The organism is Rhodanobacter sp. FW101-FHT13A11 (assembly GCF_058790335.1).
Map to the genome: position 1 here is coordinate 64,274 of NZ_JBYTCN010000001.1, position 56,921 is coordinate 121,194.

53 protein-coding genes (2 of these 53 running past the window's edge) are annotated in these 56,921 nt (G+C 64.6%); 21 read left to right on the top strand and 32 right to left on the bottom strand.

Translation table 11 applies throughout. From position 1 onward, the window contains the following. Positions 1-2,696: the 5' portion of a TonB-dependent receptor gene (locus AC3WRN_RS00300; RefSeq protein ID WP_492621416.1), read on the bottom strand. Its footprint begins 376 nt before the window's first position; the window shows 2,696 of its 3,072 coding nt (coding positions 1-2,696); its start codon is at positions 2,694-2,696; its stop codon lies off the left edge, out of view. 792 nt (positions 2,697-3,488) lie between these two features. Here AC3WRN_RS00300 and AC3WRN_RS00305 point away from each other — a divergent pair. From AC3WRN_RS00305 to AC3WRN_RS00345, 9 genes are all read left to right on the top strand, one after another. Further along, complete coding sequence (locus AC3WRN_RS00305) at positions 3,489-4,646, top strand: DNA cytosine methyltransferase (protein ID WP_492621417.1); 1,158 nt, start codon at positions 3,489-3,491, stop codon at positions 4,644-4,646. 192 nt (positions 4,647-4,838) lie between these two features. Continuing rightward, entirely contained in the window at positions 4,839-5,297 is a 459-nt protein-coding gene (locus tag AC3WRN_RS00310; RefSeq protein WP_492621742.1) for a very short patch repair endonuclease, read from the top strand. A gap of 17 nt (positions 5,298-5,314) precedes the next feature. Beyond that, complete coding sequence (locus tag AC3WRN_RS00315) at positions 5,315-7,645, top strand: ATP-binding protein (protein ID WP_492621418.1); 2,331 nt, start codon at positions 5,315-5,317, stop codon at positions 7,643-7,645. Continuing rightward, entirely contained in the window at positions 7,645-9,318 is a 1,674-nt protein-coding gene (locus AC3WRN_RS00320; protein WP_492621419.1) for a DEAD/DEAH box helicase family protein, read from the top strand. Before AC3WRN_RS00315 ends, AC3WRN_RS00320 begins: the two co-directional genes overlap by 1 nt. After that, a complete protein-coding gene (locus tag AC3WRN_RS00325; RefSeq protein WP_492621420.1) occupies positions 9,315-9,845 on the top strand; it encodes a hypothetical protein in 531 nt (176 codons plus the stop codon). The genes AC3WRN_RS00320 and AC3WRN_RS00325 overlap by 4 nt, the downstream gene beginning before the upstream one ends. A gap of 3 nt (positions 9,846-9,848) precedes the next feature. Further along, positions 9,849-10,961 carry a PIN-like domain-containing protein gene (locus AC3WRN_RS00330; RefSeq protein ID WP_492621421.1) on the top strand — a complete coding sequence of 371 codons (1,113 nt, stop codon included), beginning with the start codon at positions 9,849-9,851 and terminating at the stop codon, positions 10,959-10,961. A 218-nt stretch (positions 10,962-11,179) separates the two neighbouring features. Further along, entirely contained in the window at positions 11,180-11,674 is a 495-nt protein-coding gene (locus tag AC3WRN_RS00335) for a hypothetical protein (protein ID WP_492621422.1), read from the top strand. Next, a complete protein-coding gene (locus tag AC3WRN_RS00340; protein WP_492621423.1) occupies positions 11,671-12,363 on the top strand; it encodes a metallophosphoesterase family protein in 693 nt (230 codons plus the stop codon). Before AC3WRN_RS00335 ends, AC3WRN_RS00340 begins: the two co-directional genes overlap by 4 nt. 870 nt (positions 12,364-13,233) lie before the next feature. Then, positions 13,234-14,346, top strand: coding sequence for an IS1595 family transposase (locus AC3WRN_RS00345; protein WP_492621424.1), 1,113 nt, complete (start codon positions 13,234-13,236; stop codon positions 14,344-14,346). Here the strand turns inward: AC3WRN_RS00345 and AC3WRN_RS00350 are convergent. The 3 genes from AC3WRN_RS00350 to AC3WRN_RS00360 all read right to left on the bottom strand — a co-directional run bounded on the left by AC3WRN_RS00350 (position 14,343) and on the right by AC3WRN_RS00360 (position 17,391). Beyond that, on the bottom strand, positions 14,343-14,882 hold the full coding sequence (locus tag AC3WRN_RS00350) for a hypothetical protein (RefSeq protein ID WP_492621425.1): 540 nt from the start codon (positions 14,880-14,882) through the stop codon (positions 14,343-14,345). The genes AC3WRN_RS00345 and AC3WRN_RS00350 overlap by 4 nt on opposite strands. 113 nt (positions 14,883-14,995) lie before the next feature. Continuing rightward, positions 14,996-16,162, bottom strand: coding sequence for a PilT/PilU family type 4a pilus ATPase (locus AC3WRN_RS00355; RefSeq protein ID WP_068093294.1), 1,167 nt, complete (start codon positions 16,160-16,162; stop codon positions 14,996-14,998). A 191-nt stretch (positions 16,163-16,353) separates the two neighbouring features. After that, a complete protein-coding gene (locus AC3WRN_RS00360; protein ID WP_068093292.1) occupies positions 16,354-17,391 on the bottom strand; it encodes a type IV pilus twitching motility protein PilT in 1,038 nt (345 codons plus the stop codon). Between the two features lie 345 nt (positions 17,392-17,736). Between AC3WRN_RS00360 and proC the strand changes: the two genes are divergently transcribed. Then, positions 17,737-18,561 (top strand): pyrroline-5-carboxylate reductase, encoded by an 825-nt coding sequence (proC, locus tag AC3WRN_RS00365; RefSeq protein WP_068093290.1) that lies wholly within the window; start codon positions 17,737-17,739, stop codon positions 18,559-18,561. After that, on the top strand, positions 18,558-19,133 hold the full coding sequence (locus tag AC3WRN_RS00370) for a YggT family protein (protein WP_492621426.1): 576 nt from the start codon (positions 18,558-18,560) through the stop codon (positions 19,131-19,133). Before proC ends, AC3WRN_RS00370 begins: the two co-directional genes overlap by 4 nt. A gap of 766 nt (positions 19,134-19,899) precedes the next feature. Here the strand turns inward: AC3WRN_RS00370 and AC3WRN_RS00375 are convergent. From AC3WRN_RS00375 to pdxH, 3 genes are read right to left on the bottom strand one after another with little or no spacing between them, the layout of a single operon-like run. Continuing rightward, entirely contained in the window at positions 19,900-20,724 is an 825-nt protein-coding gene (locus AC3WRN_RS00375; RefSeq protein WP_492621427.1) for a cobalamin-binding protein, read from the bottom strand. Positions 20,725-20,728: 4 nt separating this feature from the next. Further along, positions 20,729-21,169: a secondary thiamine-phosphate synthase enzyme YjbQ gene (locus AC3WRN_RS00380; protein ID WP_492621428.1), complete on the bottom strand. Its 441-nt coding sequence runs from the start codon at positions 21,167-21,169 to the stop codon at positions 20,729-20,731. Further along, positions 21,166-21,753: a pyridoxamine 5'-phosphate oxidase gene (gene pdxH / locus AC3WRN_RS00385; protein WP_492621429.1), complete on the bottom strand. Its 588-nt coding sequence runs from the start codon at positions 21,751-21,753 to the stop codon at positions 21,166-21,168. The genes AC3WRN_RS00380 and pdxH overlap by 4 nt, the downstream gene beginning before the upstream one ends. Before the next feature lie 233 nt (positions 21,754-21,986). Here pdxH and AC3WRN_RS00390 point away from each other — a divergent pair, with 233 nt between their 5' ends. Beyond that, on the top strand, positions 21,987-22,817 hold the full coding sequence (locus AC3WRN_RS00390; RefSeq protein ID WP_068093275.1) for a kinase: 831 nt from the start codon (positions 21,987-21,989) through the stop codon (positions 22,815-22,817). Between the two features lie 55 nt (positions 22,818-22,872). Here AC3WRN_RS00390 and AC3WRN_RS00395 read toward each other — a convergent pair whose 3' ends face one another. The 3 genes from AC3WRN_RS00395 to AC3WRN_RS00405 form a co-directional block, all read right to left on the bottom strand. Beyond that, positions 22,873-23,076 carry a dodecin family protein gene (locus AC3WRN_RS00395; protein ID WP_063089657.1) on the bottom strand — a complete coding sequence of 68 codons (204 nt, stop codon included), beginning with the start codon at positions 23,074-23,076 and terminating at the stop codon, positions 22,873-22,875. A 111-nt stretch (positions 23,077-23,187) separates the two neighbouring features. Next, positions 23,188-23,532 (bottom strand): YbjQ family protein, encoded by a 345-nt coding sequence (locus AC3WRN_RS00400; protein WP_492621430.1) that lies wholly within the window; start codon positions 23,530-23,532, stop codon positions 23,188-23,190. A 23-nt stretch (positions 23,533-23,555) separates the two neighbouring features. Beyond that, entirely contained in the window at positions 23,556-24,389 is an 834-nt protein-coding gene (locus AC3WRN_RS00405; RefSeq protein ID WP_492621431.1) for an NAD-dependent epimerase/dehydratase family protein, read from the bottom strand. Between the two features lie 37 nt (positions 24,390-24,426). Between AC3WRN_RS00405 and AC3WRN_RS00410 the strand changes: the two genes are divergently transcribed. The 5 genes from AC3WRN_RS00410 to AC3WRN_RS00430 all read left to right on the top strand — a co-directional run bounded on the left by AC3WRN_RS00410 (position 24,427) and on the right by AC3WRN_RS00430 (position 27,959). Then, positions 24,427-24,984, top strand: a complete 558-nt coding sequence (locus tag AC3WRN_RS00410; protein ID WP_492621432.1) for a shikimate kinase — start codon at positions 24,427-24,429, stop codon at positions 24,982-24,984. Then, positions 24,981-26,072 (top strand): 3-dehydroquinate synthase, encoded by a 1,092-nt coding sequence (aroB, locus tag AC3WRN_RS00415; protein ID WP_492621433.1) that lies wholly within the window; start codon positions 24,981-24,983, stop codon positions 26,070-26,072. The genes AC3WRN_RS00410 and aroB overlap by 4 nt, the downstream gene beginning before the upstream one ends. Before the next feature lie 175 nt (positions 26,073-26,247). Continuing rightward, complete coding sequence (locus AC3WRN_RS00420; protein WP_149363947.1) at positions 26,248-26,508, top strand: WGR domain-containing protein; 261 nt, start codon at positions 26,248-26,250, stop codon at positions 26,506-26,508. 5 nt (positions 26,509-26,513) lie between these two features. Then, the gene (gene hemE, locus AC3WRN_RS00425) at positions 26,514-27,584 is read left to right on the top strand and encodes a uroporphyrinogen decarboxylase (protein WP_492621434.1); all 1,071 of its coding nucleotides are present in this window, start codon (positions 26,514-26,516) and stop codon (positions 27,582-27,584) included. A 24-nt stretch (positions 27,585-27,608) separates the two neighbouring features. After that, complete coding sequence (locus tag AC3WRN_RS00430; protein ID WP_492621435.1) at positions 27,609-27,959, top strand: DUF3147 family protein; 351 nt, start codon at positions 27,609-27,611, stop codon at positions 27,957-27,959. A 58-nt stretch (positions 27,960-28,017) separates the two neighbouring features. Here AC3WRN_RS00430 and AC3WRN_RS00435 read toward each other — a convergent pair whose 3' ends face one another. From AC3WRN_RS00435 to AC3WRN_RS00445, 3 genes are all read right to left on the bottom strand, one after another. Beyond that, entirely contained in the window at positions 28,018-28,788 is a 771-nt protein-coding gene (locus tag AC3WRN_RS00435) for a hypothetical protein (protein WP_492621436.1), read from the bottom strand. Between the two features lie 132 nt (positions 28,789-28,920). Then, positions 28,921-29,238 (bottom strand): addiction module antidote protein, encoded by a 318-nt coding sequence (locus AC3WRN_RS00440; RefSeq protein WP_068093256.1) that lies wholly within the window; start codon positions 29,236-29,238, stop codon positions 28,921-28,923. 4 nt (positions 29,239-29,242) lie between these two features. After that, positions 29,243-29,539, bottom strand: coding sequence for a type II toxin-antitoxin system RelE/ParE family toxin (locus AC3WRN_RS00445; RefSeq protein ID WP_068093253.1), 297 nt, complete (start codon positions 29,537-29,539; stop codon positions 29,243-29,245). 319 nt (positions 29,540-29,858) lie between these two features. Between AC3WRN_RS00445 and AC3WRN_RS00450 the strand changes: the two genes are divergently transcribed. After that, complete coding sequence (locus AC3WRN_RS00450) at positions 29,859-32,711, top strand: valine--tRNA ligase (protein ID WP_492621437.1); 2,853 nt, start codon at positions 29,859-29,861, stop codon at positions 32,709-32,711. A 95-nt stretch (positions 32,712-32,806) separates the two neighbouring features. On the opposite strand, the gene AC3WRN_RS00455 is transcribed toward AC3WRN_RS00450, so the two are convergent. From AC3WRN_RS00455 to AC3WRN_RS00470, 4 genes are read right to left on the bottom strand one after another with little or no spacing between them, the layout of a single operon-like run. Then, positions 32,807-33,535, bottom strand: a complete 729-nt coding sequence (locus AC3WRN_RS00455) for a class I SAM-dependent methyltransferase (RefSeq protein WP_492621438.1) — start codon at positions 33,533-33,535, stop codon at positions 32,807-32,809. 56 nt (positions 33,536-33,591) lie between these two features. Beyond that, positions 33,592-34,062 carry a ribosomal protein S18-alanine N-acetyltransferase gene (gene rimI, locus AC3WRN_RS00460; RefSeq protein ID WP_068093241.1) on the bottom strand — a complete coding sequence of 157 codons (471 nt, stop codon included), beginning with the start codon at positions 34,060-34,062 and terminating at the stop codon, positions 33,592-33,594. Between the two features lie 3 nt (positions 34,063-34,065). Continuing rightward, positions 34,066-34,542 carry a hypothetical protein gene (locus AC3WRN_RS00465; RefSeq protein ID WP_492621439.1) on the bottom strand — a complete coding sequence of 159 codons (477 nt, stop codon included), beginning with the start codon at positions 34,540-34,542 and terminating at the stop codon, positions 34,066-34,068. Next, positions 34,539-35,321, bottom strand: a complete 783-nt coding sequence (locus AC3WRN_RS00470) for a CDP-alcohol phosphatidyltransferase family protein (protein WP_492621440.1) — start codon at positions 35,319-35,321, stop codon at positions 34,539-34,541. Before AC3WRN_RS00470 ends, AC3WRN_RS00465 begins: the two co-directional genes overlap by 4 nt. A 110-nt stretch (positions 35,322-35,431) precedes the next feature. Between AC3WRN_RS00470 and AC3WRN_RS00475 the strand changes: the two genes are divergently transcribed. The 3 genes from AC3WRN_RS00475 to AC3WRN_RS00485 all read left to right on the top strand — a co-directional run bounded on the left by AC3WRN_RS00475 (position 35,432) and on the right by AC3WRN_RS00485 (position 38,246). Continuing rightward, positions 35,432-35,848: a DUF4124 domain-containing protein gene (locus tag AC3WRN_RS00475; protein WP_492621441.1), complete on the top strand. Its 417-nt coding sequence runs from the start codon at positions 35,432-35,434 to the stop codon at positions 35,846-35,848. Between the two features lie 112 nt (positions 35,849-35,960). After that, complete coding sequence (locus AC3WRN_RS00480) at positions 35,961-37,658, top strand: proline--tRNA ligase (protein WP_492621442.1); 1,698 nt, start codon at positions 35,961-35,963, stop codon at positions 37,656-37,658. 264 nt (positions 37,659-37,922) lie between these two features. Next, positions 37,923-38,246 carry an H-NS histone family protein gene (locus tag AC3WRN_RS00485; protein WP_068093233.1) on the top strand — a complete coding sequence of 108 codons (324 nt, stop codon included), beginning with the start codon at positions 37,923-37,925 and terminating at the stop codon, positions 38,244-38,246. Positions 38,247-38,554: 308 nt separating this feature from the next. Here AC3WRN_RS00485 and AC3WRN_RS00490 read toward each other — a convergent pair whose 3' ends face one another. The 15 genes from AC3WRN_RS00490 to AC3WRN_RS00560 form a co-directional block, all read right to left on the bottom strand. Next, positions 38,555-39,835 carry a threonine/serine exporter family protein gene (locus AC3WRN_RS00490; protein ID WP_068093231.1) on the bottom strand — a complete coding sequence of 427 codons (1,281 nt, stop codon included), beginning with the start codon at positions 39,833-39,835 and terminating at the stop codon, positions 38,555-38,557. Beyond that, complete coding sequence (locus tag AC3WRN_RS00495; RefSeq protein WP_492621443.1) at positions 39,832-40,281, bottom strand: NfeD family protein; 450 nt, start codon at positions 40,279-40,281, stop codon at positions 39,832-39,834. Before AC3WRN_RS00495 ends, AC3WRN_RS00490 begins: the two co-directional genes overlap by 4 nt. Positions 40,282-40,335: 54 nt before the next feature. Further along, complete coding sequence (locus AC3WRN_RS00500; RefSeq protein ID WP_492621444.1) at positions 40,336-40,692, bottom strand: endonuclease domain-containing protein; 357 nt, start codon at positions 40,690-40,692, stop codon at positions 40,336-40,338. A gap of 87 nt (positions 40,693-40,779) precedes the next feature. Next, the gene (locus AC3WRN_RS00505) at positions 40,780-41,721 is read right to left on the bottom strand and encodes an SPFH domain-containing protein (RefSeq protein ID WP_068093225.1); all 942 of its coding nucleotides are present in this window, start codon (positions 41,719-41,721) and stop codon (positions 40,780-40,782) included. 61 nt (positions 41,722-41,782) lie between these two features. Next, positions 41,783-43,168 (bottom strand): sensor histidine kinase, encoded by a 1,386-nt coding sequence (locus AC3WRN_RS00510; protein WP_492621445.1) that lies wholly within the window; start codon positions 43,166-43,168, stop codon positions 41,783-41,785. A 194-nt stretch (positions 43,169-43,362) separates the two neighbouring features. Beyond that, the gene (locus tag AC3WRN_RS00515; protein ID WP_492621446.1) at positions 43,363-44,709 is read right to left on the bottom strand and encodes a sigma-54-dependent transcriptional regulator; all 1,347 of its coding nucleotides are present in this window, start codon (positions 44,707-44,709) and stop codon (positions 43,363-43,365) included. Between the two features lie 145 nt (positions 44,710-44,854). Then, positions 44,855-46,693 carry a DUF885 domain-containing protein gene (locus AC3WRN_RS00520; RefSeq protein ID WP_492621447.1) on the bottom strand — a complete coding sequence of 613 codons (1,839 nt, stop codon included), beginning with the start codon at positions 46,691-46,693 and terminating at the stop codon, positions 44,855-44,857. Positions 46,694-46,782: 89 nt separating this feature from the next. Then, entirely contained in the window at positions 46,783-47,997 is a 1,215-nt protein-coding gene (locus AC3WRN_RS00525; protein WP_492621448.1) for an ABC transporter permease, read from the bottom strand. A gap of 11 nt (positions 47,998-48,008) precedes the next feature. Beyond that, entirely contained in the window at positions 48,009-49,334 is a 1,326-nt protein-coding gene (locus tag AC3WRN_RS00530) for an ABC transporter permease (RefSeq protein ID WP_492621449.1), read from the bottom strand. A 112-nt stretch (positions 49,335-49,446) separates the two neighbouring features. Beyond that, positions 49,447-50,679, bottom strand: coding sequence for an ABC transporter permease (locus AC3WRN_RS00535; protein WP_492621450.1), 1,233 nt, complete (start codon positions 50,677-50,679; stop codon positions 49,447-49,449). A gap of 7 nt (positions 50,680-50,686) precedes the next feature. After that, positions 50,687-51,994 (bottom strand): ABC transporter permease, encoded by a 1,308-nt coding sequence (locus AC3WRN_RS00540; protein WP_492621451.1) that lies wholly within the window; start codon positions 51,992-51,994, stop codon positions 50,687-50,689. Positions 51,995-52,150: 156 nt separating this feature from the next. Continuing rightward, positions 52,151-53,404 carry an ABC transporter permease gene (locus AC3WRN_RS00545; protein ID WP_492621452.1) on the bottom strand — a complete coding sequence of 418 codons (1,254 nt, stop codon included), beginning with the start codon at positions 53,402-53,404 and terminating at the stop codon, positions 52,151-52,153. 169 nt (positions 53,405-53,573) lie between these two features. After that, a complete protein-coding gene (locus AC3WRN_RS00550) occupies positions 53,574-54,890 on the bottom strand; it encodes an ABC transporter permease (RefSeq protein WP_492621453.1) in 1,317 nt (438 codons plus the stop codon). A gap of 135 nt (positions 54,891-55,025) precedes the next feature. Beyond that, positions 55,026-56,267, bottom strand: coding sequence for an ABC transporter permease (locus AC3WRN_RS00555; RefSeq protein ID WP_492621454.1), 1,242 nt, complete (start codon positions 56,265-56,267; stop codon positions 55,026-55,028). 10 nt (positions 56,268-56,277) lie between these two features. Next, positions 56,278-56,921: the 3' portion of an ABC transporter permease gene (locus AC3WRN_RS00560; protein WP_492621455.1), read on the bottom strand. The gene runs 667 nt beyond the window's last position; only the last 644 of its 1,311 coding nucleotides appear in the window; its start codon lies beyond the right edge, outside the window; its stop codon occupies positions 56,278-56,280.

Consider the following 56,921-nt stretch of genomic DNA (forward strand, 5'->3'; position numbering starts at 1 on the left):
TGCAGGGTCGAGCCGAAGCGCCATTCCTTGGTGAGCTGGTAATAGCCGAACGCGCGGATCTGGTGCTTGCGGTCGTTCGGCAGCGAACCGTTGGAGCCCACCATCAGCTGCGGCTTGTCCCAGTCCTGGGTCACCGACACGTCGGACTGGCCGCCGGCGCCGGTGTCCAGGTCGGAGAGCAGCTGACCTTCGGTGTTGCCGTAGTTGTGCGAGAAGGTGTAGCCGATCTTGCCGTACCACTTGTCGGCAAACGGATGCTCCACGAACAGATCCAGCGCGGCGTACTTGCGCTTCAGCTTGGGAAAGCCGAGCTGGGCGTTGGTGTAGTGCGCCTCGGTGAAGCTGCCGTCGGGCTGCTCCAGCAGGAAGGTGTTGGCCTGGCCGGGATTGAACAGGAAGCAGCGGCCGCCAAGGGCCTGGGTGCAGGTGTCGTCGATGGCACTGCGCAACTTGCGCACCGTGACCTTGGCGCCGGTCACGAAGGCCGGGCTGACCTGGTATTCCGCGCCCAGGATGTACTCGTCCTGGAAGTGCGACTTCAGGCCCTTGGCCGCCACCGTGCGCGGGTCCGGAGCCTGGCCGCACTCGAGGTTGGTCGAGACCAGGTTGGTGTTGCCGCAGGTCGCCCCCTTGCTGCGGTCCACGCTGATCGGCGTGAGGCCGGTCGGCACACCGGTGCGCGGGTCAACACCGGTATAGGTGAAGTACTCGCTGGTGATCAGCGAGCCGGAAGCGCCGCGCACCGCCACGTTGTTCGGCATGGCCAGGTGGTAGCGGCCGGCGTTGGCGAACACCTTGAGGCTGGAGTCGCCGAACACGTCCCACGACATGCCCAGTCGCGGCGCCAGCTGATGGCGCTGACGCGCGTAGGGCTGGCCGCTGCTGTTGAGGTTGGTGAACTGCTCGTTGCGTAGGCCGAGCGACAGCAGCAGGTGGTCGTTCACCTGCCAGCGATCCTCGATGTACTGGGCCTCCTGCTCGGTCTTCACGCGGGCCAGCTGGGTGTTGTAGTAGCGGTAGACGTAGTAGCCCTGCGTACCGAAGCCACCCGCGTCCTTCGGCGAGCCCACGCCGTTGCCGCCGTCGATCGCCGCGGCCGGATCCTTCTGCCAGCCGTAGGTCCAGCGGTAACCGCCGGCAATGCTGCCGCCGGTCAGCGAGTCGGCGATCTGCTTGTCGAAGCCCACGCGGACGTCGTGGTCGCCGATGCGGTACTCGACGTCCAGGCGGCCGCCACGGGTCTTGTCGTTGGCGCCGGGCACCAGGATGGTGGAGGTGGCGCTCTGGCAGGTGTTGTAGGCCAGGCCGGGAGCGGAGGTCTGGGCGCTCACCGAGATTTGCGGGCAGCTCGGATCGTAGCCCCAGGGCCGGCTGACGTGGTCGATCTTCTGCGTGCCGTAGAGCGCCGACAGGGTCAGATCGTCGGTCAGGTAGCTGGTGTACTTGCCGATGTAGAGTTCACCGCCATCCTTGGTATACACGCCGGCGGTCTGCGTGTTGGTATGGGTGTCGGTGGCGTAGCTGTACGGCGAGTACTTCGCTTCGTACTGGGTCTTGTCGGAGATGCCGGTCAACTCGACGATGTTGCTGTCGTTGATGTTCCAGTCGATCTTCGCCGTCCAGCGCGGACTCTTGTAGGCGTAGTCGTTCCAGCCCTGCCGGAGGCTCGCCGCGGTGGAGTTGGTGTAGTAGCGGACGCTGTTGCCTTCCTGCCGGCTCTGCTCCACGTTCGCGTAGAAGAACAGCCTGTCCTGGATCAGCGGGCCGCTGACGTAGGCGCCCACCTTGGTGGTCCAGAACTGCGCGCGATTGCGGTTCAGGTACAGCGTGCCGTCGGTGTGGTCCTTGGCCAGCGGGCTGGGATTGGCGTTGCCGTAGAAGCCGGTGTTGGCGAAGTAGATGTTATGGGGATCGGAGCGCAGCGTTTCCGGCGCCCAAGTGCTGTAGACGCCGGCCTTCCATTCGTTGCTGCCGCGTTTGGTCACGATGTTGATCACGCCGCCGGTGGAGCGGCCGAATTCGGCGCCGTAGCCGCCAGTCAGCACCTGCTCCTGGTCGATGGCATCGAACGGCAGGGTCGAGAGGCCGATCGAGGTCAGCGGATTGGTGACCGCATAACCATTGATGTAGTAGGCGTTCTCGGAAGCCGCCGAACCGCCGAAACTCGGGGCGTTGTAGCTCGATCCCTGGATGACGCCTGGCGCCAGCAAGGCCGCCGCCAACACGCTCTGCGAGAGCGGCAGCTTCCCCAGCTGATCCGCCGTCAGCACGGTCCGGGTATCCACCGACGACACGTCAATGGCCGGCAACGAGGAGGCCGTGACTGAAACCACGCCCAACTCGGTGGTCTGTTCCGGCGAGGCGAACGATACTTCCGAACCGCCCGAGATCACCACGGTGACGTTGTCACGACTACTGACCGTGGTCCCGTGGTTCTGCAGCGTGACCTTGTACTTGCCGACCGGCAGCGACGAAAAGCGGTAGCGGCCGCTGGCGTCCACCGTGGTCGAGCGGGCGAAGCCGGTATCCGCGTTCTGGATCAGTACCGTATCGCCCTGCCTCGCACCGACCTGGCCGAAGATCGAACCCGTGATATTGGACTGCGCCAGCGCGGTGCCGGCCAGGGACATGCCCAGCGCCACCGACAGCGCGGAAAGGCGCAGCAGGGGCCGCGCGTTACTCGGAAACTTGTTCATCGTTTTCCCCATGAAGAATTGCGAATGGCAACTGATGTCTCGAAAAATTTTACGAACCGTAGGCAAAAAAAGGCCCCCGCCGGGCGCGGCAAACTCACAGACAAAGCCCGGGAAACGGCCGGCCGCCTCCCCCCAAGTAGCTGGACCGGCGCGGGAAATCCTCTCCAGGATCAGATTCTCGACCCTGGAATTTGATAACAAGAAAATACGAAAGTGTCAACAATTTCGTAACAAAACGCGCAGCCATATTCCCCGGCGCGAAGGACTCCAACGCCTCGCCCCCCATCGACCACCATTCGGTCGCGCCAAAACGCCATTTGGTAGCAGGTGCCCCAAGAAGAGACGGACCAAACTTCCAAATATTTATTTGTTTATCAGTTAATTGAGGCTCGCTGCGAGGTGTATGAGGTCGATCCCATCCGCAAGGTGTTGCCGGTCACCCAATCGGTGTCTCAGGTCGAGCCCACTTCGAGAATCGCGTGCCATCGCAATCTCTGCGACGCCATGTCGGCAAAGTGTTCCACGATCGCCTCGGATTCAGTACCATGGGGGTGGCCGCGGAACGCCGCGGAACGCCGCGGAGAACGTCGAGGAGAACGTCGATGGGAAAGGATGGGCGCAATGCCGTTCGAGTTACCACAACGTTCAGTCGTCAGGAGCACGATAAGCTGACAGGTTTGGCCCGGGAACGTGAAGTCAAACTCGCCTGGCTGGTTCGTTATGCCACCAAGCGTCTTCTAGATGAAGCCGAACGGGGAGAGCTTCAGCTAGAGTTCAATTGGGGGAAGGACGATGCGTAGCGCGGAGCTTTTCAGCGGGTGCGGAGGGCTTGCTTACGGGCTGTCCCTCGCCGGCTTCGAACATGATCTGATGGTGGAATGGGACGCCGATGCGGTTGCGACGGTGGACCACAATCGCCGCAGGCGCATTCGACATGTGCGTGATTGGCCCCTTGTGCAAGGGGACGTGCGTGCAATCAATTGGGCACCGTTCGCGGGCCAAATGGCTCTTGTTGCTGGCGGTCCGCCGTGCCAACCGTTCTCGATTGGCGGAAAACATCGTGGGCAACATGATGATCGCGACATGTGGCCGGAGGCCATTCGCGCCGTCCGGGAAACGCGACCGTCAGCATTCTTGTTTGAGAACGTGCGCGGGCTCGCGCGCCCGGTCTTTGCTGAATATCTCCAGAGTATTGTCAAGCAACTGACATGGCTCGACTTCCCTTGGCGCGCCCATGCTCTTGGCCTTTCGGACGGTTACAGTGAAAGAGCTGTCGACACGCCCGCGACCTACGATGTAATGGTGCTGAAGGTGAACACCGCCGACTATGGTGCAGCGCAGAAGCGGCATCGTGTCATCGTGGCGGGTGTGCGCCGGGATCTAGAAATTCCGTTCGAGCCCCCGGCCCCAACTCATTCCCGCGAGCGTCTGCTCTGGGACCAGTGGGTGACAGGTGAGTATTGGGTGCGCCATGGATTACGGCAGCCGCCCGATAACCGGATCGCCAGCGGGGACCGCCTGCTGGTGAGAGGGTTAAGGGTTTCGGGGGAGCGTCCACCGTCCAGGCCTTGGAGGACGGTGCGCGATGCACTGATGGATCTGGGTCCGCCAAACGACAAGGACAATCACGTGTTCCAGCCAGGTGCCCGAGTGTATCCCGGCCATACCGGGAGTCCCCTCGATCAACCCGCGAAAGCGTTGAAGGCGGGAGGCCATGGGGTGCCTGGCGGTGAAAACATGATGGTTCAGGCCGATGGTGCCGTTCGCTACTTCACCGTGCGTGAGGCGGCACGCTTGCAGGGTCTGCCGGATACCTATCTGTTCCCCCGGTCTTGGACCGAAAGCATGCGGCAGCTCGGAAACGCGGTACCGACTCAACTGTCTGAATCGATGGGCAGATGGATGGCGGGATTGTTGGCGCAACAGACTCCGAGGAGGCAGGCTGCTTGATGCCGGAACAGTGGCTATCGCCAAGGTGATGGTGATAGCCACGATTAATTATGACTTGCTCCGCTAGCCCCTTTCGCCGATGCGCCGACGAAGCTCTCGGCGTTGTCGTTGGTCGTGGAAAAAAGACGGCGATCCTTAGAGGGCACGCTTATGCTGTCGAGCGAGCGGAGCCGGCTTTTGCCTATGAATCTCATGCTTCGGGTCCGAAACAAAGTGGCAGCGTCAAAGCCCTACCCAGTGGATCCCAAGCGCAGCGCTCAGATGAGTCTGATCAAGGGGCGCGACACCAGGCTCGAAATGGTCGTTCGCAGAGACTTGCATGCACGGGGGGTACGATACCGTTTGCATGTTAAAGATCTACCGGGGAAGCCTGATATTGTTTTTCGCGGACGACGCATCGCGATATTCGTCCATGGTTGTTTCTGGCACCAACACCCGGACCCCGGCTGCAAGCTTGCACGCATGCCAAAGTCTCGTCTGGAGTTCTGGAAGCCGAAGCTAGAGGGCAACCGCGCGAGGGATTTGGATGTTAGGACAAGGTTGGAAGCCAAGGATTGGGAAGTTATCGAGATTTGGGAGTGCCAGCTGAATCGGGAGACGCTAGACGCGTTGGCCGAAACTGTTCTCGCCAAGCCGAATAAACGGAGATAGGACAGGGGAATACAGACATGATAGAGGATTTGGATCTCACGCCCTCGCCGCGAGTTTTGCAAATGTTGGGCGAGATCAATCTCGAGCAATGGCGCTGCCTAGCCGAATTGATAGATAACTCAATCGACGGCTTCATCGATGCTGCCCGTGTCGGGCAACCAATCGAGCATCCCCAGATAGATGTCGCCATCCCGACATCCGACATCGAAAATGCCCGTGTCTCTATCAAGGATAACGGACCAGGCATGTCGATCGAGACATTAGAAAGCGCCTTGCGCGCCGGGTGGTCAGGCAATGACTCTCTGTCCAAGCTCGGTTTGTTCGGGATGGGGTTCAATATTGCCACCGCTCGACTTGGCATGGTCACGGAGGTCTGGACAAGCCGGCGGGGAGATCCGGAACAAGTTGGCGTTCGAATCGACCTAAACGAACTGCGTGCCTCGAACAACTACAAGGTTCCCAGGCAAACAAGACCGAAAGCGGATCACACGAGTCACGGAACGGAAATCATCATCACCCGCCTAAAGCGGGATCAGCGGGAGTACTTCGCTCGATCCGGCAACAGGACGACCATACGCAAGCATTTGTCCAAGACTTATTCCGTGCTCCTTTCCGCGTCCGAGGCGGGAACAATAAGGTTATCTCTCGGTGGCACGAGGATTACGCCATTGCGCCCATGTGTGTGGGATGAGTCGAGGCAAGTCGACTTGCCCGATGGGACTGTCGTACATGCAGTTGAGCGCTTTGATGTTCATCTAGCCTCTCGGCGATATTGCGGTTATTGCATGCACGTGCTCAACCAGGATGAGGAGCAATGTCCCACCGGGAGCCCTAATTGCCAGGTCGTGGAGACTCAGCGCAGAATCAAAGGATGGGTCGGCATACAGCGGTATCTCGACAAAACTGATTACGGTATCGACATCGTCAGGAACGGTCGTAAAATCGAGATAGGCAACAAGGACTTGTTCACATGGAACGATGGCGATAGCCAGGAAGTCGAATACCCCATCGACGACCCGCGTAGCAGGGGTCGATTCGTCGGCGAAATCCACCTGGATCATTGCCAGGTTAGCTACACGAAAAATCGGTTCGAAAGAGACGATCCAGCGTGGAGGGAAATGGTGCGGGCGGTGCGTGGCGAAGGCCCCTTGCGCCCGAACCTTGCCAAACAGCAGGGTTACGTCGAGAACCACAGTCCCCTATACAAACTGTTTCAAGCCTTCCGTCGTAGCAGCCCGCAAGGAAAGAACGGCTTGTGGTCGCGTGTCCTGGTGGTCCAGGACAATGAACGTGCCCAACAGATGGCGAACTCGTACTTCAACAACGAACCTGAGTACCTGACCGATGAACGTTGGTGGCAATTAGTCGAGGAACAGGACGCCAAAATTCTGGGCGATACCCCGAGCGGTGGTGGCACCATCCCCGATGGGTTCCTCGGTGGCGCTACGGATGCGGGTGCTCCCTCAAAGGGAGATGGCGCGACGACTCCAACTCCCAATCCTCCCCCAACTGCGGCTCCGGTTCCGCCGCCGGTGCGTCGACCACTGTTCGAACTTACCCGTAAGTATGTGCATCCGACTTTCCGCGTCGAATACGAAATCGCGGCCTACGCTGTGGACCCGGAGGATCCTGAATTGCCGCCCGGCCAGCCATGGGTCGTCCGCCTAGACGATGTGGCGACTCGAACCTATGCCTTTCTCGTCAACCTTTCACATGACGTGTTCCGTTCAACGACAATGACCCCCATCGATGGGCTGCTTGTGGACCTCACGCATCGCACTATCGAGTTCCTTCGAGGCCAAAGCCAAGACACCACAGTCGCAGCGGTGTTATCTGATTACCGGGCGCAATACTGCTTAGACACCCGCCTCGACGAGCAGGAGATCATCGCGAACGCAAGCAACATCCTAGGTGATCTTTGCCGCGCAGCGACTACGCTTGTCGGGGACAAGGCACAGGAGATCTACGCGGAGTTGTCCGAAGCGGAAAAAGGAGTGATAGCACGGCGGATGGCCGCGCGTGGCGCAGCCGATCCCAAAGCGCTGATTCAGGACGGGCGTTACTGGGAATACGCTGACGGTGAGACAGTACGAAAGCTGTTCCTATGTCATCCGGAACTTTTCTTGGACGGCCGCTACTGGGATGACCCGTATGAAGTGCTGGATTTCGGAGATTCGAAGGTTTCCGAGGAGGCCCGGGCCGCCACCGTTGCGCGTTATGGCGCTTATCTCGGCGATGCCGTGTGGCTAGCCAATCAAATGCCAGCCGATCTGGAGAGAGCGGACCGTGATGTCGTAGTGCGGGGGATCTGCTCGCTGCGATTGCTGAGGCCAGACGTGGCGGAGTGATGTTGGAACCTTTCCTCAATGCGCAACGCCTACTGAAAGGCCCATGGCAGGCCTTCGAGCGTGATATCGCCAGATTGCTGGTCTGCAATGGATTCGAGGATGTCAGGCTAGTTGGTGGCTCCGGTGACATGGGGGCCGATGTGTTGGGGGTGAAGAATGATCAGCTCTGGGTCATCCAGTGCAAATTCACCACCAACGGCTATCCCACGCCTGACGCCGTCAATCAAGTTGGCGAAGCTTCGCGCTTCTATGGAGCGGAACGGCTTTACGTTGCGACCAGCCGTCGAGTTGGCGCGGCGATGCACGAAGCCATTCGACGCTGGTCGGCGCTAGGCATCCAGATCGGCATTCTGGAACCCGCCACTCTGCTTGAGATGGCGCGGTGTAGCCCGGAATACCCCCCGGGTCGGCGCGATCTACGGGACTACCAGACGGAGGCAGTCGAAAGCTTCGTGAGCTGCCTGAAAGAGACTGGACGTGCACAGGCTGTGCTGGCGACCGGGCTGGGAAAGACAGTCATCTTGGCCGAAGGTATCGCGCAGTTGTTTCGCGACGAAGCTATCCGCAGCGGACGTGCCTTAGTGCTGGCGGGAACGAGAGAGCTGGTGGACCAGCTGCAACGCTCATTCTGGGACCAACTTCCCAAATGGGTGGCTACGCATCGATTGATTGGTGGCGAAACGCCGACGAGCTGGGACGGAATTACGTTCGCGACAGTCCAAAGCGCTGTGTCGCGCTTGGAGGAGCTGCCGGATTTCGGGCTAGTTCTAATCGACGAAGCGCACCACGTTGGTTCGGACAGCTTTCGCCGAATCACGGATTCCTTCGCCAGCTCAATGATTGGCGGAGTCACGGCCACCCCGTGGCGAGGGGATGGGTACGACATCGACCATCTTCTTGGTCCTCCGGTCGCGCAAATTGGCATCGCCGAGGGCTTGCGTCGGGGCTTTCTGTGTGAGGCAGATTACCGGTTGCTGGCCGACAACATCGACTGGTCCCTGGTCCGCGATCGTTCCAAGAACAAGTATTCGATCAAGCAACTCAATCGGCTTCTGCTGTTACCGACCAGGGATGAGGAGGCGGCGCGCACCATGCGTGCGGTGTTCGACGAGGAAGCCCGTCGCTCCGCTATCGTCTTCTGCTCATCGGTAACTCATGCCAAGAGTTTCGCATCAATGCTGCGTCTCTTCGGGTTCCGCGCGGAACCGATCATAGGTGATATGTCCCCCAGGGAGCGCGACAAGACCATGGCTGCCTTCAGGAAGGGCGCCATCGATGTAGTCACGACGCGAGATCTATTCAACGAAGGCGTCGATGTCCCAAACGTGGACATGATCGTTTTCATGAGAGTCACCCATAGCCGCCGAATCTTCGTGCAACAATTGGGAAGGGGGTTGCGAATCAGTCCCCTCAAAAAGAAAGTTGTCGTCCTGGATTTTGTCAGCGATCTGCGCCGGCTGGCAGAGGTCGTTGAACTGGAGAGATCGGTAAAAGGTGATATCGAACATTTGCCGCTCCCGGGCCTGGTCCAGTTTCGGGACGAGGGCGCCGGGAGCTTCATGCTCGAATGGATGAAAGATCAGGCTGATCTGTTTATTCGCGAGAGCGATCCAACACTCGAATTGCCGGAATTCGATTTCCCCAATCCTCACAATGGTGGCAACGTTCAATGAAAGTAATCCCGACGAAGATCCGCGACCAAATAAAAGAGGAACTGTGGAAGCGATGCGACGATTTGGGTTGGGTCTCAATAACCGATAACGATCGCACCCGCTACTATGAGCAATGGACTACGGCCACGGATATCGGGGGGCAGCTCGCTGGCTATATGGATCCTCGGAAGGTCAGGGTCTACATCAAGGATTCCCTGGTAAAGCCCTATGTGCGCGCACGCTTGAAGCTCGACGAAAACGAGGTTTGGCGCCTGCTTGGGATGACGAAAAGCGATAAACCCGTGGAGGAGTACATAAAACCACACGGGCGACGCCTCGACGATGGTCGCGTGATCGGCTGGGGGCGGAGTCGCGATTGGAAGTCCGTGCTGATGGCGGTTTTCGTGCGCGGGCAGGTAAAGAAAACCTATTCGCCATACGGCGTAGTTCTGCTTGAAAGCGGTAATACTGAAAGCGATCGGATGCGTTTGTTGGTGCGCGATGCGGCACGGCGACTAGATATCAAGAAGGTGGTTTGGCTGGAGTAAGTTATGAAGGACAGGTTCTTTGGTTGGTATCCAAGGAAGCCCGAGTTCGTGGCGAAGGTGTGGGATCGTGCGATTTTCGTCCCTGATGCCAACGTGCTTCTTCATTGCCTCAGGCATCCCGCCAGGATTCGCGACGAATTATTGCGTCTTTTCAGTGCACTTAGGGAGTCGCTCTGGATTCCCTACCAGGTTGGCCACGAGTTCCATCGCAACCGCCTCGATGTTGAATTGGGGGCGCAAGACGCGTATCAGCGATTAAAATCCGATTACGAAAGCATCCTCAATCAGGCTAGGGAGAGACTCAAGCAACTGCGTGCCCACCCGCTGATCAGCGTAGAGCGCGAGCTCGCAGCTATTGATGTCTTCCTAGAGGACTTTCGCAGGCGCATGGATGCAGCGGCGAAGCAACACCCTAGCGATGAGATTCAGGCAGCGGTCGACCAATTGACGGCGCTCCTTGATGGTCGAGTCGGCGATAAGTGGACCCAAGAGCAGCTCAGTGCGATCAAGAAAGAAGGCGAGGAAAGATATTCGAAGAAATTGCCGCCTGGATTCAAGGACATCAAGAAGGATGGGGATGTTGACAAGTACGGGGACCTGATCATCTGGAAAGACATGATCACGAAGGCTGTCAAGGAAAATCGGCCTATCATCTTTATTTCTGATGACGTCAAAGAGGATTGGTGGTGGCTGCATCGTGGCCGTAAGCTTGGCCCGCGACCTGAGCTCGTCGAGGAGTTTCGAATGGCCACCGGTCAGGATTTCCTGATCTACGAATTCACCAATTTTCTCAGGGTGGCTGCGGAACGCCATCAGGAAATCAAAGGCAGCGTGGACGAGGTCGCAAAAAGCCTTCTCGGGGACGAACTTGCAAAGCTTCGAGTACAGGAAGCAGAGGAGATCCTGCGCGAGTTGACCCTGCGAATCACGAGCCTGGAGGATGAGCGGGAGGAGATAATTCGCCTGCTTTCCGGCATCCCGAGTATCGACAGGGATCGTTCGAAAATGGATCGCACGTCGCTGCGAGCCCGGCTGGATGCGTTGAATGAGGAAATCCAGCGATTGAATCATTCAATGTTGTCAGGCGTAACAGTTCAATCCGTTGGTATTAATTGAGTGATACGTCCTAATTTTGTAGGTACCTTATGTAGCCAGCTCCTGCCGCCAGGCTGGGTAGTACCGGGCGACTCCGCCCACGAATCGCAGCAGATTGGCTTGGCGACAGCCGCACACCTGGCCCCCTGGACGACGGCGAAAGCGACCAGGTGATCAGCCAACCGTTTGGTCAGCTGCGGGCCTACGTTGGAACTCAATGAATCGCAAACGCTGACCAGTTGGTTGAAATCGACAACGTGACGACTCTCTTCCTCGACTGCGAATGGGCAGACGTGCTGGCCAGCGAGCTGGTGTCGATCGGTCTGATGTCAGCCGATCGACACCATGAGTTCTACGCAGAGCGTGATCCCCTACCTTCCGACCCAATGCCGTTTGTTCGCGTTGCCGTGTACCCGCTATTGGAGCGCGGGATGGCGGCTATGCCTGATCCCCTGCTTACGCGTCGCCTTCGGACATTCTTCGCGGCGATTCCGAACCCGTTGATCGTTTATGACTCGCCCCACGATCGCGCGCTGTGCCAGTTCGTGCTCGATGGCCTGGACGAGCCAGAACCCGAAGGCCCAGTGTTATCGAATTTCCGGTGGCAACATCTCGAATTGGATGCTGCCCGAGAGCGGTGGTGGCGTGATCACCCGGAACACCAGCTGCGGCGACACCATGCCGGCGTAGACGCGCTGGCTTTGCGCGGTGCCTGGTTGAGCCAGCGATCGTGAACCGAATCTTCTTCTGCGGTGATCCCCACGGCCGCTTCGAACACATCATTGAGGCAGTGCATGCCCATCGGCCTGCGGCCATCGTGCTGTTGGGCGACGTGCAGGCACAGGAGCCGCTGGAGTTGGCCTTGCGGCCGATCCTCCATCGCACGGAGGTCTGGTGGATCCACGGGAACCACGACACCGACAGCGATGCCGACTACGACCATCTGTTCGGATCGTCACTGGCTGGTCGCAACCTGCATGGTCGCGTGGTCGAAGTCGCCGATGTTCGCATCGCTGGACTCGGCGGAATCTTCCGTGGCCAGGTTTGGCTCGCACCTGACAAGCCGCGCTACCCGTCGGCGGAGGCCTACATTGCCCTGTGTGGCAAGGGTAATCGCTGGCGTGGCGGCCTACCGCGGAAACACCGGAGCAGCATTTTCCCGAGCGACTACGACGCGCTCCTGCAGGAAAAGGCGGACGTGCTGGTCACACACGAAGCACCGAGTTGCCATCCGTATGGCTTCCAGGCGATCGATGACCTAGCGGATAGCCTTGGCGTTCGGGTGGCCTATCACGGCCACCACCACGAGCACATCGAGTACAGCGAGGAAGAAACCAGGCGACTCGGCTTTAAGCCGTTTGGCGTCGCCTACTGCGAGATCCGCGATGAGCAGGGACGCATCGTGTCGAGCACGTATGAATGAATTACTTTTTCTCGACACAGTGGGCGAACGACAGCCACGAACTGATTAGCTTGGCGCGGGTCAATGCCGCTCGCTCGCAATTAGGGCGATCACGATGATCGCTACACAAATCAGTGAGGTCGATTTAGTAGAAATCCATTACGACACTTTTCTGACTCTCGATCAAAAATTCATAACGACAGTAAATTGATGATTTATCTTACAATTTTCTGTTGACGTAACGCGTTAGTCCGCGCCAGCATACGCCAAGCCACAACATGCCGGTGCAAGGTGTGATGTATAGATCACCGCTCGAACTGACTCTCATTCTTCACTACGGCCCTTACGTCCCAGCCGGTAAGGCCGCTGATTTACTGTCTTATCCATCACTGCAAGCCTTGATAGCTGCAAGGCGTCGCGGACGATTGCCCTTTACGCTATGTCGCCTCGATGGGCGTCGCGGATGGTTTGCCAAGACGTCGGATATATCGCGATGGATTGAATCGGTCGACTCTGACTCTGAGTCAGCCACCGCAGCAGCGCAAGGGATGTAGGAAGTTTTCCAAGAGCATGAGGCGTTCTCGGCCTCGTGCTTTTTTTCGTTCTTTTCCCGTAACTAGCAGAGGAATACCGATGCTCTTGAGATGACCCTAATCTTGATTTGAAAATCCGGGTCCTAGACGTACGAAGGCCCAGCGCCCTGGCAGGGGCAACTAGGCCTTCGTTGGATTGCAGTTTTACAAGCGGCTGCAATTCCATTCTGCGTCATCACCCAACGATTTGCAACGTGCCTTTTCAGGTGCGGCGGATTGTTGCGTGCCCGGTGGACTACTCCAGTCCGGCGGCCCGTCTAGGGACGGACCACTGCATCCATTTGCCTGGGCAACACGGATGACGCAGCACTTCCTGCACTCCAAGGAATCGCGAAATTTCGCTCGAAAAATCAACCGTCTGACTGAGGATGAAGCCGAGTTGTGGCTGGCCGTAGCCCGGTGGGACGTGACTGACAAACAGGGGTGTCCCTCTTGCGGCCTGTTTCGTAAGCACTATCGACGTGTCAGGACGCGGCGATGGCGCTGCGCCAATGCCAGCTGTGGTCACGAATTCAGCGTGACCAGCGGCACCCCATTTCATGGGCATAAGTTGCCCCTCACTGACATTCTTCGACTGTTCGCTGCCTTCGAAAATGGCGCCAAGGGCCAATCACTACTTGAAGCATCACGTCGCGTAGGCTGCACTCCCAAGACCGCCCAAGCTTTCTTCGGCAAGATTCGCGAGTGGATGGTGCATGACATGGATCTTCGCCCTTTGGAAGGTACGGTGCACATGGACGGTGGCTACTTCGGGGGCAAACCCCGCAAGCCCAATCGTCGGGCTCGTATGCCTAAGGATGCATTGAAGATCCGCTTCGGAACAAAGGCACCCAAGGATGCAAGTCATCCTTGGATCGAGGCCGGTATGACCTATAGGAACTGGTGCAAACGTGCTTGCAAGCGTGTAGTGATTGCATTGTGCGAATCTGCGGGACGGCGGATGGGTTCCCACCGAGCCATGGCCTTTGTGTGTTCCGCGGAAAATGAAACGGAGGTAACACGCCTGGTAAAAAACTTCGTCCGGCCCGATGCCCGGGTGATGACAGACGAGAGCTGGGCGTACAGCATCGTCAGTGCGTTCGCCGCTGAACACTATACGGTGTCTCACGCACACGAGTTCAGCACGCCAGAGGGTGTTTCAGACAATATGTGTGAAACGCTCTTCAGTCGCTTCCGGCGAAGTGAATACGGCACGTTGCATGGCTTCCGCCCGAAGTACATGCAGGACTATGCCTGTGAGTTCGTGTGGCGGGAGAATCATCGACGGCATGCTCAGGATGAGAGGTTTCGCTTGTTGTTGATTGGATTGATGACTGCTCCGGTGTCCCGATGGTGGACTGGCTACTGGCAGGGACGACACAGACAAGGGGAGCTCGGGCTCGACTACTTTCTTGGTCGCATCCCTAACTAAATGGAAGAGGCATCGTGCGCAGCCACAGCAGCGAGCCGCCAGTAGGTCTCGGTGCTGCCATCATGCATCCCGGCGGCAGAAATGCCGGCATTGCGTCGTTCGATAAGCCCTTTTCTGGACAAGGCCCAAAGCCGTTTTCGGATGCAAAGGCGTACGATTTCTGGATCAAATGGATGTCCTTCTGGAAGGTGATCCAAGACCCGAGCAAGCATTCCGGTTGTTGACAGCCAACCGCCAGCCAAGCGCAGCTCGTGGAACATGACGCGACTCAACTGTCCATGAGGTAACAGCGACCGGCCTGTATGTGTGTGTGGTCGAACTGGCCGGATAATCGTTGGCTCCATGGAGATCTCATGAAGACCAAACGTTTGATCAAGTGCGGCTAGTTGCTCTTGTAGCGCGCTGGCGCGGCGATCAAGAGAGCGGATCTTGTCGCGCAATTTCGTTCGTTCGTCGTCAAGCTTAAGAAGCGCTCCCGACAAGCGAGAGCGCTTTGTAATCAGCCATTTGAGTGAAGGTGGGGTGCGCCAAGTCATGGCTCACCCTATCGAGTTCTAGCTCTCCATACTTGGGGCATTTGCTACCAAATGGCGCGCCAAAAACGAAAAGGCGCCCGCAGGCGCCTTTCGCGATGCCGCAGTTGCGGCGTTCAGCGGTTCAGGAAATTGCTGCTGAAATTCTGCGAGTCGCGGGTTTCCTCCAGCTCCACGCCGTCCAGGCCCTGTGACAGGGTGTGCGCGTCGCCCCCCTGCGCCAGCTTGATGCGCAAGCGCACCTCGTTGGAGCTGTCGGCGTAACGCAGCGCGTCCTCGTAGCTGATCTCGCCGGCGTGGTACAGCTCGACCAGGCTCTGGTCGAAGGTCTTCATGCCGAGCAGGGTGGATTCCTTCATCACTTCCTTCAGCTTGTGGATCTCGCCCTGGCGGATGTAGTCCTGCACCAGCGGCGTGCCCAGCAGGATCTCCACCGCCACCCGCCGCGCCTTGCCGTCGGGGGTGGGGATCAGCATCTGCGCCACGATGCCCTTCAGGTTCAGCGACAGGTCCATCAGCAGCTGCTGGCGGCGATCTTCCGGGAAGAAGTGCAGGATGCGGTCCATCGCCTGGTTCGCGTTGTTCGCGTGCAGCGTGCACAGCACCAGATGGCCGGTTTCGGCGAAGGCGATCGCGTGGTCCATGCCCTCGCGCGTGCGCACTTCGCCGATCATGATCACGTCCGGCGCCTGGCGCAGGGTGTTCTTCAGCGCATTGTCCCAGCTGTCGGTGTCGATGCCGACCTCGCGCTGGGTGATGATGCAGCCCTCGTGCTTGTGCACGTACTCGATCGGGTCCTCGATCGTGATGATGTGGCCGGTCGAATTCTGGTTGCGGTAGCCGATCATCGACGCCAGCGAGGTCGATTTGCCCGAGCCGGTGGCGCCGACGAAGACGATGATGCCGCGCTTGGTCATCGCCAGCTGCTTGATCACCGGCGGCAGCGTCAGTTCCTCGATCGTGGGGATCTTCGACTCGATCCGGCGCAGCACCATGCCCACGCAGTTGCGCTGGTAGAAGCACGACACGCGGAAGCGGCCCACGCCCTGCGCAGAGATCGCGAACTGGCACTCGTGGGTCTTCTCGAACTCCTCGCGCTGGCCCGGCGTCATCACGTTGAGCACCATGTCGCGCGCCTGCTGGATGCTCAGCGGACTCTGCGTGATCGGCACGATCCGGCCCTGCACTTTCATCGAAGGAGCGACACCGGCCGTGATGAACAGGTCGGAGGCCTTCTTGTGCACCATCAGTTTCAGGAATGAGGTGAAATCGAAGTCGCTCATGACGGTACCTCAGGGATTCGAGATTCGGGATGACCAGACATTCGTCTGTTGAAAGCCGGGATTCGTCAACACCAATGGCATCCCGCATTGCCGACCCGATCCATTGGAATTTGCAAAGATCCGGAAAACCGAGACCGGAGCCCGGGCTTTGGCACTTGCCAATCCCGAATCCCCTATCGCCAATCCCGGCTTCACTTGAAACCGTCCTTGTTCTTGGCGTAGCTGGAAGCCTCCTGCCGGGTCACCAGGCCGCGCTTGACCAGGTCCTGCAGGCACTGGTCCAGCGTCTGCATGCCGAACTGCTGGCCGGTCTGGATCGACGAATACATCTGCGCCACCTTGTCCTCGCGGATCAGGTTGCGGATGGCCGGGATGCCGACCATGATCTCGTGCGCCGCGATGCGCCCGCCGCCCACCTTCTTCAGCAGCGACTGCGAGATCACCGCGCGCAACGACTCGGACAGCATCGAGCGCACCATCGGCTTCTCGCCGGCGGGGAACACGTCGATGATGCGGTCGATGGTCTTCGCCGCCGAACTGGTGTGCACGGTGGCGAAGACCAGGTGGCCGGTTTCCGCGGCGGTCAGCGCCAAGCGGATGGTTTCCAGGTCGCGCAACTCGCCGACCAGGATGAAGTCTGGATCCTCGCGCAACGCCGAGCGCAGCGCCTCGTTGAAGCCATGCGTGTCGCGGTGCACCTCGCGCTGGTTGACCAGGCACTTCTGCGAGGTATGTACGAACTCGATCGGGTCCTCGATCGTGAGCATGTGGCCGTATTCGCTCTTGTTGATGTGGTCGACCATCGCCGCCAGCGTGGTCGACTTGCCCGAGCCGGTCGGCCCGGTCACCAGGATCAGGCCCTGCGGCTGCTCGATCAGCTCCTTGAACACGCGCGGCGCGCCGAGATCCTCCAGCGTCAGCACCTCGGAGGGAATGGTGCGGAACACCGCGCCGGCGCCGCGGTTCTGGGTGAACGCGTTGACGCGGAAGCGCGCCAGGCCGGGAATCTCGAACGAGAAGTCGGTTTCAAGGAACTCCTCGTAGTCGCGCCGCTGCTTGTCCGACATGATGTCGTAGACCAGCGAGTGCACCTGCTTGTGCTCGAGCGCGGGGATGTTGATGCGGCGCACGTCGCCGTCGACGCGGATCATCGGCGGCAAGCCGGCGGACAGGTGCAAGTCCGAGGCCTTGTTCTTCACCGAGAAGGCAAGCAGTTCGGCAATGTCCATCTGTCGTTTCCCTCAATCCGATCGTCTGGATGGCGTAAATTCGCGCGCCACACCGGGGTTTCGATGACTCTCGCGGGCGTGGTGTGCCGCAGCGCATGGCGCAGGCGCCACCGAACCACCTGGACGAACGGCCCGAATCCCCCTGTAGCCGCGTCGATACTACTCGCGCGACCGGCCGTGCGACCAGTCTTGACGGGTGCCGTGACGCAAACTGTCGACCCGGTTTGCGGAGCGGGTCGAAAAAACGTCATCCGGCGGCCCCTCGAGGCGCGCCGGCCGGCAAAAACTCTCATCGCGACGCCGGCTCCGGTAAGGTAAGCGGCCTGGACGGACGAGGAACCCCGCATGACACGACTAGCCTTCATCGGCGGCGGCAACATGGCGCGCAGCCTGATCGGCGGCCTGCTGAAAAACGGCGTGGCGCCGGCCACCCTCAGCGTGGCCGAACCGCTGGCCGAAGCGCGCCAGGCGCTCGGCCGCGACTTCGGCGTCGCCTGCTACGCCGAGAACCGGTTGGCCGTGGCTGACGCCGAGATCATCCTGCTGGCGGTGAAGCCGCAGGTGATGCCGGCAATCCACGCCGAGTTGCGCGACATCCTGCAGCGCCACCGGCCGCTGCTGATCTCGATCGCCGCCGGCGTGCGGCTGGACCAGCTGGAGCGCTGGTTCGGAACCACCCTGCCGATCGTTCGCTGCATGCCGAACACGCCCGCGCTGATCGGCGCCGGCGCCACCGGCCTGTGCGCGAACAGCCGGGTCAGCCCGGCGCAGAAAGCGCAGGCGCAGCACATCCTCGATGCCGCCGGGATCACCCGCTGGATCGACGACGAGGCGTCGATGGATACCGTCACCGCCCTGTCCGGTTCCGGGCCCGCCTACTTCTTCGCCCTGGTCGAGGCGCTGGAAGCGGCCGCGGTGGCGCAAGGCCTGCCGCGCGACACCGCCCGCGCACTCGCCGCGCAAACCTGCCTCGGCGCCGGCCGCATGCTGGTCGAGGGTGGCGAAGATCCGGCCGTGCTGCGCCGGCGCGTCACCTCGCCCAACGGCACCACCCAGGCCGCGCTGGAAAGCTTCGCCGCCGACGGCCTGCCGCACGTCGTCGCCCGCGCCGTCGCCGCCGCCACGCGGCGCGGCACGGAACTCGCCGCCGAACTGGACAAGCTGCCGTGAGCTATCTGCTGAATGCACTATCCATGCTGGTCGACCTGGCATTCGACGCCGTCATCACCCTGCTGCTGCTGCGCGTGGCCGCCGAGGCTTGCCGCGCGGACTTCCACAACCCGCTGAGCCAGTTCGTCTACCGCACCACCAACCCGGTGCTGGCGCCCATCCGCCGCGTGCTGCCGAACTGGCGCCGGATCAACCTGGCCGCCCTGCTGCTGGCGTGGCTGGCAATGCTGGTCAAGCGCCTGCTGCTGTTCGCCCTGCTCGGCGCGATGCCGCACCCGCTTGGCCTGATCGTGCTGTCACTGGCCGAACTGCTCGACTTCGTGCTGCTGTTCTACCTGGTGCTGATCTTCGGCTGGTCGCTGCTGAGCATGTTCTCGGTGGACCGCCGCCATCCCCTGCTGCAGCTCGCCGACCGCATCGTCGCCCCGCTGCTGCGCCCGCTGCACGGCAAGCTGATCGTCGGCCAGATCGACTTCGCGCCGATGGCGGTGATGATCGTATTGTTGCTGGCGCGGCTGCTGATCGCCGCCCCGCTGCTTGACCTCGGTGCCCGACTGGCCATGGGCAGCTGAGTTTTCTCTCTCTCGTAGTGGGCGCTTGATCATTCGTGAAGCAAGAACCTTGAAGCAAAAGCTTTCGTCCTCCTTCGGAGGGCGAGTCACTTTCTCTCGCTTGCCCGAGAGAAAGTAACCAAAGAGAGGGGCACCCCGCTTGGCGCTTGCCGGGCTCCTGCCCGGCAAGTCCGTGAGCCGGGGCCGGGCTTTTCGAACGGGCATCCTGCCCGTGCGAAAAGGAACCGACATCCCTGTCGGTTCCCGCTGCGCGGCCTGTCGTCCCCGACTCACCGCCGCGCAAGGGACCCCGGGTAGAGCAGCGGGCCATCGTGGCCCGCACTCGGTGAAGAGCTGAAAGACCAGAGCCAAAGCGAAGCGTTGCTCTGTTGTTGATCTGGCTCCGGTTGTTGATCTGGCTCCGGCTGTTGACCTGGCCCTTCTGAAGAGTGCGGGCCACGACGGCCCGCTGCTCTACCCGGGGTCCCCTCTGAAGCGGCGGGCGGGTGGAGGAAAAGCCCGAAGGGTGGCTTGCATGGATGCAAGCCAGTTTGGCGTCAGGGCAGGATGCCCTGTCGACAAACCCCGTAACCCGACCGCGAACCTTGCGGGCAGGATGCCCGCAAGGCGCGTAAGCGGGGTGGCCTTTCTCTTTGGTTACTTTCTCTTTGGCCACGCAAAGAGAAAGTAACTCGGCCTCCGAAGGAGGACGAAAGCTCTTGCTCTGAAGCAGCAAGAACTAAAGAGCAGTCGCGACTAAAGTTGCCTCCACAAGAGCACGAAAAGCTCAGCACAGGGCCCACTTCCTGATGATCCGATGGATCTCGTCCAACCCGTCAAACAATGCCGCCGGCCCCGGCTGCAGGATGATCGGCGACTTGACCTCGTGCAGCTCGCCGTCGCGCACGGCAGGGATCGCGCCCCAGCCGGGGCGGGCCGCCACCTTCTCCGGGCGGAAGCGCTTGCCGCACCACGAGCCGAGGATGATGTCCGGCGCGCGGCGCACCACCTCGTCGCCGTTCGGCAGGATGCGCTGCTTCGCCAGCGGTTCGCGGGCCAGTTCGGGGAAGCAGTCGTTGCCGCCGGCGAGCTGGATCAGTTCGGCCACCCAGCGGATGCCGGTGATGATGGGTTCGTCCCATTCCTCGAAGTACACTTTCGGTCGACGCGGCAGTTGCGCCGCGGCGGCGCGAATGTCGGCGATGTGCCGCTCGGCGCGCTGCGCGTAGGCCTCGGCCTTGACATGCGCGCCGACCATTGCGCCCAGCCGGCGGATGTAGGCAAGAATGCCGTCCACGCTGCGGTGGTTGCTGATCCACACCTCGACGCCGGCCTTGACCAGCTCGCGGGCGATATCGGCCTGGATGTCGGAGAAGCCGATCGCCAGGTCCGGCTCCAGCTTCAGGATCTCGCCGATCTTCGCGCTGGTGAAGGCGGAGACCTTCGGCTTCTCCTTGCGCGCGCGCGGCGGCCGCACGGTGAAGCCGGAGATGCCGACGATGCGGCGCTCCTCGCCCAGCGCATACAGCACCTCGGTGGGCTCCTCGGTGAGGCAGACGATGCGCTGGGGGAAGTGGTCAGGCAAGCCGGAATCCGCTGCGACGTGATCCATGCGCTCAATTCCCCAGCACGGTCACCACCACCTTGCGCTGGTGCGGGTCGATGCGGTGTTCCCACAGATAGATGCCCTGCCAGGCGCCCAGCATCAGCTTGCCGCCATGCACCGGCACCGTGAGGCTGACCCCGGTGAGGATCGAGCGGACGTGCGCCGGCATGTCATCCGGGCCTTCCGCGTCGTGCTGGAAGATCGCGTCGCCGTCCGGCACCGTGCGGGCGAACCAGCGTTCGAGATCGTCGCGCACGGCAGGGTCCGCATTCTCGCTGATCAGCAGCGAGCAACTGGTATGCGCGGTGAACACCTGCGCGATGCCGGTCTGCACATGGCTGGCCGCCACCGCGTCGCCGACCTGCATGGTGATCTCGCTGAAACCGCGCCCGCGCGTGTGCACGGTGAAGCCACCCTGCGCCACATGCTCCGCGGGCAGTGCCCTGGTCATGGGTAGAGCAACCGGCTGGTCCAGGTCTGGCCGTGGCGGTCCCAGCGCACGCGCTCGTGCAGGCGGAACTCGGCGCCGTACCAGAATTCGACCATGTCCGGCTCGACCACGTAGCCGCCCCAGTGCGGCGGCCGGGTCACCACGAGGCCATCGAACTGCTGCTCGTAGCGCGCCACGCGCTGCTCGAAGGCGATGCGGTCCGGCAGCGTCTGCGACTGCAGCGAAGCCCAGGCGCCGATCTGGCTCGGGCGCGGGCGGCTGGCGAAATAGGCGTCCGACTCCTCCGCCTGAAGCTTGCGCGCCACGCCCTCGGCGCGCACCTGCACGCCCTCGCGCAGTTGCTTCCAGTGGAAGCACAACGCCACCTGCGGATGCACCTCGAGCTGGCCGCCCTTGTCGCTCTCGTAATTGGTGTAGAAGCGGAAGCCACGCTCATCGGCCCCCTTCAGCAGCACGATGCGCGAGGCGACCCGGCCGGAGCCGTCCACGGTGGCCAGGCTCATCGCCGTCGGTTCGCGCTCGCCGCTGGCCCTGGCCTCGTCCAGCAGCTTGAGGAAGGTGTCGAGGATCTCGGATTTGAGCATGGCGTCTGAAACTTTCCTTTTGCATCGCGGCCGACACGCGCGATCATGGTGCGGATGAATCCGCCCAATGATAGTGCAATGCACCACCGATCCAGTACCGGGAAGGCACGGACGGTGCTGCCATCTTCGATCATGACGCGTGAAGGCGGCCGTGACGTCCCGGTTTGCGGGATACTCCGTCGCCACGGTCTGCCGATGGCCGACACCCCTTCCGGAACCATGGTGTCTTGCGGATGACGTCCCACGCCGATATGCAGAACGAGGCCCTCGCCGGCCACCTGCTCGACCAGTACGCCGGGCGCATCGCCCGGTCCCGCCGCCCCTACATCCTCGGCCTGTCCGGCCTGCAGGGCAGCGGCAAGAGCACGCTGGCGCGGGTGATGAAGGCTGCGGCCGAAGCCCGCGGCTGGCCCACCGAAGTGCTTTCGCTGGACGATTTCTACTACGCCCGCAGCGACCGCGAGGCGCTGGCCCGCGACGTGCATCCGCTGCTGCGCAGCCGCGGCGTGCCAGGCACCCACGAGATCGAGCTGCTGATGTCGGTGCTGGCCGCGCTGCCGCAGGCCTCGGACAAGCTGCCGGTGTCGCACCCGCGCTTCGACAAGGGCCGCGACACCCGCTTCCCGCCGTCGCGCTGGCCGCGCAGCACGCGGCCGCCGAAGCTGGTGATCGTGGAGGGCTGGGCGCTGGGCATCCGCCCGCAGCTGCAATCCGCGCTGACGCGGCCGATCAACGAGTTGGAGCGCGCCGAGGACCCCGACGGCAGCTGGCGGCACTGGGTCAACAAGCAGTTGCGCGGCTACCAGCCGCTGTGGCGCAAGTTCGACGCGCTGATCGTGCTGCAGGCGCCGGGCTGGGATATCGTGCGCCGCTGGCGCGGCGAGCAGGAACAGGAGTTGCTGGCCCGGCATGCGCCGCTGGCGATGGACGCGGCCGCGCTGGAACGCTTCCTGGCGCACTTCGAGCGGCTCAGCCGGCATGCGCTGGCCATCCTGCCGGCGCTGGCCGATACCGTGGTGGAGTACGACGACGAACGCCACGTGACCGGGCTCAGCCACGGTTGAACCGGGAGTCGGGGAAGCGTGGCGCTGCCCCGGCCCCGATCCCGGCATGGGCCGATCAATCGACCACGAAGTTGACCTTCATGTTGACGCGCCACTCGGCGACCGTGCCGTCGTCCTTCGTCACCACCTTGATCTCGTTGATCCAGGCGCCCTTGATGTTCTTCACCGACTCGCCGGCCTTCTTCAGGCCGTGCTTCACGGCATCCTCCATGCCCTTGCTGGACGAGGCGTTGATTTCGATGACCTTGGCTACCGACATGGCGTCAATCTCCCGTGGAATCGTGCGTGCGGCACGCTGCGCTCCCCCCCGCCTGAAGCCCGAGTCTGGTCCGTGGCCGCCATGCCGGACAAGCCGCACTGCAAAATCACCTCACGTTGACGCTTCCACCTGCACCGCCGTGCCATAGGCGAGCACCTCGGTGATGCCCTGGGCCACCTCGTTCGCGTCGTAGCGCATCGCCACCACGCCGTTCGCGCCCATCGCGGCGGCATGCTGCAGCATCAGCTCGAACGCCTCCTCGCGCGCCTTCTCGCACAGCTCGGTGTAGATCGAGATGTTGCCGCCGACGATGGTCTGCAGCGCTGCGCCGAGGTTGCCGACCACGCTGCGCGAACGCACCGTGATGCCGCGCACGATGCCGAACGAGCGCACGATGCGACAGCCGGGAATGTCGTTGCCGGTGCTGACCTGGTGATGCGGAATGGTGCGGGCCATGACAGTTCTCCGTGGGGGACGATTCAGTTGTCGAGCAGGGCGGCGTAGCCTTCGCGCGCATCCGGCCATTGCGGTGCCCAGCCACCGGCGCGCAGCCGCGCATTGCTGAGCCGCTTGCTGCCGATGCCGGCCGGTGCCGCGCCTTCCGCCGGCAGCGGCGCGTCGACCAGTCCGGCGAGAAAATCGTACAACTCGTCGAGCGGCATCGGCGTGTCGTCGACGCCGAGGTACAGCGGCTGCGGCGACTTCAATCCCAGCAGGTGCACGATCGCGGCGGCGGCATCGTCGACGTGGATCCGGTTGGCCCAGTGCGGCGTCTCGCGCGGTACCCGCAGCTGCCCCGCGCGCAGGCGCTCGATCAGCTGCAGCCGGCCCGGGCCGTACAGCCCGGCCAGCCGCAGCACGATCGAGCGTAGTGGCCGCCCGGCCAGCCACTGCTCGGCCTCGTGCAGCACCGCGCCGTTGAAGCCCGTTGGGTCGGCGGGAGTGTCCTCGTCGACCCAATCGCCGTCGTGCTCGCCGTACACGGCGCTGGAGGACACCAGCAGCACGCGCTCCAGCTTGCGGACATCGAGCGCGTCGAGCAGGTGGCGCAGGCCGTCGGCATACACCGCGCGATAGGTCGCCCTGTCGCGCGCCTCCGGCGCCGGCAGGTAAACCAGCCGGGTGACCCCCTCCGGCAGGCCGCGCAGGGTTTCCGGCGCGGTGAGGTCGCCGCGCAGCCAGTGGATGCCGCGCTTGCCTGCCTCCGGCGGCCGCCGCCGCAAGGCCCATACCTCGTCGCCCTGCGCCAGCAGGCGCTGCGCCACGCGTTCGCCGAGATCGCCGCACCCGGCCAGCAATGTACGTTCGCTCACCGCCACGTCCCGTTCACCTGCCTGTTAGCATTTGCCCATGAATCCGTCGCGCAACCTGTTCATCATCGGTCCGACCGGCGCCGGCAAGACCTCGATCGGGCGACGGCTTGCCGCGCATTATGGCCTGCCGTTCGTCGACCTCGACCAGGAAATCGAACGCCATTGCGGCGTGGATGTAAACACCGTCTTCGAGATCGAGGGCGAGGCCGGCTTCCGCCAGCGCGAAAGCGCGCTGCTGGAGGAATTCAGCCGGCGCCCCGGCGTGCTGCTGGCTACCGGCGCCGGCGCGGTGCTGGCCAGCCACAACCGCCGTCAGCTGCGCGAGCAGGGCTACGTGGTATGGCTGCAGGCCACCATCGAGCAGCAGCTGGAGCGGCTGGAGCGCGACCACCACCGCCCGCTGCTGGCAGTGCCGGACCGGCGCGGGCGGCTGCAGGCGATGGCGCTGGCGCGCGACCCGCTCTACCGCGAGCTCGCCGACCTCGCCGTGCCCGGCGAGCACGGCAGCGTCGCCGCCGCCTGCGAGCGCTGCATCGAGCTGATCGACCGGCACTGGCGGCACCCATTCCCGGCAAGGCCACCGCAGACCGCATGAACCCTCCCGCCCTCCAGACCGTCGACGTCACCCTCGGCCCGCGCAGCTATCCGGTATGGATCGGCGCCGGCCTGCTCGCCGAGCATGCGCGCTGGCGCGCCATGCTGCGCGGCCGGCATGCGCTGGTGGTCAGCAACACCACGGTGGCGCCGCTGTACCTGCCGCACATCGAGGCGGGGCTGCACGGCCTGCGCTGGGCCAGCTTCCTGCTCGACGACGGCGAGGCGCACAAGAGTTTCGCCAACGTGGGCCGCGTGCTGGAAGCGCTGGGCGAACTCGGCGCCACCCGCGACGCCTGCGTGATCGCGCTGGGCGGCGGCGTGGTCGGCGACCTGGCCGGCTTCAGCGCTGCCTGCTGGATGCGCGGCATCGACTTCATCCAGATGCCGACCACCCTGCTGGCGATGGTCGACTCCTCGGTCGGCGGCAAGACCGGGGTGAACCTGCCGGCAGGCAAGAACCTCGCCGGCGCGTTCCACCAGCCGCGCGCGGTGGTCGCCGACATCGAGACCCTGGGCAGCCTGCCCGACCGCGAATACCGCGCCGGCCTGGCCGAGGTGATCAAGGGCGCCGCGATCGGCGACGAACCGTTCTTCGCCTGGCTGGAGCGGCACGCCGACGCACTGGCCGCGCGCGATCCCGCCACCGTGCAGGAGGCGATCGCGCGCAAGGTCGCCTACAAGGCCGGCGTGGTCGCCCGCGACGAAACCGAGCAGGGCGAGCGCGCCCTGCTCAACCTCGGCCACACCTTCGGCCATGCGCTGGAAACCGCCGGCCACTACACCGCCCTGCTGCATGGCGAGGGCGTGGCGATCGGCATGCTGCTGGCGGCGCGACTGTCCGAGCGGCTCGGCATGAGCGTGCCGGCCGCCACCATCCGCCTGCAGCGTCTGCTGGAAACCCTCGGCCTGCCGGTGGCGATCCCGCCCGGCATGGACGCGCAGCAACTGCTGGCGCTGATGCGGCTGGACAAGAAGAACACCGCCGGCACGCTGCGGTTGATCCTGTGGCGCGGCATCGGCCGCGCGGAGATCGTTGCCGGCGTGGACGAGGCCGACGTGCTGGCCACACTGCAAACCACCGGATAGCCCATGACGCCGTAGGGCGGGCACTGTCCGCCGGCTCTTGCCTTGCTACCACCGAGAGCGGCAGGCATTGCCTGCCCTACGGGCCTGCGGCATCCGCGGCCGAGGGTGTGCCCGCGCAAATCCTATAAACTGTGTCGTCCGGCTACGCGCCGTTCGTGCTGCACTCCTGGAACCCATGCGCCTCTACCTGCAAACCGTGCCCGGCAGTACCGAGGCACCCCGCTACGTCCAGATCACGCTGGAGCAGGACCTGCTCGGCGGCTGGACGCTGTACCGCGAATCCGGTACCCAGGGCGGCCGCGCCACCATGAAGCGCGAGCAGTTCCTGGAGCGCGACGAGGCGGTCGCCGCCTTCGAGAAGGCCCGCGACGCCCAGCTCAAGCGCGGCTTCCGCCTGATGTTTGCCCAAGGGCTGGAAGGCCCGTACGGACGTTGATTGAAATGACCGATGCGTTGAAGAACGACCGCTTCCTGCGCGCGCTGCGCCGCGAACCCACCGACACCACGCCGATCTGGGTGATGCGCCAGGCCGGCCGCTACCTGCCGGAGTACCGCGCCACCCGCGAACGCGCCGGCAGCTTCATGGGACTGGCGCAGAACCCCGAGTACGCCTGCGAAGTGACCCTGCAGCCGCTCGAGCGCTTCGAGCTGGACGCCGCGATCCTGTTCTCCGACATCCTCACCATCCCCGACGCGATGGGCCTGGGCCTGTCGTTCGCCCACGGCGAAGGCCCGCAATTCACGCGCCCAGTGCGCAGCGCCGCCGACATCGCGAAACTCGCCGTGCCGGACATGGACGGCGAACTGCGCTACGTGATGGACGCAGTGCGCCTGATCCGCCGGGAACTGCACGGCCGCGTGCCGCTGATCGGCTTCTCCGGCAGCCCGTGGACGCTGGCCTGCTACATGGTCGAAGGCGCCGGTTCACGCGATTTCGCCACCTTGAAGGCGATGTGCTGGAACGAGCCGAAACTCGCCCACCAACTGCTCGACACGCTGGCGCAGTCCGTCGCCGCCTACCTGATCGCCCAAGCCGCCGCCGGCGCCCAGGCCCTGATGATCTTCGACACCTGGGGCGGCCTGCTCGGCCCCGCGCCGTTCCGCGAATTCTCGCTGCGCTACATGGCGCAGATCGTTGCCGCGCTGAAGGCCGATGCCGCTTCACGCGAACTGCCGGTGATCCTGTTCTCCAAGGGCGCCGGCCAGCACCTGGCGGAAATGGCCGGCACCGGCTGCGCCGCGCTCGGCGTCGACTGGACCATGAATCTCGCCGACGCCCGCCGCGCGGTCGCCGGCAAGGTCGCCCTGCAAGGCAACCTCGACCCCGCGGTGATGCGCGCGAACCCGGAAGTGATCCGCCGCGAGGCACGCGCCGTGCTCGACAGCTATGGCAACCACCCTGGCCACGTGTTCAACCTCGGCCACGGCATCACGCCGGAAGTCGATCCGGAGCATGTGAAGGTGCTGGTGGACGAGGTGCACGCGTACGGGCGCATCCTGCGCGGCAGCTGAGCAAGGCTTCAACGGAGTCGGCCGATGAGGTGGCTCGTCGCCAAGTACCTGATCACCGCGGCCGTCGTCGTGCTCGTCTCCGAAGTCGCCAAGCGCAGCGACCGCCTCGGCGGCCTGCTCGCCGCGCTGCCGCTGGTCACCGTGCTGGCGCTGATCTGGCTGTACGTCGAGCGCCAGCCGCAAGTGAAGATCGCCAACCACGCCTGGTACACGTTCTGGTGCGTCGTGCCGACGCTGCCGATGTTCCTGGCCTTTCCTGTGCTGCTGCCGCGCCTCGGCTTCTGGCCGACATTGCTGGCCTGCGTGGTGATCACCGTGGTGTGTTTCTGGCTGTTTGCGCTGCTGGTGCGGCGGTTTGGGATTGAGCTGCTGTAACTCTGCAGCCACTCCTTCTCTTTTGCACCGCAGCTCTCCGACAAAGCCCTTGCCTCAGCTACGAGTTTTTGATGAGTTCAACGAGTTTTCTCCTCTGGTCGTCGTCAAGACTCGATATCAAATGCTCGTGCAAAGTTTTCTCGTACAGATCAAGTCCGTTTGGCAGGCGCCGGTAACACATCATCCGTATATCGGGAAGACACTCCAGACCATACAGCGTCTGAATATCAGGCCATGAAGCAATGACAAGGCCTTCAATAGTGTCGTTCTTGGCAGCCAGTCGCGTTCTGACCCACCCCATGTAACGCAGTACTTGGCCAAGTACTTGATCGCTCGTCTTACGCACTTTCAGTTCTATCACGAGCCAACCCGGCCGATTCCGGTGCTGTGCAAGAAGATCTATGATCCCAATCTCTCCGGCGTCGACGTGCCCCTTTTCATAGAGCTTCCACTCCTTTCCTAAGCTCGTTGCATCCCAATGCTGCGCCAAGTAGCTTTGCAAGTTTGCTTCCAACTCAAAAGGACCAGCATCTGGCAAGTTTGGATGGCTAGTTGGAATTTCGTTAGCTATGGAAGTTAGTTTTCTCTGAGCTGCATCTTCGTTGCGACACAGCGCCAATTGCGGATAAAAATCGAGAGACTTTGCCAATCGCACAGCGCGAGAAATAGTCATTGGACTGACGCCAAGCTGTGTCGCTGTTTGTCTCCCGGATCCACCTTTGCTTAACTGGACGCTATTTGCTGCGTGCACGAGTCTGACCCGTGTAGGCCACGAGCTACTAGGTATTGATGCAAGCTGCGCTTTCAACCTGCCCCAATCGACGATCATGTCACCTTCAAAGGAGTATCCGCACACGCAAAGCGCGTCACCTCTAGCTACAGAACAGACAGGGCAGCATTCCATCGTGGCATCCCAGAGCATCGCAATTAGGAATAATCATGGTGCCCTTGCGTCGGTTGCCTACGCTGCAACAGCCTGCAAGCGCACACCTAGCGCACTGAGTACCTTCAGCACAGTGTCGTAGCGTGGCTTGGCACCCGCGGAAAGCGCCTTGTACAGGCTTTCGCGGCCAAGCCCCGTGTCCCGCGCCAGCTGGGCCATGCCGCGGGCCCGGGCGACGTCCTTGATGGCGGTGAGGAACAGGTCGGGGTCGGGATCTTCCAGTGCTGCGGTCAGGTATTCGGCAACGGCTTCGTCGCTGTTGAGATAGTCGGCTGCATCGAAGGGTTTGACGCCCAGTGCCTTCAACGCTACAGGGTTGGCTTTGATGGTTTTCATGGGGCTACTCCTTCAGTGCGCGAGCTATATCCAGCGCTTGCTTGATGTCGTGTCGCTGGCTGGTCTTGCTGCCGCCAGCCAGCAACAGATAGACCACGCTGCCGATCCGCATGTAGTACACGCGATATCCGGGGCCGGTGTTTATTCGCATTTCGGAAACGCCGTCGCCTACTGGCTTGGTATCACCGAAGTGACCGAACTCCGCCGCGCGAATGCGCTGCGCAATGCGCGCCTTGCCGATGCCGTCCTTGAGCGCCGAAAGCCAAGTATCGAACGCTGCCGTGCGATGGAATGTGTTCACCGTAGTAGTGTATCTTTTTGGATACATCTGTCAATACACCAAATTAAGGTACCGCTGGCCGGCGAGAATCCGTGGCTCGGGCGTTGCGCAATCACAGCTGGCTAAAGCATCAAGCACGAGCATTGAGGGCAAGAGCCCCTCTCCCCAGCCCTCCCCTGCAAACAGGGGAGGGAGCAAAGCGGCCCAGCGCCCCACCCGGCGCCGCCAGGCAACGACCGATATTCGCGGTTTTTGGCAGCCCAGCCCCCTCCCCGTACAATGACCCGCTTTCCCCCATGACAAAGCGCGCGCCCTGCGCGCGCCACCCGAGCCTACCCCGATGGAAAAGAGTTTCGAACCTGCCCAGATCGAGTCGAAGTGGTACGAGCGCTGGGAAGCCAGCGGCGCGTTCCAGCCGTCGGGCAAGGGTGATCCGTACTGCATCCTGCTGCCGCCGCCGAACGTCACCGGCACGTTGCACATGGGGCATGCGTTCCAGCAGACGGTGATGGACATGCTGGTGCGCTACCAGCGCATGCGCGGCATGAACACGCTGTGGCAGGTCGGTACCGACCATGCGGGCATCGCCACCCAGAAGATCGTGGAGAACCAGCTCGCGGTCGAGGAGAAGACGCGGCACGACCTGGGCCGCGATGCGTTTGTCGAACGGGTGTGGAAATGGAAGGAGGAATCCGGCTCCACCATCACCAACCAGATGCGTCGGATCGGCGCCGCGGCGGATTGGTCGCGTGAGCGCTTCACCATGGACGAGGGGCTGTCGGCTGCGGTGCGCAAGGTGTTCGTCGACTGGTATCGCGCGGGGCTGATCTATCGCGGCAACCGGCTGGTGAACTGGGATCCAGTGCTGGGCACGGCGGTGTCGGACCTGGAAGTGAACAACGTCGAGCGCGACGGCCATATGTGGTCGATCCGCTATCCGGTCGCGGGCAGCGACGAGAGCGTCGTCGTGGCCACCACCCGCCCCGAGACCATGCTGGGCGACGTCGCGGTGGCGGTGCATCCGGAAGACGAACGCTACGCGCACCTGGTCGGCAAGACGCTGAAGCTACCGCTCACCGACCGGCTTATTCCAATCATCGCCGACGACTACGTCGACAAGGATTTCGGTACCGGCTGCGTGAAGATCACCCCGGCGCACGACTTCAACGACTACGCGATCGGCCAGCGGCACAAGCTGGCGCCGCTCACCATCTTCACGCTGGACGCCAAGGTCAACGACAACGCGCCACCGAAATACCGCGGCCTCGACCGCTACGACGCGCGCAAGGCCGTGCTGGCCGACCTCGACGCACTTGGCCTGTTGGTCGAAACCAGGCCGCACAAGTTGCAGGTGCCGGTGAGCCAGCGTTCGGACGCGGTGATCGAGCCGATGCTGACCGACCAGTGGTTCGTCGACCTCACCTCGGACGAGCAGAAGGATGGACGTCCGGGCGGCCGCAAGGCGATCACCGAACCGGCGCTGGACGCCGTGCGTTCGGGCGAGATCAAGTTCGTGCCGGAGAACTGGAGCACCACCTACACGCAGTGGCTGGACAACATCCAGGACTGGTGCATCAGCCGCCAGCTGTGGTGGGGCCACCGCATCCCGGCGTGGTACGACGAGGCCGGCAGCATCTTCGTGGGCGAGGACGAGGCCGATGCGCGCGCCAACGCCATCACCGAACCGGTCGGCGCGCTGCGCCAGGACGACGACGTGCTGGACACCTGGTTCAGCTCCGCGCTGTGGCCGTTCTCCACCCTGGGCTGGCCGGCGAACGGCCCGGTGAAAAACGAGCGCGGCGAAGTCGTAGCGAACTGGGAGAAGGACAAGATCTTTCTGCCCAGCGCGGTGCTGGTCACCGGCTTCGACATCATCTTCTTCTGGGTCGCCCGCATGGTGATGGCGACCAAGTACTTCACCGGCCAGATCCCGTTCCGCGAGGTCTACATCAACGCCATCGTGCGCGATGCGGAAGGCCAGAAGATGTCCAAGTCCAAGGGCAACACGCTGGACCCGCTGGACCTGATCGACGGCATCGCCTTGGAGCCGCTGGTGGAAAAATCCACCCAGTCGCTGCTGATCCCGCAGGTGCGCGCCAAGGTCGAGAAGCGCATCCGCAAGGACTACCCCGACGGCATCCCGGCGATCGGCACGGACGCGCTGCGCTTCACCTTCGCCGCGCTGGCCAGTTACAGCCGCACGATCAACTTCGACATCAAGCGCGCCGAAGGCTACAAGGCGTTCTGCAACAAGCTGTGGAACGCGGCGCGGTTCGTGTTGATGAACCTGCCCGAGGGCGAGATCACCGCGCCGGCGAGCACCCCGGCCACCGAGGCCGAGCGCTGGATCCTCACGCGCCTCAAACACACTTTAGATTACGTCGAGCAGCATTTCGGCACTTACCGCTTCGATCAACTGGCACAGGCGTTGTACGAATTCGTCTGGAACGAGTACTGCGACTGGTTCCTCGAACTGGCCAAGCCTGCCCTGAGCAAGGTCGAAGGGCCGGCCTTGAACGGCGACGACGCCGCGGCGGCCACCTCGACCCGTCACACCTTGCTGGTGGTGCTGGAAAGCGTGCTGCGCGCGCTGCATCCGGTGATTCCGTTCATCACCGAGGAAATCTGGCAGTCGGTGGCACCGAAGCTTGGCCTGACCGAAGACAGCCTGATGCAGCGACCGTGGCCACACTCGGGGGAAATCGCTGCCGACATCGCAGCCACGGCCGAAATCGAATGGTTCAAGAACGTGCTCTCCGGCATCCGCCGGATCCGCTCGGAAATGAACATCCAGCCCGCCAAGACGATCCCGCTGCTGCTTGCCGACGGCGATGCCGGCGATCGTGCCCGCGTGGCGAAGTTTGCCTCGCAGATCGCCTTCCTCGCCCGCACCGAGGCACCGCGGTGGATCGAAGCCGGAGCCGCGGAGCCCGCCGCGGCCGCCGCCGTGGTCGGCGCGCTGCGCGTGCTGATCCCGCTTGCCGGGCTGATCGACCTCGGCGCGGAGAAGGCGCGCCTGGCCAGGGAAATCACCCGCATCGAGGCCGAGATCAGGAAGTGCGAGGGCAAGCTCGGCAACGCCAGCTTCGTCGCCAACGCGCCCGCCGAGGTGGTGGCGCAGGAGCGCCAGCGCATCGCCGACTGGAATGCCACGCTGGGCGCGCTGCGCGAGCAGGCGCAAAAGCTGGGCTGAAGAACTGCAAATAGGCGATGGACGATCTCTTCGTCGCCCCTGGACAAGACGCCCGGGCAGTCGCGACGATTGCCCCCGGCTGCCGCTCCAACGCCTCAGGTATCGTGGCCGACCTGCCCCGGCGAGAAATCGCGCGTCTTGCGCACGGCCAACTGGTTGCTGGTGCCCAGCAATTCGTAATAACCGTCGAGCGTGGCCAGCAGCCCGTCCACGCCGAGCTTGGGCGTTTCGGTCTTCACGCTTTCGATCTGCTTCTTCAGCCCTTCGGTCCACCACCGGCGGCCCGACCAGCGCAGCCACTTGCGCGTCAACCAGCCGGGACGCGGCGGGGATCCCAGCTTCGGCGGCACCCACAGGTAGTCGTCGAAGATCATCACCCCGCCAACTTTCAGCAAGGGCCACGCCATGACGCCATCGGCCAGCGCACCGAAAGCGGAATGCCAGCCGTCGATGTAGATGATGTCGTAGGGGCCTTCGACGCGCCGCAGCGAGTCGAAACTCGGTCCCGGGAACTCCCGGATCCGCTCGCGCCAAGCCGCCGTGTTGGCGCGGAAGCGCGCGTGGTAGTCGCCATAGACCGGATCAACCTGAAAGAAGTCCAGGCAGTCGATCGAGCTGTCCGCGGCGGTCAGAATGTTCTCGCACAGCCAGAGGGTCGAACGCCCCTCGAAGCTGCCGATCTCCAGGGCACGCAGGCCAGATTTGCCGCGCAGCGAAGCCAGCCACTGCTCCCAATACGGAATGTTGTGGTGGAACCAATCGGTCGAAAACTGTCCTTGCACTGGCCAGAACCCTTCGCGTAAACGAAGGCGGCATGCTAGCACCGCCGGGAGCCTCATCCGTGCGAATGGCCCGATGGCGCTCCGGCCCCGCGCATACGTCAGGTGGCCGGCGGCTCCAGCGCCATGACGATCGCATCCTCGCGACCGTTGCGCGCCGGGTAGTAACGCGGCCGGCGGCCGATCTCGCGGAACCCCGCCGATTCGTACAGCGCCTTCGCCAACGGGTTCGACGGGCGCACCTCCAGGAAGATCCGCTCGGCGCCGTTCCAACGCGCGATGTCCAGCAGCCGACCCAGCAGATGCCGGCCCAGGCCGCGGCCGCGCCAGTCGGGCCCGACGCAGAGGTTCAACACGTGCGCCTCGCCGGCACCCGTCGACAGGATGCCGTAGCCGGCGACCACCCCGTCCACGCACAGCACCCAGCACGGATGCCCGGCCTTCACGCAATCGCCGAAGATGCCCGGCGACCACGGAAACTCGTAGGAGGCCTTCTCCATCGCACCGACCGTATCCAGGTCCTCCATGCGCATGGCGCGCACCTGGATCACCGGCTTGATCACCGCGACCACGGCTCAGTTCCCCGCCGCGGCCAGCGCGCGACGCAGGCTGCGCAGCGCGTTCCACAGCCGCCGCTTGGCCTCGGCGCGGGCCAGCACCAGGGCCGGTTCGTCGGCCAGCACGATCTGCGCGTCGCGCATCACCGCCGCCGGCAGCGCGCGCCCCAGCGCGTGCGCCTGCGTTTCGCCGAATACCAGGTAGGCACGCGCCACCGGCACCTCGCCGGCGAGCTGGCCGGCGCTCACCGTGACCCGCGCGGCGCGCGCCAGGACGGCGCCGCATGCGCCGAGGGCGCGGCCGACCAGGTCGAGTTCGCGTGTGCCGCAACCCTGCGGCAGCACCACCACGCAGGCGACGCTCCCCGCCGCCGCGACCGGCTCGTCACGCGCGGGGACAACCGCCGGCGGTGGTGCGCGCCGCACCCACGGCGTCACGCCCAACGCGCGCAGCACGCGGGCACGGTGGGTGGCGCCGGCTTGCAACATGCTCATGTCGCGCTGCGCCGCGTGCGGCGCCGGTGCGTGGCCAGGCCCCAGATCGTCCACACCGGGCCGGACAGCAGGTAGACCGTGAAGCCGACGAACAGCACCCGCGGCGTGTCCAGGATCAGCAGCGCCAGCAGCAGCACCGCGGCCACCATCCACACGAACGGCACGCGCTGGCGGTCGCCCATCGGCAGCGACTTGAAGCTGAAATAGCGGAAGCGGCTGACCATCAGCAGGCCGACCACGATGGTGAGCCCCGGCGTGACGAAGCAGAAGTCGGCGCCGGTCAAGCCGAACTTCTCCACGCTCCACACGAACGACATGCACACCGCCGCGGCCGCCGGGCTGGCCAGCCCCTGGAAATAGCGCTTGTCGGCCACGCCGACCTGGGTGTTGAAGCGCGCCAGCCGCAAGGCGGCGCAGGCGGCGTAGATGAAGGCCGCCGCCCAGCCCAGCTTGCCCCACAACGGGCCGAACTCGCGCAGCGTCGACAGCGACCAGGTGTACATCACCAGCGACGGCGCCAGCCCGAAGCTGACCAGGTCCGACAGCGAGTCGTACTGGACGCCGAATTCGCTCTGGGTGCCGGTCATCCGCGCCACCCGCCCGTCCATGCCGTCCAGCAACGCGGCAATGAACACCGCCACCGCGGCCTCGGTGTAGCGCCCGCCGATGCCGGCGATGATCGCGAAGAAACCGGCGAACATCGCCCCCGTGGTGAACAGGTTCGGCAACAGGTAGATACCCCGGTGCCGGGGCGGGCGAACGGGCGTGGTTTCGCTCATGAATCAGGACCGTGACAGGATGCGCGCAGTGTAAACCATCGGCCGCTTGAGTCCGGGTCGGCGGAGTGTTAACAAGGTAGCCAGAATTTTCCCGCGAAATGGAGAACGCCATGCACCGCTTGCTGATCGTCCTGGCACTGTTGCTGCTGGCCCCGCTGGCCACCGCCCAGGTCTTCAAATGGACGGACGCCGGCGGCACCGTGCACTACTCGGAAACCCCGCCGGCGCAAGGCACGAAGTTCACCCGGGTGACCACCACCGGCACCGTGGAGCCGCCGGCGCCCCCTGCAAGCAGCCAGCCCGCGGATCACCAAGAAACCCAGGCCGGCCCGGCCAAGCCCGTGACCGATACGCCGGAAAACCGCGGCAAGCTGTGCGCGTCGCTGAAAACCAACCTCGCCGCGCTGCAGGGCGGCAGACCCGTGGTGATGCAGCAGGACGGCAAATCCGTGGCCCTGGACGCCGACCAGCGCAAGCAGCAGACCGCCTCGACCCAGGCACAGTACGACCAGTACTGCAGGAACTGATCGCGCATGCCCCGCACCATGGCGCCGGCGGCAGCCGGCCACTGCCGGCGATGTCCGTCCGGCGACGGCGGGCCGCTACAATAAGCGTCTTCATCACGCCGGAACCGCTCGCATGCGCCTCAGCCAATTCCACCTGGCCACCGTCAAGGAAGTCCCCGCCGACGCCGAAATCGCCAGCCACCGGCTGATGCTGCGTGCCGGCATGATCCGCAAGCTCGCCTCCGGCCTGTACACCTGGAGCCCGCTGGGCCTGCGCGTGCTGCGCAAGGTGGAAAACATCGTGCGCGAGGAAATGGACCGCGCCGGCGCGATCGAAATGCTGATGCCTTCGGTGCAGCCGAAGGAATTGTGGGAAGAAACCGGTCGCTGGGAAAAATTCGGTGGCCAATTGCTGAAAATCAAGGACCGCAAGGGCCAGGAATTCTGCTATGGCCCGACCCACGAGGAAGTGGTTACCGACTTTGCCCGCAACGAGCTGAAAAGCTACAAGCAGCTGCCAGTCAACTTCTACCAGATCCAGACCAAGTTCCGCGACGAGATCCGCCCACGTTTCGGCGTGATGCGCGCGCGCGAATTCCTGATGAAGGATGCGTATTCATTCCACCTGAGCCAGGATTCGCTGGCCGAAACCTACGCGGCGATGTACCAGGCTTATGTGCGCATTTTCACCCGCCTGGGATTGACCTTTCGCGCGGTGCAGGCCGATACCGGCGCGATCGGCGGCAATGCCAGCCACGAATTCCAGGTACTGGCCGATTCCGGCGAGGACGCCATCGCGTTTTCCGACGGCTCCGACTACGCCGCGAATCTCGAAAAGGCCGAGGCGCTGGCGCCGGCCACGGAACGCCCCGCTCCGGCCGCCGCCCTGCAGCGGGTCGACACGCCCACCCAGAAGACCATCGGCGACATCGCCGGCTTCCTCAAGGTCAGCCCGCGGCAATGCGTGAAGACCCTGCTGGTGCGCGGCCGCGACGGCCTGGTGGCGCTGTGCCTGCGCGGCGACCACGAGGTCAACGAGGTGAAGGCTGGCAAGCTGGCCGAACTGCCGGGCGAGTCGGTGCTAGCCAGCGAGGAGGAGATCCTCGCCGCCACCGGCACCCGCCCCGGCTTCATCGGCCCGGTCGGCCTGCCGGCGTCGATCCCGGTGATCGTCGACCGCGACGCCGCCATGCTCGCCGACTTCGTCTGCGGCGGCAATGCCGACCGCACGCACTGCACCGGCGCCAACTGGGAACGCGATGCCCGCATCACCCGCGTCGCCGACCTGCGCAACGTGGTCGAGGGCGACCTCTCGCCCGACGGCAAGGGCACGCTGCATATCGCCCGCGGCATCGAGGTCGGCCACGTGTTCCAGCTGGGCACCAAGTACGCCGAGGCGCTAGGCGCCACCGTGGTGGACGAAACCGGCACGCCGCAGGTGATGACCATGGGCTGCTACGGCATCGGCGTCAGCCGCATCGTCGCCGCCGCGATCGAGCAGCGCCACGACGAGGCCGGCATCCTCTGGCCGGAAGCGATGGCGCCCTGGCGCGTAGCGGTCTGCGTGATCAACCCGAAGAATTCGCCCGCCGTCGGCGCGGCCGGCGAAGCGCTCTACCAGGCGCTGCTCCAGCGCGGCGTCGAGGCCATGCTGGACGACCGCGGCCTGCGCGCGGGCAGCATGTTCGCCGACATGGAGCTGATCGGCATACCGCATCGCGTGGTGGTCAGCGAGCGCGGGCTGGCCGCCGGCACGCTGGAATATCGCGCCCGCGAGGAAAGCGAAAACCGACCGCTCAGCCAGGACGAGCTGTTCGCCCTGCTCGGCTGAACCGGCGCCACGGGCGATTAACGAAAACGGCCGCCCAGTGCGGCCGTTTTCATATTCGGCACGGCGTGGCCCGCCGCCGACCGATTCAAAAGCCCGTCACATTATTAATCACCCTTAATGTGAAACGTATTTCACACGGTGCGTTCCGCTTTACAAATATTCTGCAAATCAGCGAGAATCGCCGGCACTGCAAGTTTTTTGCTCGTCCGGCACCGGCCTGCATAATGGCCGCATTTAATTGCCGATACTTACCCGGAGTCCATCATGGCCGTCGATATCAAGAACCTCAATCACAACCAGCTCAATGAGCTCATCAGCAAGGCCCAGATCCGCCAGAATGAATTGCGCAAGGAAAAAGTCGCCAAGCTGCGCGAGAAAGTGCACGCCCTGATCAAGGCCGAGGGGTATGCCTTCGAGGATATCTTCGGCAGCGCGCGCGCCAAGGCCAAGCGCAGCACCGGGACGGTCGCGCCGAAGTACCGCAATCCGGCCAATCCCGCGCAGACCTGGTCCGGCCGCGGCAAGCGTCCGCACTGGTTCAATGACGCGCTGAAGGCCGGCAAGAAAGAAAAGGACCTGGCGGTCTGATCGTCGTCTTTTCCGCTGATTCAATGAAAACGCCGGCCTCGTGCCGGCGTTTTTTGTTGGTTACAAGGCAACGCCGCATTCGCCAGAGTGGGCGGGCGCGATTCCTTCCCCTGCCAAGCAGGGGGAGGTCAGGAGGGGGTTTTTGCTCTGACTTGGCCAAGAGCGACCCCTCCCCAACCCTCCCCTGCCTTGCAGGGGAGGGGGCAAACGTGCCTAGCTCTCCTGCCTTGCAGGGGACAAACGTGCCGAGCCGGCTCTCGTCTCGATGGACAAGGTGGCAGGAAGAATATGTCTTCGGCTGCTTTTGTTTACAGGGAGCGGCGCGGCGACACCAGCAGGTCGCCGAACATCAGCCCCGCCACCAGCGACACCAGCAGGGTGATCAGCAGCAGGCCGGTGTCCATGCTCAGCGTGGTATCCCGTTCGAGCAGGAACGACACGCTGCGGAAGCCGACACTGCCCGGCACCAGCAGCAGGATGCCCGGTTCGCGGACCACCGCGCCCGGCCGGTGCACGAAGCGCGCGAAGACATTCGCCAGCGCGGCCAGCAGCAGGCCGCCGAGGAAGACGCCCACCGGCGCGGCGGGCAACGAGCCGGCGATCGCACCGCCCCAGCGCGTGGCGAGGTAGCCCACCGCCACCGCCACGATCACCACCGGCCAGTCGCGGCGGGCCGCACGGAACAGGATCGCGAACGCGATCGCGGCGACCAGCAGGGCCGGGTAGTCGGTCCAGGCGGGCAACGCCGGCAGCGCGAAGTCGCGTGCGGTGATGCCCACCGCCGCGCACAGCTGGGTCGCGGCAATCGTGCCGAAGGTGAGCTTGAGCAGGGTCGACATCGCGCCGGCCATGCGAGCCATGCCGGACACCAGATGCTGGCTGGAAATCTCGCGCACCGCGGTGGTCAGCGACATGCCCGGCACCAGGATGATCAGGCTGGCCAGCACTACCGACCTGATCGCCAGCGGCACCACGAACGCGCTCACCATGATCGCCACCGTGGTGGCCACCAGCGCGCTGATCGCGTCGCTGGCCGCGGCCAGCTGCGGCCGGCTGGCCGCCAGCAGGGTGATGCCGCCGATGATCATGCCGATCACGCCGGCGACCAGCAGGTCCACCCAGGAGCTGTGCAGGAACAAGGCCGCGATGCTGGCCGCGGACAGGCCGTAGCTGGCGATCGCGCCGATCTTCTCGCGCCGCGTGTCGGGCCGGCCCAGCTCGCGCAGAAGGTGGAAACCCTCGCGCAGGCCCAGTTCGCCGGCGATCGTGCGGTCGGCGATGTCGTCGGCCTGGCACAGCCGCTCCAGGTTCACCTCGCCCGGCGCCAGCCGCATCACCTGGGTGGTCTGCGCCACGCCCTCCTCGCCCTGGGCCAGGTCGGCGAAGGAAATGATGATCGCGGTGGGGCTGGACCACACGTCGGCGGACAGCCCCAGCCGCTGCGCCACGCCGGCGATCGCCATCTCCAGGCGCGGCGCGGAGGTGCCGTACTGGTGCAGCCTTCGCGCCAGTTCCAGCACGAAGGCGATGCGCGTGGTCAGCGCCGTGGTGGCGAACTGCTGCCGGCCGATGGCGTCGCCGGCGCTCATGCCGCGGCGCGCACCTGCAGCGTGGTGCCAGCGACGGCGACCACCTCCACCGTGGCGCCCCGCGGCAGGTCCGGCCCGCTGACCAGCCATTGGCCGTCACCCACGCGGGCCTTGCCGCGGCCGTTGACGATCGGCTCGACCAGCTCGTAGCGCTGCCCGATCATCTGCTCGGCGCGCCGGTTCAGGCGCTCGTCGCCGGACGCGCGCCGCTCCAGCCGTGGCCGCAGCCAGCGCGCGTAACCCACGCAGGAAGCGAACGCGAGCAGGCCGAACAACAGCGCCTGCGCCAGCAGGCCCAGCGCGGGATCGACCCACAGCACCACGCCCATCGCGGCGGCCGCCAGGCCGATCCACAGCAGGAAATAGCCGGGCAGCAGCAACTCCCCGGCGATCAGCAGCAAGGCCAGGATCCACCACAGGTAATGCATTGCAATCGACTCGAACATGACGGATTTCCGTGAAAGATGACGACAGGCAGGCGGACGACTCCCCTCTCCGATTCATGGGAGAGGGGCTGGGGGAGAGGGCGCTTCGACGATCAGACGAATCTGCTCCAGCACACTCTCCGTGCGATTCAATACATCGTGGTTCCAGAAACGCAGCACGAGCAGTCCTTGCGCTGCCAGCCACTGATCACGTTGGCGATCATAGGCGACTTGCTCGCAATGTTGGCCGCCATCGACTTGGACGACCAAGTGCCGTTCAACGCAAATGAAATCGATGATGTACGGCCCCATGGGTTTCTGCCGTTTGAATTTCAGGCCCAGGAAGCGGTGGGCACGCAGGTGGTACCACGGGCGCTGCTCCGCGGGTGTCTGGCCACTGCGCATGGCCTTGGCGTTTGCGAGGTTGTCCATGCCCTCTCTCCCACCTGACGCCCTCTCCGTCGACATCGTACCCTCTCCCCCGCCCCTCTCCCGCAAGCGGGAGAGGGGCGCACGACATCAGCGCGGCGATGGCATCTTGATGGCGGCTTGCTGCTGGCCGAGCGATTCCTTCGCCAGCTCGCCGATGCCGGCCAGTGCGCCGATCACGCCGGTGGCCTCGATCGGCAGCAGCAGCATCTTCTGGTTCGGCGAGGCGGCCATCGCCTTCAGCGCCTCGACGTAGTTGTTGGCGACGAAGTAGTTCAGCGCGTTGACGTTGCCGTTGGCGATCGACTCGGACACCATCGTGGTCGCCTTCGCCTCGGCCTCGGCCGAACGTTCGCGGGCTTCGGCGGCGCGGAACGCGGCTTCCTTCTCGCCCTCGGCGGCGAGGATCACCGACTGCTTCTCGCCCTCGGCCTTGAGGATCGCCGCCTGGCGGAAGCCCTCGGCGTCGAGGATGTTGGCGCGCTTCTCGCGCTCGGCCTTCATCTGCCGCGCCATCGCATCGACCAGGTCGCGCGGCGGCGAGATGTCCTTGATCTCGATGCGGTTGACCTTGACGCCCCACGGATGCGTGGCCTCGTCCACCACGCGCAGCAGCTTGGCGTTGATCGCGTCGCGCTGGCTCAGGCTCTCGTCCAGGTCCAGCGAGCCGAGCACGGTGCGGATGTTGGTCATGATCAGCGCCAGCGTGGCCTGCTCGAGCTGGGCCACCTCGTAGGCCGCCTTGGCCGCGTCCAGCACCTGGTAGAACACCACGCCGTCCACGCGCACCACCGCATTGTCCTTGGTGATGACGTCCTGCGAGGGCACGTCCAGCACCTGCTCCATCATGTTCATCTTGCGCCCGACCGCCTGGTAGATCGGGACCAGGAAATGCAGGCCCGGGGTAAGCGTGCGGGTGTACTTGCCGAACGTCTCCACCGTCCACTCGAAGCCCTGCGGCACGATGCGCACCAGCTTGACCACGCCGATGACCACGACGGCCACGACGACCAACGCAAGCAGCTGTCCCATTGCCCACCTCATTCCATGTGAAGAAGGCTTGAGTATAGGCGAGGCCGCGCGGCTCCGGCCGTTATCGCGCCGCCGTTTGCGGCAGGCGCAGGCTCACCCGCAGGCCGCCGCCCTCGCGGTTGGCCAGCAGCACGCGGCCGCCGTGCGCCTCGGTGATCTCGCGCGCCAGCGCCAGGCCCAGGCCGGTACCGGAGCGCTTGGTCGAATAGAACGGCAGCAGCGCCTGCGCCAGCACCGTCTCGCTCATGCCGGGGCCGCGATCGGCCACCTCGATGCGCAGCTCGTTCCCGACATCCTGGATCGACAGCGTGACCTCGTCGTCCGGGCCGCCCGATTCGTGCGCGTTCTTGATCAGGTTGATCAGCACCTGCTCGATCTGCGCCGCGTCGAAATGCCCCGGCCGTTGCGGCGCCGGCGCCGCCAGGCGGTACCGGCAATGCAGCGCCAGCCCGTCGAGGAACGGTTTCCACTCGATGTCCACCGGCTGCGGCGTGGGCAGCTTGGCGAAGCTGGCGTAGCCGGCGATGAAGCGGTGCAGGTGCAGCGCGCGCTCGCCGATGGTGGCGAACACGCCGGGCAGCCGATCCATCTGCCCGCGGCGGGCCAGCTCGGCGCCGGAATGCGCCAGCGAGGTGATCGGCGCCAGCGAATTGTTGAGCTCGTGGCTGATCACCCGGATCACCCGCTTCCAGGTCGCCACCTCCTGCCGCGACAGCTCGCGCGTCATGCGCCGGAACAGGTGCAGCCGATGCGGCCGGCCCTGCAGGCGGAACGCGCGCTGCGACAGGTGGAAGGTTTCCTCGCTGCCGTCCATCTCCACGCTGAGCAGCGCATCCTCGCCGCTCTCCACCGCCTTGCGCAGCGCCTCGGGTGCTTCGGCCAGCAGTTCGGCGAAGTCCAGCCCGACCAGGCTGCGCCCTTCGTTGAACAAATGCCGCGAGGCGATGTTCGCGTAGGCGACCCGGCCGATCGCATCGGTCAGCACCAGCGCCACCGGGGTGTTCTGCACCACCGTGTCGAGCAGCAGCTCGCGCTGCACCAGGTGCTGGCGCTGCTCGCGCAGGGTCTGGCCCAGCGCGTTGTGCATGCGGATCAGCTCGCCCAGCTCGTCGCGCCGGTCGACCGCGATCGAGAAGCTGAAATCGCCATCGCGATAGCTGGCCACCGCGCCCTCCAGCGCGCGCAGCAGCCGGCTCACCGGCGCCATCACCCGTCCGGCCAGCCAGAACGCCAGCGGCAACAGCACGACCACGCTGGCCAGCAGGCCGCCGTAGATGCCCAGCTGCATCGGCGCGCGTATCGACAGCGCCAGGTCCTTGCGCAGCCACAGCAGCAACTGCGGCAGCGGCCACTGGGTGACGCCGGCATAGACCAGCGCGCCGGCCACGCCGGCCACGGCCAGCAGGAGGGTCAGGCGCCCCTGCAGCGAATTCAGGCGACGCCACATCGGTCGTTCTCCTCGACGGGGGAGGGCCGGCTCAGCAACACCCGGCGCCGACCGGAGCCATCGCGCGGCCCGGCGGCGGGCCGCCCGGCCGGGCCGAAACAGGCATGATCCGGCGATAGCGCACGATGCCTCCCCTGCTGGACGCGGGCAGCCATCTTTCTACGCCTTGCGGTCGGGGGCAAGCATCGCGGCCATCAAGCCGTGGTCGCCAGGCCGTAGCGCTCCATCCGACGGTACAGCGCCTGGCGCGACAGGCCCAGGCTCTGCGCGGCGCGGCTGACCACGCCATCGGCCTTGTGCAAGGCGGTCTCCACCGCCTCGCGGCTGGGTTCGTCGAGATTGCGCGCCGTGGCGGCGGCCACCGCATGCTGCGGCAGGTTCAGCAGTTCGGGGGTGATCGGGTGGCCGCCGGCCAGCAGCGAGGCGCGCTCGATCGCGTTCTTCAATTCGCGTACGTTGCCCGGCCACGGGTAGCCCAGCAAGGCTTCGCGCGCGGCGTCACCGAGTTCGGCGCGGCCGTCCAGGAAGAATTCGGCCAGCGGCAGGATGTCGTCGTTGCGCTCGGCCAGCGGCGGCAGGTTCACCTCGATCACGTTGAGCCGGTAATACAGGTCCTCGCGGAACGTGCCGGCCTGGATCATCGCCTTGAGGTCGGCATTCGTCGCCGACAGCACGCGCACCTTGGCATGGCGCGTGCGGCCGGAGCCGAGCCGCTCGAACTGGCCGGTCTCCAGCACGCGCAGCAGCTTCATCTGGCCGGGCAGCGGCAGGTTGCCGATCTCGTCCAGGAACAAGGTGCCGCCATCGGCCAGCTCGAAGCGGCCCTCGCGCGCCTTGTTCGCGCCGGTGTACGCGCCGGCCTCGGCGCCGAACAACTCGGCCTCGATCAGCTCGCCCGGCAGCGCGCCGCAGTTCACCGCCACGAACGGGCCGCGCTTCACCGCCGAGTTCGCGTGCACGATCGCCGCGATGCGTTCCTTGCCGGTGCCGTTCGGGCCGGTGATCAGCACCGGCACGTCGGAGCGGGCGATCTGGCAGGCCAGGTCCAGCGTGCGCGCCATCGCCTCGGAGGCGAACACCAGGCCGTCGAGGTCGTACTTGCGCTGCAATTGCTCGCGCCGCTGGCGGCGTTCGCGCCGGCTGCGGCTCACCTCGCGGGTCGACTCGGACAGCTCCAGCAGGTTCTCCACCGTGGCCAGCAGCTTGTTGTCGTCCCACGGCTTGGCCAGGTAGTCGGCAGCGCCGGCCTTGACCAGTTCCACCGCGGTCTCCAGATGCGTCCACGCGGTCAGCAGGATGACCGGCAGGTCCGGATGGCGCTCGCGGATCGCCCGGAACAGCGCCACGCCCTCCTCGCCCGAGGTGGTGTCGGCGGTGAAGTTCATGTCCTGGATCACCACGTCCACCGCCTCGCGCTGCAGCAGCGCCAGCCCCTCGTCGGGCGTCAGCGCGGTGAGCGGGCGGATTTCGTTGAGCGACAGCGCCAGCGACAGCGCCTCGCCCACGGCCGGGTTGTCGTCGATGATCAGGACGGTTCGCATCTTTCTTCTGCACATGCGGTCATGGATGCCGCTCCGACCTGAAAGGTTGCCATGACTTGCGGACTATTCAAACCCGGAAGCACCGGCGCCTCGCATGATTGCCGATTTCCGTGGGAGCGGCTGACGATTCGACCAGCCTGACGATTTACCCCGCCACCGGGTGCGCCGGCGCCTTGCCCGCCTTCACCGCGGCGATCCATGCGTCGGTGCGCGCTTCCAGCACGTCCAGCGGCAGCGCGCCGCCGTCGAGGATCTCGTCATGGAACGCACGGATATCGAACCGGCTGCCCAGCTCCCGCTTCGCGCGCGTGCGCAGTTCGAGAATTTTCAGCTCGCCCATTTTGTAGGCCAGCGCCTGGCCCGGCCAGGTGACGTAGCGATCGGTCTCGGCCTGCACGTCCGGTTCGTCCTCGCTGGAATGCGCGTGGAAGAAATCCACCATCTGCTGGCGCGTCCAATGCTTGTAATGCACCCCGGTGTCGAGCACCAGGCGGTCGGCGCGCAACAACTCGTCGGACAGGCGGCCGTAGTCGGACAGCGGGTCCTGGTAGAAGCCGATGTCCTTGCCCAACTGCTCCGAATACAGCGCCCAGCCCTCGATATAGGCGGTGTAGCCGGCCTGCTGGCGGAACGGTGGCAGCGCCGGCAGGGTCTGCGCAATCGAGATCTGCAGGTGATGCCCCGGCACGCCTTCGTGATAGGCGGTCGACTCGATCGACAGCACGCTGCGATTCGCGAAATCGCCGGTGTTGACGAAAATCTGCCCCGGCCGCGAGCCGTCCGGCGTGCCCTGGTGGTATTCGGCCGTCGGCGCTTCCTTCTCGCGGAATGCCTCCACCGGCACCACCACCACCTTGGTCTTCGGCAGCAGGTCGAACAGCTTGGGCAGCTCCGGCTGCATCTGCGCCAGATAGCCGCGATAACGGTTGAGGATGTCCTCGCGCGAAGTCGCGTGCGTCTTCGGGTTGGTCTTCAGCGAGGCACGGAAGCTGGCCAGGTCGGCGAAGCCCTGCGACTTGGCGATCTTCGTCATCTCGCCCTCGATACGCTTGACCTCGGCCAGGCCAAGTTCGTGGATCTTCTCCGGCGACTCCTTGGTGGTGGTCATCTGCTCCACGTCGTAGCGATAGATCGCATCGCCGTTCGGCAAATCCCAGATACCCGGCTGGCTGCGCCCGTGCGGTGCGTAATCCTTGGCCACGAATTCGCCCAGCTTGCGATAGGCCGGACGCACGTCCTGGTCGATCGCCGCAAGGATCGCGTCATGCAGGCGCTTCTGGTCGGCCGCCGACACCGATGCCGGGAAATGCTTCAGCGGTTCGGCGAACACGCTGTCCATGCCGGCCGGCTTCTCGATGCTGGCGATCTGCGTGACGACTTTCTCCAGCAGGTATTTCGGCGGCATCATCTTGTCGCGCATGCCCTGCCGCGCCACATCGATCACCTGGTCGAAGCCTTTCGGCACCGCCTTCAGGCGCGCGAGATAATCCTCGTATTCCTTCGTGTTGTTGAACGGGATCGAGCTGACGAAACCTGCCAGCTGCAGGTGGATGCCGCTCATCTGCTCCAGCGGCATCTCGTGCAGCTTCAGGTCATAGCTTTTCAGATTGTCCTTCAGGCGGCGCACCATCAACTGCTGGTTGAGCCTGTCGGTATCGGAGAACCCGCTCGTATCGATCGCCTCGAAGCGCTTCAGGAAATCCGCGGTCACCTTGTTCTCGGCCGCCGCATGCGCCAGCGAGAGGTCGCTCCAGCGGTCGTTGTAACGCAGGTCGCCGAGGATCGTCGCGAACTCCGGACTGTTCTGCAGCGTGTGCTGCCATTGCTCGGCCAGCAGCGCGTTGAGCGCCTTCACCCGGGTCGCCACGCCCGCCTGAGCAACCTGCGTCGCCGGTGCGGCCTGGGCAGGTGAGGCCACGGTTGATGAAATCACGGTCACCGAGCCCAACAGGCTCGCACAGACAAGCAGCGGCAAGGTCTTCATCAGGCTAGTTCTCCGGGGTGTACATGGGTTCACGAACATGCATTGTGACTGGCATGAAACTCGATTTCAGGTACTGGACAGCACAATTCTCACACCGACCGCGTCGCCACTACCGGCGGTACTGCTGCCGCGCGCAGCGCCGGGCCGAGCACGGCGAGCTGGCCCAGCGCCCACAGCGCCAGCGCGCCGATCGGCAGGTAGTACAACGGCAGGCGCGGCAATTCGTAATGCGTCATCAGCACCAGGTTCAGTGCGTAGGCCAGCACCATGCCCAGCGCGATGCCGAAGCTGACGATCAGGAAGTTTTCGGTCTGGAAGTAATGCAGGATGTCGGCGCGAGTGGCGCCGATCGCGCGACGGATGCCGATCTGCCGACGGCGCTGCTGCACCCAGAAACTGGCGAGGCCGACGATGCCGAGCGCGGTGACGCCGAGCAACGCCACGATCACGCCCACCAACATGCCGGCCATCGCGCGGTCGGTCTGAAAGTACGTGCTGCGCAGATCGCCCAGGGTCTGGCTGTTCTCGTGGTCGAGCACCACGTCCGGGGCGATCTTCGCGACCACCGCCTTCGCGTCGTGCAGCACGCGCGGCAGGTCCTTCGGATCGGCACGCAACAGGTACGTGCCGGAAAGGAACCTGCCTGGCTGCGCCGGTGCAAACACCGACCACTCCGCTGCACTCGCGCCACGACTCGCAGGACGGGCTCGCGCCAGATGCTCGACCACGCCGATCACGCGGAAGTGGAGCTTGTCGCACCAGAACTCCTTGCCCAGCGGGTCGGCGCCATGCCATAGGTGTTCGGCCAACGAGCGGGTAATCAGCACGCGCGCATCCGTCGGGAAGTCGCCTTGCAGCGCCTGGTAATCGTCGGCCCGCGGCCATTGCCCGGCCACCAGCTGCAGGCCAAGCGCCTGCGTGCTGCCGGGGCCGCCGTTGTATATGTCCACCACGGCGCCATAGTGCTGGCCGGCCGCATCCGTGGTGATGCCCACTGTACCGGCCTGCTGGCCGAACGGCACCGTGTTGATCACGCTGACCGATTGCATGCCATGGATCGCACGTAGGCCGGCAAGCATGCGTGCGTTGACATCGATATCCGCGCTGCTGTCGTAACCGGTGAGGTAAATCACGGCCAGCGAGGATTCGTCCACGCCGCTGTGGATCTTCATCATGCCGAGCCGGTTGGCGATCAAGAAACAGGCGTTGCACAGCACCGCGCAAGCCAGCGCGATCTCCAGCGCAATCAGCAAGGTGGCGAGGCGATGTTTGCGCAACGCGGAAAGGATGGGGCGTATCTGCATGACCGGCATCCTCACAACGTCTTCAGTTGCAGCGCAGGCGCGATGCGGCTCGCGCGCAGGGCGGGCAGCGCGCCGGCAAGCAGGCTCACCGCGATCGCCAGCGCGAAGGTGATCAGGAACATCGGGGCGTCCAGATGCACCAGGTCCGCGTACGCCGCGGGTTGTCTCCGTACCAGCCACAGGCCAGCCAGCGTCAGCAGCCAACCACCGATGCCGCCTAGCAAGCCGATCAGCCCCGCCTCGACCAGACATTGCGCGAACACCGTCGCACGGCTGGCGCCGAGCGCGCGGCGCACGCCGATCTCGCCACCCCGGCGCAGGAACTTCGCCAGCAGCAGACCCACCGTGTTGAACAGGCAGATCGCAAGGAAGGCGAATGCCAGCCAGGTCTGCAGGCGCACGTCGCCGGGTACCACGCCGTTGAAGTCCAGCCACTGCATCAGGCTGCGCAAGCGCGTGTTGTCGGCATGGATGAAGCGCCCCAGCGCCTTCTGCTGCGCGGCATAACCGGCCAGGAAGTCACGGTAGCCGGCCACCTTCGCCGCACTGCCCAGTTCCACCCACAGACCGATCCAGACGCACGGCGCGTTTACCAGATGGCCGGGCTTGTCGGGGATGTGCCAGCAGTTGAACTGATGAAAGTTGCCGTCGTTGATTTCGAGGCCGCTGGTGAACGGCACGAACACGTCCTCCGGCTTGGCGTAATAGTCCGCGGTGTTGCCGTGCGAGAAACGGCCACCGGCCACCGTGTAGAACTGCGGCGATGGCCGCCACGGTTTCAGCACGCCGACGATGCGCACATCGGTGTCCTTGAGGCGCAGTGTGCGGCCCACGCTGTTGGCACCGCCGAACAACTTGTCGTTGAGGTTGGCCGAGATCACCGCCACGCGCGCGTGCTTCGCGTCGTCGTCCGCGCTCCAGCCGTTGCCGTACCGAAACGGGACCTCGAACATCGGGAAGAAATCCGCCGTAGTCGACAGCATCATCTCCATCAGAGGTGGCAGATCCACGCCAGGTGCATGCACTTTCAACTGGCTGTCCACGATCAGCGCCTGCCGGTCTGCGCGATGCGCACCCCACAGATCCATCGCTGACTGGTAGTCCAGCATGTCCTGCGGTTCGGTGTGGCTGTAGCTAGTGTCTGGGACAGCATCCACTTGCGCGTAGAACAACTTGCCGCTCTTGTCCGGCAGTGGATCGCCGGAAAGCAGATGCATCACCGTCAGCGTGGTCATGCTGGCGCCGATGCCGACCGCGATGGCGATCACCATCAGCGCGGTGAGTATCTTGTTGCGCTTCAGGCTGCGCAGCGCCAGGTCGAGGTAGTAGGCGAACATGTGCATCACTCCATCAAGGCCCGTAGGAGCGCACCCTGTGCGCGATTGCATTTGGTGTGTGCCTGGCGCAGGGCATCGCGCACAGGGTGCGCTCCTACAGGTATCGCGCTCATCAAACGGACCGCGTCGCCACCACTGGCGGCACCGCCGCCGCGCGCAGCGCCGGGCCGAGCACGGCGACCTGGCCGATCAGCCACAGCAATACGGCACCCACCGGGAAATAGATGCCTGGCAATCGCGGCAATTCGTAGTGGGTCATCAGGAACAGGTTGATGCCGTAGGCCAGCGCCATGCCCAGCGCGATGCCGATGGTGGCGAGCAGGAAGTTCTCGGTCTGGAAGTAGTTGAGGATGTTGCGGCGGGTGGCGCCCAACGCGCGGCGTACGCCGATGGTGCGGCGCCGCTGCGCCACCCAGAAGCTGGCCAGGCCCACGATGCCCAGCGCGGTGACGGTCAGCAGCGCCACGATCACGCCGACCAGCATGCCGGCCATCGCGCGGTCGTCCTGGAAAAACTTCCGGCGTACTTCATCGAAACTGCGCTGGGTGGTTACCACGCGCTGCGGGTCGGCCTTCTTCAGGGCAGCCAGCGCAGCGGCCATGACGCTCGCGCGATCTTCCGGCCGGGTACGGATCAGGTAGCTCTGGTCCTTGCTCGCGCCCATGCGTATCGGCACCACCATGGTGTATTGCGCCTTGGCCTCGTCGTAGGCATTCGGCCGCACCAAACTGTCCAGCACGCCGACCACGCGCAGGCCAACCACCGGCGTGAGGTAGATGGCGCGACCGAGCGGGTTCTGTCCCGGCCACAGCCGCTCGGCCAGGGTCCGGGTGATCAGCGTCACGTGCGGCAGGCTCTTGCTGTCGCCCGTGCCGAGCGCCTTCAACGCCGTCTCCACATCGACGAAGTCATCCGGCCGCAGGTCGCGCCCGGACACCAGCCGCGTGCCCAGCGTCGGCACCAGGTTCTCGCCGAAATAGGTGGTGGCGAAGAGCGTGCGCTCGGGCTGCGCCGGGTCGAGCCGGATGTTGCCGTTCGACGACGAGTGGCCGAACGGCACCTGGTTGGAGGAAGCCACCGAAAGCACGCCGGGCACCTGCCTGAGCACCGCCACATCCTCCGCGAGGCGGGCATACGGATTGGACGGAGTCGTCACATCGGCCACCTGGATCTGCAGCAGCTCGTGCTCGGCCACGCCGCTGGGCATGTCCATGCGCTGCAGGCGCTGGCCGATCAGGAATACCGCGTTGCAGACGATGGCGCAGGTCAGCGCGATCTCCAGGATCAGCAGCCAGGACGTGAGCTTGTGCCGGCGCAGCGTGGAAAGGATCGGAAGAATGTCCATGCTCACCTCAGTTGCTCTTCAGTTGCAGGGCGGGCGCGATTTGGCAGGCGCGCCAGGCCGGCAGCAGGCCGGCCAACAGCGTGGCGCATACCGCCAGCACGAAGGTGGCGAGCAGCATGCTCGGATCCAGGTGTGCCAGCGCGGCGTAATCCGAAGGCCGCTGTCGCACCAGCCACAGCCCGAACATCGCCAGCAGCAGGCCGCCGATGCCGCCGACCAGGCCGATCACGCCGGATTCGATCAGCAACTGCGCGAACAACGCGCGCCGCGACGCGCCCAGCGCACGGCGCACGCCCAGCTCGGCCGAGCGGCGCATGAACTTGGCCAGCATCAGACCCACCGTGTTGACCAGGCATACCAGCAGGAAGCCGAACGCCAACCCGGTTTGCAGGCGCACGTCATTGGGCACCACCCTCTGGTAGTCGAGCCACTGCACCACGTTGCGCAGGCGCACGTTGGGAGCGCGCTGGAACCGGCCCAGCGCTTTCTGCTCCTGCGAGTAGTGCACGAGAAACTCCTTGTACGCGGCTGCTTTCGCGGGGCTGTCCAGTTGCGCCCAGAACTGCAGCCATACGCAGGTATCCGAAGGCAGGATGCTGCCGACGCCACCGCCGCCATTGCCCCAGCAATCGGTCGATCCGTTGCGGTCCAGCCGCAGCTCCAGCATGGTCTGCAGCGGCAGGAACACCTGCTCGCCATAGGCGTAGGAGCCGGTGTTGAGATCGTAGAAATGCGGATTCGGCTGCCAGCTGTCCAGCACGCCCACGACGCGGAACGAAGTTCCCGCCATGCGCAGCGTGCGGCCCACGCTGTCGGCTCCGCCGAACAGCTTGTCGTTGAGCGACCTGGCGATCACCACCTCGCGCGCCTTGGCCTCGCCATCCGCCGCGGTCCAGCCGTGGCCGTACAGGAACGGCGCATCGAACATCGCGAAGAAATCCGCCGTGGTGTAACGCGCTTCAACGTAAAAGGGGTCGAGCGAGGACTGTTCGGGCTGGACCGGCACCGAGCCACCGCTCATCAGCGCCTGGTGGTCGGCGCGACCGGCACGCAGCAGGTTCAGGCCGTCGATCAGGGTGAGCTGATCCGGCGGCTCCTTGTTCGGTTGCATGCCCTTGATGTCCTGCGGATCGACCTGCGGGTAGTACAGCTGCGCGCTCTTGCCGGGCAGCGGGTCGCCGGACAGCACGTGCAGCACCGTGAGCGTGGTCATGCTGGCGCCGATGCCCAGCGCGATCGCCAGCACCATCAGCGCGGTGAGCGCCTTGTTGCGCTTGAGGCTGCGCAGGGCCAGGTCGAGGTAGTAGGTGAACATCAAGGTCTCCTTTGGAGACGGGATTCGGGATTCGGGATTCGGGATTCGGGATTCGGGATTTGGAAGAGCAGCGACACGGCAAGTCTTGGCTTTGCCGGCTTTCAACAGACGAATGTCTGGTCATCCCCCATCCCGAATCCCGATTCCCGGCTTTCATCACGCCGCCCGCGTCGCCACCACCGGCGGCACGTTCGACGCGCGCCGCGCCGGCACGAACACCGCGGCCTGCCCGATCGCCAGCATCGCCAGCACGCCGGTCAGCACGTACAGCACCGGGAGGCGCGTCATCTCGTAATGCATCATCAGCCACGCGTTGAGGCCCACCGCCAGCAGCACGCCGAGCACGACACCCATCCCGGCGATCAGCAGGTTCTCGATCTGGAAGTAGTGCAGGATGTCGATCCGGCGCGCGCCCAGGGCGCGCCGCACGCCGATCTGCCGATGGCGCTGGCCGACCCAGAAGCTGGTGAGGCCGACGATGCCGGCGGCGGTGACGCAGAGCAGGATCAGGCAGACCACGCCCATCAGGATCGCCATGCCGACGTCGGCGCGGTAGGCGCTGGCGCGGATATCGGCGAACGACTTGACGCTGTCGTCGTCGAGCACGCGCATCGGGTTCACCGCATACAGCGTCGCCGGCACGGCGCGCATCGCGGCATCGCGCCGGCCCGGCTTGGCCCGCACCACGTAGCGCGCGAAGTTCGCGTCCAGCCGGGTCGGCACCAGGGTCGAGTGCCACGCGAAGCCGTTGCCCCAGCTGCCGGTGCTTGGCGTCTGCAGGCGCGCGACCACGCCGATGACGGTGCTCGGCGCGCTGCTGCCATCGGCATAGACCACCTTGCCCACCGCGCCGCCTTGCGGGAACAGCTTGTCGGCCAGTGCCTGGGTCACGATCACGATCGGACGATCACGCTGGTCGCGTGCTCCCTGGTGCTGCACGTCGCCGGCCGTGAAGGCGCGGCCGGCCACCAGGCGCAGGCCCAGCGTGGCCAGGGCATGCTCGTCGGTGAAGTAGTACGCCGTGCGCGTGATGCCTTTCTCGAACTTCTGGTTGGGCTTGAGCGACAGCGCGCCGGTCCACGAGGAATTGAGCAGGGGCACCGAGTTGCTCGGCGCCACCGAGGCCACGTCGGGCAGGTTGCGCAGTGCCGCCAGGTCCTCCTGCTGCATCACGTCGAGCTTTTCCACGCCGGACGGGTCGTCGCCGCTGGGCGCGCCCACCCATTGCTGGGAAACCAGGAACAGGTCGTTCTCGTCGAGGCCGGTGGGCCGGTTCACCCGTTCGACGCGCTGGCCGATGATGAATACCGCGTTGCAGACGATCGCCAGGGTCAGCGCGATCTGCAGCGAGATCAGCACGACGCCGGCCTTGTGTTTGCGCAACGCCGCGAGAATGGGTGGGAGTGTCATGGTTGTCGTTCCTTGCGCGAGACAGACGGGCCGCCGCCGATACCGTAGGAGCCCGCTCGCGGGCGATGCTCCTGCTTGTGCAAACCCCGGATCCTGAATTCTGAATCCCGGCTCAAAAGCATCGCCCGCGAGCGGGCTCCTACGGCTGGGCGGAGTCGTGGGGCAGTCATCAGTTCGATTTCAGTTGCCACGCGGGCTGCACGCGCGAGGCACGGAAGGTGGGATACAGCCCGGCCAGCGCGGTGGCGACGACGGCCACCAGCAGGGTGAGCACGAGCAGCGAGAAGTCGACCCGCGCCAGCGCGGCGATGTCCTTGGGCAAGACCCAGCCCACGCTGGCCACGCCGACGCCGGTCAGCAGCAGGCCCAGCACGCCACCGCTCAGGCCGATCATGCCGGCCTCGACGAGGAACTGCGCGTAGATCGCCAGGCGCGGCGCGCCCAGCGCGCGGCGCACGCCGATCTCGCCGCTGCGACGCAGGAACTTCGCCAGCAGCAGGCCCGCCGTGTTGACCAGGCAGGCCAGCAGCAGGCCCAGCGCCACCAGCAGCGACACCTTGGTGTCGCTGGGCACCACATGCTGGTTGTCCAGCCACGCCGGCAGGTCGCGCAGGCGGTTGTTCGGCGCCCAGCCGAAGCGGCCGGATTGCTGCTGGTCGCGCGCGTAGCCGTCGAGATACTGCCGGTAGGCCGTCACCGCGGCCGCATCGTCCAGTTGGGCCATGTAGGCGATCCACACGCAGGCGGAATGCTGCAGGCCGACGAAGCCCGACTCGGTGGGAACGGCGTTGCAATTGGTGTTGCCGTCGTTCGGCATGCCGACGGCGATGGCGCGCTGGAACGGCACGAACACATCCTCGACGCCGGTGGAGAATCCGCCGCTGTTGACCACGTCGAAGAAACGCGGCTGCGGATTCCAGTCGTTCAGCACGCCGACCACGCGGTAGTCCTTGCCCTCGATGTTGACGGTCCTGCCCACGCTGTTGTCGCCGCCGAACAGCTTCTGGTTGAGCTTGCTGCTGATCACCGCCACCGCGGCGCGCTGCGCATCGTCGTCGGCGCTCCAGCCGCTGCCGTACAGGAACGGCACGTCGAGCATCGGGAAGAACTCGCCGTACACCGCGTGGCCGCTGACGTTGATCGGATGCTTGCCCGCATCCGCCGGCACGATCGACGGGGAGATCTGGTACATCGCCGACTGCAGCCTGGCGCGGTGATCGCGCATCAGGGTGACCGCATCGTTGTAGTCCATCGCGTTCGGCGGCTCGCCGTCGCTGCTGCGCCCGTTCGGCCCCCAGTTGTCGATCTGCGGCACGAATAGCTTCGACGACTTCCACGGGATCGGATCGCCCGACACCGCGCGGAACACCGACCAGGTGGTCATCGACGCGGCCACGCCGAAGCCGATCGTCAGCACCATCAGCGCGGTCAGGCCGGGACTTCGCTTGAGGCTGCGCAGGGCCAGTTCGAGGTAGTAGCTGAACATTCCAAATGCTCCAGGTTTTGTCTCCTTCCCCTGCAAAGCAGGGGGAGGTCGGGAGGGGGTAAAGCTTTTGACGTCAAGATCAAAAGCACCCATCCCCAGCCCTTCCCTGCTTTGCAGGGGAGGGAGAAAAGAACGTCACACCGAGCGCGTCGCCTCCACCGGCGACACCCGCGAAGCGCGCAGCGCCGGCGCCAGCACCGCGCCCTGGCCGAGCAGCAGCAGCACAGCCACGCCGATGCCCACGTAGGCCATCGACATGTGGCTCATCTCGAAACGGGTCACCGTCCACAGGTTGAAGGCGATCGCCAGCACGGTGCCCAGCACCACGCCCACCGCACTGATCAGGAAGTTCTCGGTGAGGAAGTAGGCGAGGATGTCGCACTGCCGGGCGCCCAGCGCGCGGCGCACGCCGATCTGCTTGCGGCGCTGGCCGACCCAGAAGCTGGTGAGGCCCACGATGCCGGCCGCGGTGATCGCCAGCAGCACCACGCTGATGATGCCCATCAGGATCGCCATGCCGCGGTCACGGTCGTACACCTTGTGACGGATGGTGGCGTAGTCCTGGATGCCGTCCTTCGGGTCGATGATGCGCAGGCGGCTTTGCGCGTACAGGGCCTTGGGCGCCTCGCGCATCGCGTCGGCAAGCTGGCCGGGCCTGGCGCGCACGATGTAGTAGATGCCGCGCGAATCATCCGCCCGCATCGGCCAGATCAGCGCCTGCCCGGCATAGCCGTTGCTCCATTGATCCACGCCTTGCCGGTGCAGCGGATCGACGATGCCGACGATGGTGCTCGGCGTGGCGCCCATCGCGTAGAAGCTCTTGCCCAGCGCGTTGCCATCGGGGAACAAACGGTCGGCCAGCGCCTTGCTCACGATCGCCGTCGGCGGGGTGATTGCCTGCTGGGTGCCCATCACCATCACCTCATCGGGGCGGAAATTGCGCCCCGCGACGAGCTTCAGGCCCAGCGTGCCGATGAAATGTTCGTCGCCGGTGTACACCGCCGCATCGGTGGTCGGCCTGGTCTGCTCGGGCGTCATGGTGACGAAGTTGTCCCAGCCGCCGCCCCTCAGCGGATAACCGCTGGCAGGCGTGGCGTCGGACACGGCAGGCAGCTGCCGCAGCGCGAGCAGGTCGGCGCGCACCTGCGCATCGACCTGCGCCGTCGATTGGCCGACGTCCGCCCACATATTGGCGATGACGAATACGTTGGCCTCGTCCACGCCGCTGGCAGCGGACAGGTTGGCCAGTCGCTGGTGGATGATGAACAACGCGTTGCACACGATGGCCAAGGTCAACGCGATTTGCAGCGCGATCAGCAGGGTGCCGGCCTTGTGCCGGCGCAGCGCGGTGAGGATGGGCCTGATCTGGATATGCATGGCGCTCTCCTCAGCTCGACTTCAACTGCCAGGCGGGCTGCACGTGTGCCGCGCGCCACGCCGGGTAGAACGCCGCCAGCACGGTGGCGATGATCGCAACGACAAAAGTCAGGCCCACCAGCGAGAAATCGAGCTGCGCCAGCTTGGCGATCTCCGGCTGGAACAGGATGCCCACGCCGGACACGCCCAGCGCAGTGAGCAGCAGGCCCAGCAGGCCGCCCGCGAGACCCACCGTGCCGGCCTCGACCAGGTATTGCTTGTAGATCTCGCCCCGCGTTGCGCCCAGGGCGCGGCGCACGCCGATCTCGCCGGCGCGGCGCATGAATTTCGCCAGCAGCAGGCCGATGGTGTTGACCAGGCAGATCAGGAAAAAGCCCAGCGCCACCGCCAGCGAGATGCGGCTTTCCGGCGGCACCACGTGCTCGTAATCGAGCCACTGCATCACGTCGCGCAGGCGCACGTTGGCTGCCCAGTTGAAGCGGCCCGCGCGCTGCTGGTCAGCGGCGTAGTTGGCGAGGAAGCTGCTGTAGCTGGCGACTTCGGCGGGGCTGCCCAGTTCCACCCATGGCGTGACCCAGACGCAGTTGCTTTGCAGATAGCCTTGCCAGCTCGTGTAGGCGAGCGAACCGCGGCAACTGTTGCGACCGCCCGTGC

Bases quoted from the DNA above. Each gene is read 5' to 3' on its own strand.
- AC3WRN_RS00305 (WP_492621417.1), top strand. From the start codon at position 3,489: ATGCGTAGCGCGGAGCTTTTCAGCGGGTGCGGAGGGCTTGCTTACGGG.
- AC3WRN_RS00310 (WP_492621742.1), top strand. From the start codon at position 4,839: ATGCTTCGGGTCCGAAACAAAGTGGCAGCGTCAAAGCCCTACCCAGTG.
- AC3WRN_RS00315 (WP_492621418.1), top strand. From the start codon at position 5,315: ATGATAGAGGATTTGGATCTCACGCCCTCGCCGCGAGTTTTGCAAATG.
- AC3WRN_RS00320 (WP_492621419.1), top strand. From the start codon at position 7,645: ATGTTGGAACCTTTCCTCAATGCGCAACGCCTACTGAAAGGCCCATGG.
- AC3WRN_RS00325 (WP_492621420.1), top strand. From the start codon at position 9,315: ATGAAAGTAATCCCGACGAAGATCCGCGACCAAATAAAAGAGGAACTG.
- AC3WRN_RS00330 (WP_492621421.1), top strand. From the start codon at position 9,849: ATGAAGGACAGGTTCTTTGGTTGGTATCCAAGGAAGCCCGAGTTCGTG.
- AC3WRN_RS00345 (WP_492621424.1), top strand. From the start codon at position 13,234: ATGACGCAGCACTTCCTGCACTCCAAGGAATCGCGAAATTTCGCTCGA.
- AC3WRN_RS00350 (WP_492621425.1), bottom strand. From the start codon at position 14,882: ATGACTTGGCGCACCCCACCTTCACTCAAATGGCTGATTACAAAGCGC.
- AC3WRN_RS00355 (WP_068093294.1), bottom strand. From the start codon at position 16,162: ATGAGCGACTTCGATTTCACCTCATTCCTGAAACTGATGGTGCACAAG.
- AC3WRN_RS00360 (WP_068093292.1), bottom strand. From the start codon at position 17,391: ATGGACATTGCCGAACTGCTTGCCTTCTCGGTGAAGAACAAGGCCTCG.
- proC (WP_068093290.1), top strand. From the start codon at position 17,737: ATGACACGACTAGCCTTCATCGGCGGCGGCAACATGGCGCGCAGCCTG.
- AC3WRN_RS00375 (WP_492621427.1), bottom strand. From the start codon at position 20,724: ATGGATCACGTCGCAGCGGATTCCGGCTTGCCTGACCACTTCCCCCAG.
- AC3WRN_RS00380 (WP_492621428.1), bottom strand. From the start codon at position 21,169: ATGACCAGGGCACTGCCCGCGGAGCATGTGGCGCAGGGTGGCTTCACC.
- pdxH (WP_492621429.1), bottom strand. From the start codon at position 21,753: ATGCTCAAATCCGAGATCCTCGACACCTTCCTCAAGCTGCTGGACGAG.
- AC3WRN_RS00390 (WP_068093275.1), top strand. From the start codon at position 21,987: ATGACGTCCCACGCCGATATGCAGAACGAGGCCCTCGCCGGCCACCTG.
- AC3WRN_RS00395 (WP_063089657.1), bottom strand. From the start codon at position 23,076: ATGTCGGTAGCCAAGGTCATCGAAATCAACGCCTCGTCCAGCAAGGGC.
- AC3WRN_RS00400 (WP_492621430.1), bottom strand. From the start codon at position 23,532: ATGGCCCGCACCATTCCGCATCACCAGGTCAGCACCGGCAACGACATT.
- AC3WRN_RS00410 (WP_492621432.1), top strand. From the start codon at position 24,427: ATGAATCCGTCGCGCAACCTGTTCATCATCGGTCCGACCGGCGCCGGC.
- aroB (WP_492621433.1), top strand. From the start codon at position 24,981: ATGAACCCTCCCGCCCTCCAGACCGTCGACGTCACCCTCGGCCCGCGC.
- AC3WRN_RS00420 (WP_149363947.1), top strand. From the start codon at position 26,248: ATGCGCCTCTACCTGCAAACCGTGCCCGGCAGTACCGAGGCACCCCGC.
- hemE (WP_492621434.1), top strand. From the start codon at position 26,514: ATGACCGATGCGTTGAAGAACGACCGCTTCCTGCGCGCGCTGCGCCGC.
- AC3WRN_RS00430 (WP_492621435.1), top strand. From the start codon at position 27,609: ATGAGGTGGCTCGTCGCCAAGTACCTGATCACCGCGGCCGTCGTCGTG.
- AC3WRN_RS00435 (WP_492621436.1), bottom strand. From the start codon at position 28,788: ATGATCGTCGATTGGGGCAGGTTGAAAGCGCAGCTTGCATCAATACCT.
- AC3WRN_RS00440 (WP_068093256.1), bottom strand. From the start codon at position 29,238: ATGAAAACCATCAAAGCCAACCCTGTAGCGTTGAAGGCACTGGGCGTC.
- AC3WRN_RS00450 (WP_492621437.1), top strand. From the start codon at position 29,859: ATGGAAAAGAGTTTCGAACCTGCCCAGATCGAGTCGAAGTGGTACGAG.
- AC3WRN_RS00465 (WP_492621439.1), bottom strand. From the start codon at position 34,542: ATGAGCATGTTGCAAGCCGGCGCCACCCACCGTGCCCGCGTGCTGCGC.
- AC3WRN_RS00470 (WP_492621440.1), bottom strand. From the start codon at position 35,321: ATGAGCGAAACCACGCCCGTTCGCCCGCCCCGGCACCGGGGTATCTAC.
- AC3WRN_RS00475 (WP_492621441.1), top strand. From the start codon at position 35,432: ATGCACCGCTTGCTGATCGTCCTGGCACTGTTGCTGCTGGCCCCGCTG.
- AC3WRN_RS00480 (WP_492621442.1), top strand. From the start codon at position 35,961: ATGCGCCTCAGCCAATTCCACCTGGCCACCGTCAAGGAAGTCCCCGCC.
- AC3WRN_RS00485 (WP_068093233.1), top strand. From the start codon at position 37,923: ATGGCCGTCGATATCAAGAACCTCAATCACAACCAGCTCAATGAGCTC.
- AC3WRN_RS00490 (WP_068093231.1), bottom strand. From the start codon at position 39,835: ATGAGCGCCGGCGACGCCATCGGCCGGCAGCAGTTCGCCACCACGGCG.
- AC3WRN_RS00495 (WP_492621443.1), bottom strand. From the start codon at position 40,281: ATGTTCGAGTCGATTGCAATGCATTACCTGTGGTGGATCCTGGCCTTG.
- AC3WRN_RS00500 (WP_492621444.1), bottom strand. From the start codon at position 40,692: ATGGACAACCTCGCAAACGCCAAGGCCATGCGCAGTGGCCAGACACCC.
- AC3WRN_RS00505 (WP_068093225.1), bottom strand. From the start codon at position 41,721: ATGGGACAGCTGCTTGCGTTGGTCGTCGTGGCCGTCGTGGTCATCGGC.
- AC3WRN_RS00510 (WP_492621445.1), bottom strand. From the start codon at position 43,168: ATGTGGCGTCGCCTGAATTCGCTGCAGGGGCGCCTGACCCTCCTGCTG.
- AC3WRN_RS00515 (WP_492621446.1), bottom strand. From the start codon at position 44,709: ATGCGAACCGTCCTGATCATCGACGACAACCCGGCCGTGGGCGAGGCG.
- AC3WRN_RS00520 (WP_492621447.1), bottom strand. From the start codon at position 46,693: ATGAAGACCTTGCCGCTGCTTGTCTGTGCGAGCCTGTTGGGCTCGGTG.
- AC3WRN_RS00525 (WP_492621448.1), bottom strand. From the start codon at position 47,997: ATGCAGATACGCCCCATCCTTTCCGCGTTGCGCAAACATCGCCTCGCC.
- AC3WRN_RS00530 (WP_492621449.1), bottom strand. From the start codon at position 49,334: ATGTTCGCCTACTACCTCGACCTGGCGCTGCGCAGCCTGAAGCGCAAC.
- AC3WRN_RS00535 (WP_492621450.1), bottom strand. From the start codon at position 50,679: ATGGACATTCTTCCGATCCTTTCCACGCTGCGCCGGCACAAGCTCACG.
- AC3WRN_RS00540 (WP_492621451.1), bottom strand. From the start codon at position 51,994: ATGTTCACCTACTACCTCGACCTGGCCCTGCGCAGCCTCAAGCGCAAC.
- AC3WRN_RS00545 (WP_492621452.1), bottom strand. From the start codon at position 53,404: ATGACACTCCCACCCATTCTCGCGGCGTTGCGCAAACACAAGGCCGGC.
- AC3WRN_RS00550 (WP_492621453.1), bottom strand. From the start codon at position 54,890: ATGTTCAGCTACTACCTCGAACTGGCCCTGCGCAGCCTCAAGCGAAGT.
- AC3WRN_RS00555 (WP_492621454.1), bottom strand. From the start codon at position 56,267: ATGCATATCCAGATCAGGCCCATCCTCACCGCGCTGCGCCGGCACAAG.